General features: G+C 60.5%; 54 protein-coding genes (2 of these 54 only partly in view). 28 read left to right on the forward strand and 26 right to left on the reverse strand.

The features are described 5' to 3' along the window. The 3 genes in view from FHP89_RS13560 to FHP89_RS13570 are tightly spaced (at most 35 nt apart) and all read left to right on the forward strand, a layout consistent with a single transcriptional unit that may run on beyond the window. A protein-coding gene (locus FHP89_RS13560) for an acetoacetate--CoA ligase (RefSeq protein ID WP_260851605.1) crosses the window boundary here: on the forward strand, positions 1-300 show its 3' portion. 1,692 nt of this gene lie to the left of the window's left edge; 300 of the gene's 1,992 nt are visible here — the last part of the coding sequence; its start codon lies beyond the left edge, outside the window; its stop codon occupies positions 298-300. A gap of 14 nt (positions 301-314) precedes the next feature. Beyond that, entirely contained in the window at positions 315-1,103 is a 789-nt protein-coding gene (locus FHP89_RS13565; protein ID WP_144178429.1) for an enoyl-CoA hydratase/isomerase family protein, read from the forward strand. Between the two features lie 35 nt (positions 1,104-1,138). Continuing rightward, entirely contained in the window at positions 1,139-2,707 is a 1,569-nt protein-coding gene (locus tag FHP89_RS13570) for a long-chain-fatty-acid--CoA ligase (RefSeq protein ID WP_144178431.1), read from the forward strand. 32 nt (positions 2,708-2,739) lie between these two features. Here FHP89_RS13570 and FHP89_RS13575 read toward each other — a convergent pair whose 3' ends face one another. Then, positions 2,740-4,062 (reverse strand): DUF1329 domain-containing protein, encoded by a 1,323-nt coding sequence (locus FHP89_RS13575; protein WP_144178433.1) that lies wholly within the window; start codon positions 4,060-4,062, stop codon positions 2,740-2,742. 221 nt (positions 4,063-4,283) lie between these two features. On the opposite strand from FHP89_RS13575, the gene FHP89_RS13580 reads away from it, so the two are divergent. The 7 genes from FHP89_RS13580 to FHP89_RS13610 all read left to right on the forward strand — a co-directional run bounded on the left by FHP89_RS13580 (position 4,284) and on the right by FHP89_RS13610 (position 8,936). Next, positions 4,284-5,405 carry an NAD(P)-dependent alcohol dehydrogenase gene (locus FHP89_RS13580; protein WP_144178436.1) on the forward strand — a complete coding sequence of 374 codons (1,122 nt, stop codon included), beginning with the start codon at positions 4,284-4,286 and terminating at the stop codon, positions 5,403-5,405. A gap of 61 nt (positions 5,406-5,466) precedes the next feature. Further along, positions 5,467-6,222: a hypothetical protein gene (locus FHP89_RS13585; RefSeq protein WP_144178438.1), complete on the forward strand. Its 756-nt coding sequence runs from the start codon at positions 5,467-5,469 to the stop codon at positions 6,220-6,222. Next, positions 6,222-6,848: a cytochrome c oxidase subunit 3 gene (locus FHP89_RS13590; RefSeq protein ID WP_144178440.1), complete on the forward strand. Its 627-nt coding sequence runs from the start codon at positions 6,222-6,224 to the stop codon at positions 6,846-6,848. The genes FHP89_RS13585 and FHP89_RS13590 overlap by 1 nt, the downstream gene beginning before the upstream one ends. A gap of 8 nt (positions 6,849-6,856) precedes the next feature. Then, positions 6,857-7,141 carry a cytochrome C oxidase subunit IV family protein gene (locus FHP89_RS13595; protein WP_144178442.1) on the forward strand — a complete coding sequence of 95 codons (285 nt, stop codon included), beginning with the start codon at positions 6,857-6,859 and terminating at the stop codon, positions 7,139-7,141. An 85-nt stretch (positions 7,142-7,226) separates the two neighbouring features. Beyond that, the gene (locus tag FHP89_RS13600; RefSeq protein WP_144178444.1) at positions 7,227-7,754 is read left to right on the forward strand and encodes a MarR family winged helix-turn-helix transcriptional regulator; all 528 of its coding nucleotides are present in this window, start codon (positions 7,227-7,229) and stop codon (positions 7,752-7,754) included. A gap of 44 nt (positions 7,755-7,798) precedes the next feature. Further along, complete coding sequence (locus FHP89_RS13605; RefSeq protein ID WP_144178446.1) at positions 7,799-8,542, forward strand: hypothetical protein; 744 nt, start codon at positions 7,799-7,801, stop codon at positions 8,540-8,542. Beyond that, a complete protein-coding gene (locus FHP89_RS13610; protein ID WP_186300321.1) occupies positions 8,532-8,936 on the forward strand; it encodes an acyl-CoA thioesterase in 405 nt (134 codons plus the stop codon). Before FHP89_RS13605 ends, FHP89_RS13610 begins: the two co-directional genes overlap by 11 nt. 145 nt (positions 8,937-9,081) lie before the next feature. On the opposite strand, the gene FHP89_RS13615 is transcribed toward FHP89_RS13610, so the two are convergent. The 5 genes from FHP89_RS13615 to FHP89_RS13635 all read right to left on the reverse strand — a co-directional run bounded on the left by FHP89_RS13615 (position 9,082) and on the right by FHP89_RS13635 (position 13,950). Further along, the gene (locus FHP89_RS13615; RefSeq protein ID WP_144178450.1) at positions 9,082-10,284 is read right to left on the reverse strand and encodes a linalool dehydratase/isomerase domain-containing protein; all 1,203 of its coding nucleotides are present in this window, start codon (positions 10,282-10,284) and stop codon (positions 9,082-9,084) included. A gap of 125 nt (positions 10,285-10,409) precedes the next feature. Then, positions 10,410-11,417, reverse strand: coding sequence for a DUF7064 domain-containing protein (locus tag FHP89_RS13620; protein WP_144178452.1), 1,008 nt, complete (start codon positions 11,415-11,417; stop codon positions 10,410-10,412). 11 nt (positions 11,418-11,428) lie between these two features. Further along, positions 11,429-11,983: a hypothetical protein gene (locus FHP89_RS13625; protein ID WP_144178454.1), complete on the reverse strand. Its 555-nt coding sequence runs from the start codon at positions 11,981-11,983 to the stop codon at positions 11,429-11,431. Next, positions 11,980-13,194, reverse strand: a complete 1,215-nt coding sequence (locus FHP89_RS13630; protein ID WP_144178456.1) for a phosphotransferase family protein — start codon at positions 13,192-13,194, stop codon at positions 11,980-11,982. Before FHP89_RS13630 ends, FHP89_RS13625 begins: the two co-directional genes overlap by 4 nt. Before the next feature lie 195 nt (positions 13,195-13,389). Next, a complete protein-coding gene (locus FHP89_RS13635) occupies positions 13,390-13,950 on the reverse strand; it encodes a TetR/AcrR family transcriptional regulator (protein WP_186300322.1) in 561 nt (186 codons plus the stop codon). 808 nt (positions 13,951-14,758) lie between these two features. Between FHP89_RS13635 and FHP89_RS13640 the strand changes: the two genes are divergently transcribed. The 7 genes from FHP89_RS13640 (at position 14,759) to FHP89_RS13670 (ending at position 26,463) form a co-directional block, all read left to right on the forward strand. After that, the gene (locus tag FHP89_RS13640) at positions 14,759-15,376 is read left to right on the forward strand and encodes a TetR/AcrR family transcriptional regulator (RefSeq protein WP_186300323.1); all 618 of its coding nucleotides are present in this window, start codon (positions 14,759-14,761) and stop codon (positions 15,374-15,376) included. A 66-nt stretch (positions 15,377-15,442) separates the two neighbouring features. Continuing rightward, positions 15,443-18,196, forward strand: a complete 2,754-nt coding sequence (locus tag FHP89_RS13645) for a PEP/pyruvate-binding domain-containing protein (RefSeq protein ID WP_144178465.1) — start codon at positions 15,443-15,445, stop codon at positions 18,194-18,196. 201 nt (positions 18,197-18,397) lie between these two features. After that, positions 18,398-20,116: a DUF1302 domain-containing protein gene (locus tag FHP89_RS13650; RefSeq protein WP_186300324.1), complete on the forward strand. Its 1,719-nt coding sequence runs from the start codon at positions 18,398-18,400 to the stop codon at positions 20,114-20,116. A gap of 23 nt (positions 20,117-20,139) precedes the next feature. Next, positions 20,140-21,540 (forward strand): DUF1329 domain-containing protein, encoded by a 1,401-nt coding sequence (locus tag FHP89_RS13655; RefSeq protein ID WP_144178469.1) that lies wholly within the window; start codon positions 20,140-20,142, stop codon positions 21,538-21,540. Between the two features lie 82 nt (positions 21,541-21,622). After that, the gene (locus FHP89_RS13660; RefSeq protein ID WP_144178471.1) at positions 21,623-22,738 is read left to right on the forward strand and encodes a YCF48-related protein; all 1,116 of its coding nucleotides are present in this window, start codon (positions 21,623-21,625) and stop codon (positions 22,736-22,738) included. 12 nt (positions 22,739-22,750) lie between these two features. Next, positions 22,751-25,240: an efflux RND transporter permease subunit gene (locus FHP89_RS13665; protein ID WP_144178473.1), complete on the forward strand. Its 2,490-nt coding sequence runs from the start codon at positions 22,751-22,753 to the stop codon at positions 25,238-25,240. A gap of 17 nt (positions 25,241-25,257) precedes the next feature. Beyond that, entirely contained in the window at positions 25,258-26,463 is a 1,206-nt protein-coding gene (locus FHP89_RS13670) for an MFS transporter (RefSeq protein ID WP_144178475.1), read from the forward strand. Between the two features lie 202 nt (positions 26,464-26,665). On the opposite strand, the gene FHP89_RS13675 is transcribed toward FHP89_RS13670, so the two are convergent. The 7 genes from FHP89_RS13675 to FHP89_RS13705 form a co-directional block, all read right to left on the reverse strand. Further along, entirely contained in the window at positions 26,666-26,926 is a 261-nt protein-coding gene (locus tag FHP89_RS13675) for a cytochrome C oxidase subunit IV family protein (protein WP_144178477.1), read from the reverse strand. 6 nt (positions 26,927-26,932) lie between these two features. Then, positions 26,933-27,535: a cytochrome c oxidase subunit 3 family protein gene (locus tag FHP89_RS13680; RefSeq protein WP_144178479.1), complete on the reverse strand. Its 603-nt coding sequence runs from the start codon at positions 27,533-27,535 to the stop codon at positions 26,933-26,935. Beyond that, complete coding sequence (locus FHP89_RS13685; RefSeq protein ID WP_144178481.1) at positions 27,536-28,309, reverse strand: hypothetical protein; 774 nt, start codon at positions 28,307-28,309, stop codon at positions 27,536-27,538. It abuts the gene before it with no gap. 42 nt (positions 28,310-28,351) lie between these two features. Next, positions 28,352-28,879, reverse strand: a complete 528-nt coding sequence (locus tag FHP89_RS13690; protein ID WP_144178483.1) for a MarR family winged helix-turn-helix transcriptional regulator — start codon at positions 28,877-28,879, stop codon at positions 28,352-28,354. A 94-nt stretch (positions 28,880-28,973) separates the two neighbouring features. Next, positions 28,974-30,410, reverse strand: a complete 1,437-nt coding sequence (locus FHP89_RS13695) for an aldehyde dehydrogenase (RefSeq protein WP_144178485.1) — start codon at positions 30,408-30,410, stop codon at positions 28,974-28,976. A gap of 45 nt (positions 30,411-30,455) precedes the next feature. Next, complete coding sequence (locus tag FHP89_RS13700; RefSeq protein ID WP_144178487.1) at positions 30,456-31,604, reverse strand: acyl-CoA dehydrogenase family protein; 1,149 nt, start codon at positions 31,602-31,604, stop codon at positions 30,456-30,458. Between the two features lie 226 nt (positions 31,605-31,830). Beyond that, positions 31,831-32,850, reverse strand: a complete 1,020-nt coding sequence (locus tag FHP89_RS13705; RefSeq protein ID WP_144178489.1) for a helix-turn-helix transcriptional regulator — start codon at positions 32,848-32,850, stop codon at positions 31,831-31,833. A 219-nt stretch (positions 32,851-33,069) separates the two neighbouring features. On the opposite strand from FHP89_RS13705, the gene FHP89_RS13710 reads away from it, so the two are divergent. The 3 genes from FHP89_RS13710 to FHP89_RS13720 are packed head-to-tail and all read left to right on the forward strand — an operon-like array spanning position 33,070 to position 34,644. Continuing rightward, positions 33,070-33,795 (forward strand): hypothetical protein, encoded by a 726-nt coding sequence (locus FHP89_RS13710; RefSeq protein ID WP_144178493.1) that lies wholly within the window; start codon positions 33,070-33,072, stop codon positions 33,793-33,795. Next, a complete protein-coding gene (locus tag FHP89_RS13715) occupies positions 33,788-34,384 on the forward strand; it encodes a cytochrome c oxidase subunit 3 (protein WP_186300326.1) in 597 nt (198 codons plus the stop codon). Before FHP89_RS13710 ends, FHP89_RS13715 begins: the two co-directional genes overlap by 8 nt. Then, positions 34,381-34,644, forward strand: coding sequence for a cytochrome C oxidase subunit IV family protein (locus tag FHP89_RS13720; protein ID WP_144178502.1), 264 nt, complete (start codon positions 34,381-34,383; stop codon positions 34,642-34,644). The genes FHP89_RS13715 and FHP89_RS13720 overlap by 4 nt, the downstream gene beginning before the upstream one ends. Before the next feature lie 173 nt (positions 34,645-34,817). Here FHP89_RS13720 and FHP89_RS13725 read toward each other — a convergent pair whose 3' ends face one another. The 4 genes from FHP89_RS13725 to FHP89_RS13740 are packed head-to-tail and all read right to left on the reverse strand — an operon-like array spanning position 34,818 to position 37,925. Next, positions 34,818-35,138, reverse strand: a complete 321-nt coding sequence (locus FHP89_RS13725) for a 2Fe-2S iron-sulfur cluster-binding protein (protein WP_144178509.1) — start codon at positions 35,136-35,138, stop codon at positions 34,818-34,820. A 13-nt stretch (positions 35,139-35,151) separates the two neighbouring features. Then, the gene (locus tag FHP89_RS13730) at positions 35,152-36,387 is read right to left on the reverse strand and encodes an NAD(P)/FAD-dependent oxidoreductase (protein WP_144178511.1); all 1,236 of its coding nucleotides are present in this window, start codon (positions 36,385-36,387) and stop codon (positions 35,152-35,154) included. Positions 36,388-36,439: 52 nt separating this feature from the next. Further along, positions 36,440-36,604, reverse strand: a complete 165-nt coding sequence (rd, locus tag FHP89_RS13735; protein WP_144178519.1) for a rubredoxin — start codon at positions 36,602-36,604, stop codon at positions 36,440-36,442. Between the two features lie 37 nt (positions 36,605-36,641). Then, the gene (locus FHP89_RS13740) at positions 36,642-37,925 is read right to left on the reverse strand and encodes a cytochrome P450 (RefSeq protein WP_144178521.1); all 1,284 of its coding nucleotides are present in this window, start codon (positions 37,923-37,925) and stop codon (positions 36,642-36,644) included. A 182-nt stretch (positions 37,926-38,107) separates the two neighbouring features. Between FHP89_RS13740 and FHP89_RS13745 the strand changes: the two genes are divergently transcribed. From FHP89_RS13745 to FHP89_RS13765, 5 genes are all read left to right on the forward strand, one after another. Continuing rightward, positions 38,108-40,849: a LuxR C-terminal-related transcriptional regulator gene (locus tag FHP89_RS13745; protein WP_144178523.1), complete on the forward strand. Its 2,742-nt coding sequence runs from the start codon at positions 38,108-38,110 to the stop codon at positions 40,847-40,849. Positions 40,850-40,939: 90 nt separating this feature from the next. Next, entirely contained in the window at positions 40,940-41,665 is a 726-nt protein-coding gene (locus FHP89_RS13750) for a hypothetical protein (RefSeq protein WP_144178525.1), read from the forward strand. Beyond that, entirely contained in the window at positions 41,662-42,246 is a 585-nt protein-coding gene (locus FHP89_RS13755) for a cytochrome c oxidase subunit 3 (RefSeq protein ID WP_144178527.1), read from the forward strand. The genes FHP89_RS13750 and FHP89_RS13755 overlap by 4 nt, the downstream gene beginning before the upstream one ends. A 20-nt stretch (positions 42,247-42,266) precedes the next feature. After that, a complete protein-coding gene (locus FHP89_RS21365) occupies positions 42,267-42,545 on the forward strand; it encodes a cytochrome C oxidase subunit IV family protein (protein WP_144178529.1) in 279 nt (92 codons plus the stop codon). 93 nt (positions 42,546-42,638) lie between these two features. Then, positions 42,639-43,046, forward strand: coding sequence for a hypothetical protein (locus FHP89_RS13765; protein ID WP_144178531.1), 408 nt, complete (start codon positions 42,639-42,641; stop codon positions 43,044-43,046). Positions 43,047-43,354: 308 nt separating this feature from the next. Here FHP89_RS13765 and FHP89_RS13770 read toward each other — a convergent pair whose 3' ends face one another. From FHP89_RS13770 to FHP89_RS13810, 9 genes are all read right to left on the reverse strand, one after another. Further along, the gene (locus FHP89_RS13770; RefSeq protein ID WP_144178535.1) at positions 43,355-44,008 is read right to left on the reverse strand and encodes an adenosylcobinamide amidohydrolase; all 654 of its coding nucleotides are present in this window, start codon (positions 44,006-44,008) and stop codon (positions 43,355-43,357) included. A 54-nt stretch (positions 44,009-44,062) separates the two neighbouring features. Beyond that, positions 44,063-44,338, reverse strand: a complete 276-nt coding sequence (locus tag FHP89_RS13775; RefSeq protein WP_186300327.1) for a cytochrome C oxidase subunit IV family protein — start codon at positions 44,336-44,338, stop codon at positions 44,063-44,065. Then, positions 44,335-44,964, reverse strand: a complete 630-nt coding sequence (locus tag FHP89_RS13780) for a cytochrome c oxidase subunit 3 (RefSeq protein ID WP_222105397.1) — start codon at positions 44,962-44,964, stop codon at positions 44,335-44,337. The genes FHP89_RS13775 and FHP89_RS13780 overlap by 4 nt, the downstream gene beginning before the upstream one ends. Then, the gene (locus FHP89_RS13785) at positions 44,964-45,776 is read right to left on the reverse strand and encodes a hypothetical protein (RefSeq protein WP_144178539.1); all 813 of its coding nucleotides are present in this window, start codon (positions 45,774-45,776) and stop codon (positions 44,964-44,966) included. The genes FHP89_RS13780 and FHP89_RS13785 overlap by 1 nt, the downstream gene beginning before the upstream one ends. Before the next feature lie 126 nt (positions 45,777-45,902). After that, positions 45,903-46,292 (reverse strand): MarR family winged helix-turn-helix transcriptional regulator, encoded by a 390-nt coding sequence (locus FHP89_RS20975; RefSeq protein WP_186300328.1) that lies wholly within the window; start codon positions 46,290-46,292, stop codon positions 45,903-45,905. Between the two features lie 143 nt (positions 46,293-46,435). Further along, the gene (locus FHP89_RS13795) at positions 46,436-46,972 is read right to left on the reverse strand and encodes a chemotaxis protein CheX (RefSeq protein ID WP_144178545.1); all 537 of its coding nucleotides are present in this window, start codon (positions 46,970-46,972) and stop codon (positions 46,436-46,438) included. A gap of 11 nt (positions 46,973-46,983) precedes the next feature. After that, entirely contained in the window at positions 46,984-47,352 is a 369-nt protein-coding gene (locus FHP89_RS13800) for a response regulator (protein WP_260851606.1), read from the reverse strand. Beyond that, positions 47,349-49,460: an ATP-binding protein gene (locus FHP89_RS13805; RefSeq protein ID WP_144178547.1), complete on the reverse strand. Its 2,112-nt coding sequence runs from the start codon at positions 49,458-49,460 to the stop codon at positions 47,349-47,351. The genes FHP89_RS13800 and FHP89_RS13805 overlap by 4 nt, the downstream gene beginning before the upstream one ends. Before the next feature lie 213 nt (positions 49,461-49,673). Then, on the reverse strand, positions 49,674-52,424 hold the full coding sequence (locus FHP89_RS13810; RefSeq protein WP_144178549.1) for a LuxR C-terminal-related transcriptional regulator: 2,751 nt from the start codon (positions 52,422-52,424) through the stop codon (positions 49,674-49,676). 305 nt (positions 52,425-52,729) lie between these two features. Between FHP89_RS13810 and FHP89_RS13815 the strand changes: the two genes are divergently transcribed. The 3 genes in view from FHP89_RS13815 to FHP89_RS13825 are tightly spaced (at most 17 nt apart) and all read left to right on the forward strand, a layout consistent with a single transcriptional unit that may run on beyond the window. Then, a complete protein-coding gene (locus tag FHP89_RS13815; protein ID WP_144178552.1) occupies positions 52,730-53,356 on the forward strand; it encodes a hypothetical protein in 627 nt (208 codons plus the stop codon). Between the two features lie 17 nt (positions 53,357-53,373). Further along, the gene (locus FHP89_RS13820; protein WP_313792190.1) at positions 53,374-54,561 is read left to right on the forward strand and encodes a 4Fe-4S dicluster domain-containing protein; all 1,188 of its coding nucleotides are present in this window, start codon (positions 53,374-53,376) and stop codon (positions 54,559-54,561) included. After that, positions 54,558-56,842, forward strand: partial view of a molybdopterin-dependent oxidoreductase gene (locus tag FHP89_RS13825; protein ID WP_144178554.1) — the 5' portion only. 619 nt of this gene lie beyond the right edge of the window; 2,285 of the gene's 2,904 nt are visible here — the first part of the coding sequence; its start codon is at positions 54,558-54,560; its stop codon lies off the right edge, out of view. The genes FHP89_RS13820 and FHP89_RS13825 overlap by 4 nt, the downstream gene beginning before the upstream one ends.

Consider the following 56,842-nt stretch of genomic DNA (forward strand, 5'->3'; position numbering starts at 1 on the left):
TGGCCACCCGAAAAACCGACCGATGTGCGTGTGGTCCTGTTCGTGCGTTTGCGCGATGGCCTCGTGCTGGACGCGCCGCTGATCGAACGCATCAAGCAGCAGATCAAGAAGAACACCACGCCACGCCACGTGCCGGCGCGGGTGGTGCAGGTGAGCGACATTCCCCGCACCAAGAGCGGCAAGATCGTCGAACTGGCGATTCGGCAGGTGGTGCATGGTGAAGCGGTGAACAACACCGGGGCGCTGGCCAATCCGGATGCACTAGAACATTTCCGTCACCGCGACGAATTACGCGCCTGAGCCCGGAGCCGACGATGACTTTCGAATCGATCGACATGGTGATGGACGATGGCCTGGCGCGGGTGACCCTGAACCAGGCCGAGCAGGGCAACCCGTTCAATGCGACCCTGTGTCGCGAATGGCTGGAACTGGCCAATGCGCTCGCCAGCGAAAGGACGCTGCGCGCGATTCTTATTACGGCGCGCGGCAAGTACTTCAGTGTCGGTGGCGACATTCGCATGTTCACCCGCAACCTGGATGTCTTGCCTGAGCGAATCCGTGAATGGACTGGAACCTTGCACGCCGGGATTGCGCGCATCGCGCGGCTCGACGCGCCCACCGTGGTGGCCGTGCATGGCGTGGCGATGGGCGGTGCGGTGGGCTTGGTGGCGTCCTGCGACCTGGTCTATGCCTCGGGCTCTGCCTCCTTTGGTGCGGCGTACCCAAGTATCGGTTACAGCTGCGATGCGGGGTCCTCCAAGGCATTGGCGTCACGCATGGGGGTTTCCCGCGGCAAGCGCTTTTTGTTGTGCAACGAAACCCTTGACGTATCGGCCGCGGCCGATTGCGGACTGGTCGACTTTGTCGTCGATGCCGAGGCACTGCAGGCCGACGCCGAAGCGGCCGCCAGGCGCTTTGCCAACGGACCGACGCAAGCCTACGGCGATATTCGTCGATTGTTTTCCAACGTCATGCAGCAGTCGCTTGAAGCGCAGCTTGAGGACGAGGCGCAGTCGTTGGCGCGCATGGCGGGCACCGAAGACGCCCGCGAGGGCATCCTGGCTTTTTCCGAAAAAAGAAGACCTACATTCAAGGGCCGCTGATCGCAGCGCCTTATTGCCGAAAAGAGGGACATTCCATGTGGCTGCATGCTGACATTGCCAATCTGGCGGACATCCCGCGCTACCACGGCCGCACTTCGGGTGAGCGCGTTGCGCTCATGACGGCTCGGCGGCGGGAAACCTTTCGTGAGCTTGATCAGGCTTCGAGTCGACTGGCTAACCTGTTTATCGAAGCGGGCATTCCGCCGGGCTCGGTGATCGGTTTCTACGGCAAGAATTCCATCGAGTACTTTGAGGCGCTGTTTGCTGCCGCCAAGGCGGGATGCACGCTGGTGGTGCTCAACTGGCGGCTTTCGGCGCTGGAATTGCGGAGCGTGATTGAAGATGCGCAGCCCAAGCTGATTCTCGTCGACATCGACTGCGTCCCGGTGCTGGCCAAAAGCCTGGATGGCGCCGCGATTGAGGTGCCGACCATCGATTTCGATTCCAACTCGGATGCTGCGACCGAGCTCACCGACCGGCTGTCCCGATGCAGCGACGTCGATCCGAAACAAGCGCTACGCCCCGAAGACACTGCCGTGCTGCTCTATACGTCGGGCACGACCGGTCAGCCCAAGGGCGTTCAGCTGACTCACGGGGGCATGAACTACATGCGTCTGTGTGAGCATCTCGAACCGGCGTTCGAGTGGAAGCCGAACGACGTGATGATGTTCGTCATGCCCAACTTCCATCTGGTGGGAACCGGGCTGTCGCTGCAGGGTTTGTACAACGGTGTTCCATTGTCGATCTTGCCTGGGCTGGATATTCCGGCCTTGATCCAGACCGTTGAGCGCGACCGCGTGAGCATCTTCTGTCTGGTGCCGACCGCGCTGCAGATGATTCTCGATCATCCGGCCTGCACCGAGGCGGACCTGTCTTCGCTGCGTATGGTGATGTACGCCGGCTCGCCGATCACGGCGCCGCTGCTCAAGCGAGCGATGACCACGCTCAAGTGCGACTTCATGCAATTCTACGGTGCCACCGAAACTTTCGGTGCTGTCACCTTGCTCAGGCCCGAACAGCATGACCTTGAGGACGAAGCCAAGCTCAAGTCCTGCGGCACACCGATCCCTCTGGTGGACGTGCGGGTCGTCAGCGCGGCGGGTGATGATCTACCCAATGGTGAGATCGGTGAGTTCCTCATCCGGTCGCCAGCCATGTTCAAGGGCTATCTCAACAAACCGTCGATGACCGAAGCGGTGCTCTCTGGCGGCTGGTATCGCTCGGGTGACGCCGGTTACCGAGGTGACGACGGTCTGCTGTATCTGGTCGATCGCACTAAAGACATGATCATCTCGGGTGGCGAGAACGTGTATTCGACGGAAGTCGAGCAAGCGCTCTCGAAGCATCCGATGGTCTCGCAGGTGTCTGTTATCGGTCTGGCCGATGAGCGCTGGGGCGAGCGGGTGGCTGCGGTGGTTGTACCGAAACAAGGTAGTGCGCCTACCGCGGAAGAACTGATTGCGCATTGCCGTGAGTTGATTGCCGCCTACAAGGCGCCCAAGCAGGTGATTTTCGCCGAGGCGCTCCCCATGACGCCCACTGGCAAGGTGCTAAAAACTGCGCTGCGCAAGCAGTATGCACCGCCAATGACGAGCGATAGCTGAGTACGAACTTGGGGGCTTCGGCCCCCAAATTATTAGCGCAGCGCGTTGGGCATGAATGCTTTCAGTTCCCCCTCAACATTCCAGCGCATTGAGGGTTTCCGCCGCTCGTTGTCGAGACCGGTGACCAAGAGCCCGCCGTTGTGCAGGTCGTGGATCATCTGCGCCCGGGGGATCATTACCGGCACATCCCAGAGCTGGATCGTGGGGAGCAGCGAGACCCGCCACAATTCGCCGTGGCCGTCGTAGGCCTCCGCCATCACGATTTGCCAGCTGTCTTCGTCGATATAGAAGGTACGTCGCTGGTACACATGGCTCATGCCCGGTGCCAGTGTCGCCTCGACGACCCACACCCGATGACGCTCGTAGCGCATCAGCGACGGATCAATAAGTGCGCCCTTGAGCATGTCTTCATAGCGCAGCGACGGGTCGGCGAGCTTGTAGGCATTGTAGGGGATCAGCAGTTCGCGCTTGCCGGCCAGCGTCCAGTCGTAACGTTCCAGCGAGCCGTTGAATCCGCCGCCATCGTCGATGGTCGCTAAACCTTCGGTACCGTCGGCCGTGTTGTCAAAGGCCAGGTTGGGCGCTCGGCGAACACGGCGCTGACCGGCGTTGTAGATCCATGCGCGACGTTGGTCGCCGGCCGTATCCAAGGGTTCGTGCACCAGATAGATCGTCCCCAGCAGCGAGGCGGGTGCATCGTAGCGACCGAGGAAGTAGGTGCCATCGCCGTCCTGCGACAGGCGATCCATGTGTGTTGCCTGCACGATGGTCTGACACCAACCCACCCGGTAATAGCTACCGCTGCCGTGGATCGGTAGCCAGTCGGAACACGAGGACACGCCGCCGGCCCAGCGATTCAAATGGTTGAACATCACTGACGCTGCGTTTTCCGGTTTCGAGAAGGGAATCGCCGGCTGGTGGTAGTTCAGCATGCGTTTGCCGTCGACACGGGCCTGACCGCGCTGCTTTGCTGTCGCGTCATAGACCGATTGTGGAAGTGCGAGTGTGCGATGCGTCGGATAGACCGGTATGCGCATGCCGGCGCGTTGCTTTAGCAAGGCTTGCAAACCCGGCGACAGCTCGGCCAGATGGGCCGCCATGTTCTCGGGTGTGATGACGTACAGCGGTACTTCGTCCGCAAAGGGGTCTGGATAGCCGTGTTCCGGTTGCCACCCCGGTGGTGGCGTGCTTAATCCGCCGCGCCATGCCGGGATCCGGCCATCCGCGCTTCCGGCACGCTCGGCACCGGTCGGTGTCAGGGCGTCGGTGGCTCGGGCGATCGGGCTGACACTCAAACACATCAGCAGTCCCGCGGTGGCGCAGGTTTGGAGGATGGCAGGTGGGCCAAAACGCATGTCAGCGGTCCTTCTCGCCCGGTTGGCGTTTCCCCAACTTTCGTCAGGTACAACCTCGCGGGTGTGCGATGAAGATGGTGGTCGGACAATCAACTTTTTCTGAAGCTAAAGCATACGATACGATAGCATATGAAATTTCGGATGGTGACTGATGCAACGGCGCTGTTATTCGCTGCATGCGTCGGCGCCGAACAGCCCAGAACGATCAGGAGACAACGACAATGACGACCGAACACCACTTCACCGCCGCCCGTGCAGCCGTTTTGCGTGCTGCGGGCGGTCCGCTCACTATTGAGGACGTCCGTATCAGTGCGCCCAAGGGCGACGAGGTGCTGGTGCGCATCGTGGGTGTCGGTGTCTGCCATACCGACATCGTTTGCCGCGATGCCTTCCCCGTGCCGCTGCCCATTGTGCTGGGCCATGAAGGGGCGGGTGTGGTTGAGGCGGTCGGTGAGGCGGTCACCCGCGTCAAGCCGGGCGATCATGTGGTGCTGTCCTTCAATTCCTGCGGGCACTGCGGCAACTGCGAACACGATCATCCGTCTAACTGCCTGCAGATGATGCCGTTGAATTTCGGTGGCGCGCAGCGCGTCGAGGGGGGAACGACGCTGGACGCCAACGGCAATCCGGTCACCACGCTGTTCTTTGGCCAGTCGTCCTTTGGCAGTTACGCCATGGCGCGCGAAGTGAATACCGTGAAGGTGGACAAGGACGTGCCGCTGGACATCCTTGGGCCGCTCGGCTGCGGGGTGCAGACCGGCGCGGGTGCGGCCATGAATTCGGTAGGGCTCAAGGCCGGGCAGTCGCTGGCGGTATTCGGTGGCGGTAGTGTCGGCCTGAGTGCCTTGCTGGGCGCGCTGGCGGTGGAAGCGTCAAGCGTCATCGTGGTTGAGCCGAATGCCGACCGTCGAGCGCTGGCGACGGAGCTCGGCGCCACCCATGTCATCGACCCCCACTCCAGCGACGACGTGGTGGCCACGATCAAGGCGCTGAGCGGTGGCGGTGTCACCCACAGCATCGACACCACAGGTATTTCACCGGTCATCGGTAACGCAATCAATTGCACCTTGCCGGGCGGCACGGTGGGCATGCTCGGCTTCGCCGCGCCAGAAGCGCCGGTACCGGCCACGCTGATGGATCTGCTCACCAAGAGCGTTACCTTGCGTCCGATTACCGAGGGCGATGCCGATCCACAGCAGTTCATTCCGCGCATGGTCGAACTCTACAAGGCCGGCAAGTTCCCCTTCGACAAGCTCATCCGGAAGTATCCCTTTGCCCAGATCAACGAAGCGATGCATGCGACCGCGACCGGAGAGGCGATCAAGCCCGTGCTGACGTTCTGATGTGCATGGAAAGCGTTGTTCAATTCGTTAAATGCTTAAAAAAACAAGGAAGGAGACAGAAATGCAACCCACGAAAAGCGATTCGCTGTTTCGCAAATCGATGAAGTTCTGCGCATGGTCCGGCTACATGGCCGTGATCTTCTACATTATCGGCGGTGTGATTTTGGGCGGAATGACGCCGCCCTTGCTCAACGCGGGCGAATCCCCCGAAGTGTTTGTCGCAAAAATTACCGAAAATCAGTTTCAGCTCCAGATTGCATCGATTTTCATGATGATTTCTTTTGCGCTGTTCGGCTCGTTCGGCGCGGGAATTGCGGCACAGACGCGCCGATTTGAAACCAATCCAGTATTTTCCTATGTGCAACTGGTGTTCTCTGCCGGCGGAATGGTTATTGCGCTGCTGGTTGCGTTCGCATGGGCATTGATGGCCTTTCGGCCCGAGACTTACCATCCGACCGTTGTCATGATGTTTACTGATTTCGCCTATTTTTGTGCGCTGTTCTCCGTGCCATTGTTCGGCGGATGGTGCGTCATGATCGCATTGCCTATTCTCTTGGCGGAGGAGGGGCGGGAGCCGTTCCCGCGCTGGGTGGCCTATGCGAACCTGTGGGCCGCGCTGCTCTATGTTCCCGGTCAATTGATTCTCTTCTTCAAGGATGGACCGTTTGCGTGGCACGGCTTCGTTGCACTTTGGATTCCCTATATCGCTTACTTTGCATGGATCTGGATCATGTCTATGGCGCTTATCAAGGTGGCAAATGCCAAGGGGAATGAGCCGCTCGATACCCGGTTGAGCGCTGCTGCGGTGACGGCGTGATGACGGGAGGCCTCATCAGTGAGGTGCGCAGGTCCTCGATGAGGTCGGCCGCGTCGCCGGCCGTCCGCCCTGCGCGTGACCATATTCCCGGTGAAATAGGTATATGGCTGTTCGTTGCCGGCGATCTCCTGGTGTTCTCGGCCTTTTTCATTGTTATCGCGCTGGGATACAAGACGCAAATCGAGCTGTTCACGCAAGCGAGAGCGACGCTCGATATGTGGGTGGGCGTGCTAAATACACTTTTTCTGCTGACGGGGTCGTGGTTTGTCGCCAAAGGAGTGGAAAGTTGCCGTGAAACGCATGGCGTTTCGAGTCATCGGTATTTTGCGCTGGGCATACTCTGCGGTGTTCTGTTTGTTGCCAACAAGAGCTTTGAGTGGGGACTCAAGATATCTGCAGGCATTACACCGCTGACGAATGATTTTTTCATGTACTTTTTCGTGTTCACAGGAATTCACCTGGTGCATGTCGTGGTCGGGCTTGGCGTGTTGTTGGTCGCTCGTGGTGTCAGTCGGCGGCCAGTGTTGCGCGCCAAAGACATTCGTACCGTCGAGAGCGCGGCGACTTTCTGGCATTTGATTGATCTACTCTGGATCGTGCTGTTCTCGATGTTCTATTTGCTGTGAGAGATGAAATGACGGAAGCACGCGAAACCGGGTTCTTGCGCCAGGGAACCAACATTGCCTGGTTGCTACTTGTGGGTTCGACCTTGTTCGGATGGTGGCTCGGACATGTCGTTCATAGCGCAGATGAGTATGTTCGCATCGCCACCGCAGGCGTTCTCGTGACGGCCTTTGTAAAGACCTGGATCGTGGGGTTCCAGTTCATGGAACTGCGTCATGCGCCGTGGTGGTTACGTCATGCTTTTCACGCTTGGGTGCTGGTGATGTGTGTTGTGCTCCTTATTTTGTGTGTGTGAGCACGTGGAGGCGGTAATTCGCAGCTCGGCTCGAGCTGCTTTTTTTCGTCAAATAATTCCGACCTGAATTAACGGTGAATAATCTATGAAGGGTGCTGAACGACTGGTCGCAGTTGAGGTGAGTACGCCGTCCATGGCCCGCGCCTTGCCGGAACTGCCAATGACGCAAACGGTGATGGTGCGCCTGCTGCGCATCGCTGTGGCGGGTATGAGTGACTGTTTCGAACCGGTCTTTCGTGCGGCGGGCCTGGCTGAAAACAGCTTCCATATCTTGTGTCTGCTCATGGCGGCCGAAGCGGGTAGTGCATCACCCAGCGAACTGAGTGATCTGGTCGGCACCAGTCGCGCCAACATCACGCGTCTGCTCGACGCATTGGTGGACGAGAGGCTGGTGTCCCGCCGCACGGCGGCCCGCGATGCTCGTCGGCAAGTCGTCACTATCACAGCGCAAGGCCGGGCGCGTTGCCGTGTCATGGCCGAGCAGATCGCCCCGCCCCTGCGTGCCGCCTTTGGCCAACTCGACGACGAAGAGCTGGCTACCTTGGCGCGGTTGCTGCGCAAGGCGGTGACGTCCTTCGATGGCGCTGCTATGCCGGCTCGCGCTTTTTCATGACCCAAGCAGTTCGGTTGTAACACCTTCACTCGGAGTGCATACACATGTCTGATCAAGCAGATCTCAAGTACCAACTCATCGGCGCCTGGTTCGGGCCGCTGTTTCTCGTCACCTTCGTGCTGTTCTGGGGCGTGATCGGGCAGAACCTGCCCAATCCATCGCCCGACCTGTCGGCTGATGCCTTGGTTGCCCGCTATGTGGAGAGCCTCGGCAGTATCCGGCTGGGCTTCATCGTGTCGCTCATTGCGGTGGTGTTCTACATGCCCTGGACCACGGCGTTGTCGGCGATGATGGGGCAGATCGAAGGGCGCGGCCGGACGCTGACCTACTTGCAGCTTATCGGCGGCGCGCTGACCGTCATGGTGGTGTCTTTCAGTGCCATGTTCTGGGTGGCGGCGGCTTTCCGGCCGGAGCGCGACCCGCAGATCACCCAGATGCTGACCGACGTCGGTTGGCTGTGCATCGACTTGCAGTACGCCTGCACGACCTTGCAGATGGTGGCCGCTGCGCTGGTGGGCTTGGGCGACAAGCGCGAAAAGCCCTTGTTTCCTCGTTGGGTGTGCTGGCTCACCATCTGGTGCGGGGTGAGCTTCATCCCGGCCAGTCTGACCGGCGTGCTCAAGACCGGCCCCTTCGCATGGGATGGCTTCTTCAGCTACTACTTCCCGTATTTCTGCTGGCTGTGCTGGTTTACGGTGGCCAGTGTCTGCATGATCCGCGACGTCCATCGGCGCATGGGCGAAGCGGCCGATGTGCGCGGAGGTGAGGCGATCGGGCATGCCGCCTGATTTCGCCGACCCGGTGGCGCTCAGCGAAGTTTTGCGCGACCGGGCGCGGCATCGCTACTGGGTGTCGGAGCGGGTGCGTTGGAGCGATACCGATCAGGTGGGTCATGTGAACAACCTGTCGATTACCAATTATTGCGAGATCGGCAGGGTGAGCTTCCTCCAGCCATGGCTGATGCCCGACGCGCCTGTGCGCGCCTTGTTTCTGATCGTGCGCATGACTACGAATTTTCTGGGCGAGGTGCATTGGCCGGCGACGGTGGATGTCGGCACCAGTGTGCTCGAGATCGGTCGCAGTTCGGTGCGGGTGGTGCACGCGGTGTTCGATGGCGAGCGCTGCGTGGCCACAGCCGACTCGGTACTGGTGCACATCGATGAGGCGACTCGCGCGTCGTAACCCATTCCGACGATGGTGCTCGACTATCTTTTGACGTACCGTCTGGCGTGGCCCGAGAGATGACGAGCGCGGCGGTGGCACCGCTTGCCACCGCCGTCGTCTCCGTGCGCCAAGCCCCCCGGCCGCGGTCAGGGCCGGCGGGGGTTTATTTCTGACTGTCTGCGCGCGCCGGCGGGGGCGTAGCTTTTAGCAGTTCACCAAAGCCGACATGGACTTTCGAGAGGAACAGCAACTCATCAAAGAGCAGGTTGCTGGGCGCCTCGTAGTTCAAGATGGCTGAGGTGATCTTGGGTTTCGCCGGGGGCTCAAGGTGGTTGAGCAACTGGTCGAAGAGTGTCTGGTCGCCCATCTCACGGGCAAGCAGCAACGTGAACGCAGAGGCCGCGCCAACCCCGCCGTCGGCGTCTGGCGTATTGGTCGTCTCGCGAACCCGTGCCTTTCGGCCGCCGTCATAGACTTCGACAAAGGTCTTCTTGAACGCCGGGTAGTAGCGTTCGGAAAAGGCCGGGTCCATGCCGTGCACCATGGCCAGCGTCCACGCCGTGGTATACGCCGAGAGCCAGGGTTTCACTGTGCCGGATTCGGGGTGAAAGGATAGATAGAAGGCGCCCGTTTTCGGATCGATCAGATCCTTTTTCAGGAATTTCAGCCAGGGTTCGGTGGCTGCCTTGTAGCTTGTGCCATGGAGTCGGTCATACACCCACAGGCTCAGATAGGCGACCGAGTTGCATTGGACAAAATAGTTGTCCGGCTCGCAGAGCGCGCCAGCGAAAGGGTTGGCCTTGATCTCGTCGTGGATGATCTTGGTCAGATGTTTGTGTTCGGCCTCGTACTTCCGGTTTCCGCTGACCAACTGATAGAGGCCATACATCAAGTTCAGGTGGCCCTTGTACATGATGTTTTGCTTCTCGATCGGGTCGCTGCCGAAACCATCTTCTTCCCAGTCTTCCCAGACGCGCTTGCATTTCATCTTTGACGTGGCGATGTCGACGGCATGTGCCGCGAGCGGCCGCAACTTTGGGTCCGTCACCGCGACGCTTGCCAGGCCGTAGGAATAGAACGCCAGCGAATACTTGATGATCCGTTGCGGGGTCTTTTTGATGTCCCATGCGTCGAAGGCACAACCCCGGCTGTAGAAGGGGGAAATGAAATCCGTGTAGTTCATGAAGGCCAGGTGCGCCATGACATCGGGCGTCACGGTGTGTTTTTCGCGTTGGGCGAAGTAGTCCGCGGTGGTGGAGAGGCGGCCGGGGAGCAGGTCTTCGGCACTGGCGGAAATGCCGAATCCGAGGGTGGCTGCGATGATTAGGGAAAGTCGTGCGGCGGGTCGTCTGTGGGGCTTCATCATGCTGTCTCCTGCGTGACGGTGAACGCCGTGCCATGGCCGGCGCGGCGTTCTGGCCTAATCCCGAGCGGTGACGCCGGTGTGCCAAAAGGCCCGGCGTTACCTGTTGGTAGTGAAGGATGGGTGTTTCAGGAGGTGAGCTTCGATTGCTGGTCGGTGGGCAACTTCCCCCGTTGCCGGTTCAGCATCTGGATCGCATGGTTTTCCTGCGAGACGCCATACCCGACTCGGCCGTCAGGGAGCGTCCAGCGCATGTTTGCGATGTAGACCATCGTGCTGACGTAGCAGACCCACGGCGCGCCGACCTCGGCGTTGCCGTACATGCGCCAGAGCTTGCCGCGCACATCGGTGGCCTCGAATTCGTGAGCGCAGGTGACGACGCCAGAGCGGACGGTGCGCAGCTTGACGTCGGCCAGCCCGTAGACCTTGCCATCTTCCATCACGTAGCCGTGGGCGAAGGTGTGCTGTTCGCCAATCGGCTTCTGGTAATCGCAGAGCACGATCCAGTGCAGGGCCAGATCCTCGCCGAAGTGAGCATGCATCCAGCCGATTGCGGGCATGTGGGTTTCCGGGCGCGGACCCCAGCTATGGTCCATGGTCTCGATGCAGTCGACCTTGTATTCCTTGCCCCGTAGTTTCAATGTGCCGGTGATTCGCCCGGTCAGGTCGAAGTGGCCGCCGTAACCGGTGCCGAAGCCCGAGCCATCGACCTTGGCCTTTACGTCGTGCGGCGTGGCTTTTGGGCTGTGGTCGGGGTCGTGGATGTCAAACGGTTCCATCAGGCCGCTGAAGTCGACATGAATTTCGGTGTCGTCGAAACCGATGTAGTCGATGCGGTAATCACGGGGGGTGGTAGCACGTATCTTCAGGCCGATCGGCGTGTCGACCTCGGAAAGCCGCGCCGGCACCGGAAGATGCTGGTGGTTATCGATGTAGAGGCATTCGGCGCGATTGTCGACCAGCGCGCCGTGAATGCTGACATCGGCCGACATCACCCCAAGACCCTTTCGGCACACGATATAGACCGAGGCGAGGAGCTTTTCCTCGGGGATCGAGATGCTGAAGTAGTTGGTCTCTGCCCACAGGTAGTCGGCGTTGGGCGGGGTGTGGAACTCGGTGTCTTCCTGTTTGATCATTTGTGCCTCTTTTATTGGTGCGGTGGATACGTCGGATGGTCGGTGGTGTGCAGCGGGGTGTTTTTCTGCGAGTCGAGGACGTTGGCAATGGCGGGTATCGCGGATGCGTCCGGGATGAATCCGGTGAGTCGAAGCCACGCGGTCTCCCGGGCAAGCTGGCGCTCGATATAGCTGTGCAGCAGCGGCTCAATGGGGCTGCCCGTTGGAAGCGGCGCCTTGTCCATCAAAATGCGCAAGCGGGCCTTGTCGCCTGTCACTGTTTTGGCCAGTTCGCCTAGGCCCTGGGTGTCGGTATCGCCTTGGGGGGCTGTGACGATCTGCTGCATCGCCGGGTCGGCGCCCTCTGGATGCGCCAGGCGCCAGGCGGCGAGCAAGCTGCGTGTGTCGTCGAATTCCTGCCGGACGTAGGCGAATTGATGCTCCTGAACTTCCGCTAGCAGGTTCAGTGAGGCTACGACCAAGTTGGCCTGCTCCAGGGCGAAAGGCTTGTCCTGAAGCTCCGGTAGCACGATCTCGTTCAATGCCTTGGCCATGCTTTGCAGGTGCTGCTTAACGTCGGGTTTCATTTGGCGGCGCCTCCGGTCTTCAGAATTTGGTAGAGACAGGCCAGCGCGCCATATCCGAGGCCAGTGCTGAAGTTCATCATTACGTCGAGATGGCTTTGACGGTCTGCGGCCGCGCGGGCGTTGGTCGCCGAGCCGAGGATGGCGAGCTTGTAGAGGTTGAGGACGGTGTAGAAGTGCAGTTTTTCGGTATCGACCGTGATGCCGGATGCGCGGCTGTAACGTTCGAGAAAGGCCTCGCGGGTCCCCAACCCGCAGACCAGGGGTGTGCCGTGTTCATCGGGGGAGGCGAAGCCGGGAAACAGCACCCAGGCGAGGTCTTCGTGAATGTCGCCGAGCCGGGCCAGCTCCCAATCGAGGATGGCGGTGATCTCGCGGGTGTCCTCGTTGAACAGGAAGTTGCCATTGCGATAGTCGTTGTGCACCACGCGGATCTCGTCCGCGACCGGCAGATTTCTTTTCAGCCATTGCCTGGCGAGGGTAATGACCGGATGTTCCTCTAAGCTGTCTTCTTCCCAGACCCGGCTCCAGTGCTCGAGGCCGAGGCGGGCCGCTTCGGTCGTTCCGGCCGCGGGGGTGTCGAAGGCAGTCAGGGCAGCGCTTCTCCAGTCGAACCGGTGAATGGATGCCAGGTAATCGACGAACTGCTCAAACAAGGGCTCGCGCAAGGCCGGCGGAAAGCCGGCGCCGATTCCGCTGATCGATCCGCCTTCGTGCTGCGCGACCTTCGGTTTTGCGACCCCCTCGACGAGGCCGCAGAGCATCCCGGGATTTCCCAGTACCGTGCCGTCCACATCAACCCAGAGCACGGGTGGTACAGGAACGACGCCGGCCATGGCGGCAATGATCTGGAACTCACGCAGACGGTGGGTCTCGACGATCGACTCGCCGGGTGTCATCCGCAGGATCAGCGTTTCTTCGATCGGACGGCTCTGTTCATCATTTCGCCGCAGTCCAAAGCGAAACATCTCCTTTGATCCGCCACCGGACAGGCGTTGCAGATCAAGGATGTCAAATGGGCCGGCGATCTGGCGCAACAGGAATGCCTGCAGGCGTGCCTGGAGTTCGGCCATCGGAGGGAGCCGGTAGTCCGGGCCGCGTCGTCGCCGCAGTTTCCAGGTCAGCGCCTCGTCTATCGTGCGTTCGACGCGATAGGCGCTGCGAATGCGGTCGATGTCCGGGTCGGACAGATAGCGCTTGTCGGCCAGTGCCATGGGGATGAGCCTCCCTTGTCAGTGTTTCCCGTGCGAGAAAGCGGTTTGGGGTGGTTAAATATCGTATTAGTGCATATCGTATTTAAAATTAGACATAGTGTCTATTTTTTTGTCTGAGCGACCCAAGCACCTGTTGGGGATAGGCGGGATTGCGGTGTATGGAAGGTGAGGTCCGGTGGTGCCGGAGGTGTGGCGTCAGGCCTGCTGGGGCGGGGCTGCGGTGAAGATCGCGCTATTGCAGATATGGGTGAAGGTGTTGATCAGGGCATCGAGATGAGCGGCATCGTATTGGCCCACGACACGGGCGCAGTATTCTTCGACGCACCAGGTCAGCACGTCGGCCACCATATCCCACGATACTCCTGCGGCAGGACTGTCTGCCTTGACCGTAGCGAGCGCGCGGCGGCTGTGCGCGCACAGCTCGCGCATCATGTCGTCATGCAGCCTGGCAATGGTTGCGTCTTGGCCGGAAGTCGCGGCGACGGCGGCGACAATCGCATGATGCTTTCGGAAGGTCATGACGATGCCGGTCAGGGCTTGTTTGACCGTTTGCGGCCCCGATTGCCCTTTGGAATCGAACCAGTCGCCTGCGCTGGTGACCACCTCCTGGGTCAGCCGGCCCATCAGGCGTGCGACCAGTTCATTCTTGTCCTTGAAGTGAAGATAGAAGGTGGCTCGCGAGATGCCGGCTTCGCGGGCGAGCTCTTCGACGGTGATGGTGGCAAAGTTCTGGCCGCGCTCAAACAGGCGCTCCATGGCGGCGAGGAGGCGGTCCTCCCGTGTGGTTTTGCGAGGTTTGGCAGATGCACGCGGCGGTTCGCTGGTCATTGGGCTATTGAATCTCGCATGTAAGCCGGCGACGGGCTGGCGCCGTCTGTGGCCCGTTGTTGGAAGTTGTGGCAGGCACCACTTGAATCATCGTGCGGCAAATCAGGGATGTCTTCGGTGCTGGCCTCCATGGGGGCGCAGCACGCATGCCGGGCGATGCTTGCGGTTTCAGATGAGGTAGCCGATGCGTCGCCTTTGCAGTGTTTTATCAGCAACAAAGGCCGGCGCCAAGTGATTCTGAGCCGGTTCGCTGTCCTGTACCTGCGACGATGTGGACGTCGTCTGCTGCAGGATCGATGTCGCATTGCACCGTGGCAACGTGGCTCCTGACTCCGATGGGCGCATCCCGAGCTCACTTGCCTACGCCGGATTCAAGCGCGATAGCGGCAGGTTAAAGGGTGAAAGTTGTTTGCGGACGACCTTGCCGAAATATTGCAGCTGCGTTGTGCCATGGTTTTGGCACAAGGAGATGTGCATGAAATCGTGCATGGTACGAGTTGCGCGATGCAGCATGCGCCGAGGGGTTTTGGGTTGAATATAAAACACGTGACTGAAAAAATGTTGTCAAATGACTCAATGGTGGCTTTGATTGAGTCTATACGAGTCAATATAAAACAGTTGACTTAAATAATGTATGGAGGCATATTTGTTTATGAGGCATGCAAAGAAGTCGAACGAGGCCGTGATCCCGTCATTCCAGATCGACGAGAGTGCGGGGAAAAGGGAGCGAACCCAGATGGCGCTGATTCTCGCTGCGGAAAAACTGTTTGGAGACTATGGCATTGACGCTGTTGGGCTTCGTGCGATCAGTGAAGCCGCGCAGCAGAAAAACAGCAACGCCGTTCAGTACCACTTCGGCGGCAAGCTCGGTTTGCTCAAGGCGATTTTTGAGCTCCGCGAGGGACAGCTGCAGCCGGCCAGAGCGAACTTGCTGGCGCAAGGTGAAGTGCAGGGTCGTTTTCGTGACATCCGCTTCCTGCTGCGGGTGTGCTTTGAGCCGAATTTTCTGCTCTATCGCGACCATCACGAAATTGGCTATCTGAAGCTCCACGCTGCATATCTTTCCACGCATCGCCCCCGTGGCGTGCAGCATCCCGTTGATTACGACTCGGCCAACTCGGTCAGCTATCGCCAGGCCATCTGGTTGCTCGGTGAACGGCTGGCCTATCTTGGGCCGAAACGCTGGATGTCCCGCCTTGAGAGCGTAGGGACGATGTTCCTCAGCGTGTTTATCCAGCACTCGGCACGCAAGCCCGATCCGAACACATCCTTGGACGAGTTGTTCGAGGATGCCATTGAAATGATGGCCGCGGCGCTGACGGCGCCGCCAGGCTATCGCACACCTATCAGCTAGCGGGACACGGATTCCGCAGCGAGGCGACATGCCGGCGACACGTCGGCGATAAAGGAGGCAAGTGAAGTGGACAAAATCGCGATGCAATATACCTTTCCGTTTGGTGCGCCGGAGTGCACCGACTTGGCTGTGGTTGGGGGTAAGGGGGCAAACCTCGGGCGCCTGACTCAGAAGGGATTCGATGTGCCCCCGGGTTTTGTTGTCGCTACCAGCGCCTACATGGCCCATATCGCCGATCTGAAGGACACCATCGCCGGTGCGCTGGCCTCCATCAACTACGATGACGCTACAGAACTGGACAAGGCTGTGCAGCGTATTCGTGGCTGGATCGTCGAGGCCGACATGCCGCCGGCGATTGCGCACCAGCTCCTGGCGGGTTACGAGTGTATGGGCCATGACGTATTTGTGGCGGTGCGTTCGTCCGGCACGGCCGAGGACCTGGACGGTGCTTCCTTCGCAGGTTTGCACGATACCTATCTGGATATCCATGGTCGCGATAATTTGACCGACGCGGTCAAGCGATGCTGGGCAAGCCTGTGGACCGCGCGTGCCGTGTCCTATCGCAAGACCCAAGGGTTCGACCAGTTTCCGTCGATCGCCATCGTCATCCAGAAAATGGTCGAATCGGAAGTGTCGGGTGTCATGTTTACCGGCAACCCTATCAATACCGCCACTGACCAGATCATGATCAACGCGAGCTGGGGGTTGGGCGAAGCGATTGTGTCGGGCGTCGTCACGCCGGATGAATACCTCGTCCAGCACAAGACTCGCAAGGTTCTGGAGCGCACGCTCGGATCGAAGCGCGTGATGACCGTGCGCAACCCCAAAACCGGCGTGGGAACAGTGGAGAAGGACGTCGACGAAGCGAAGTCCAGTGTTTTTACCTTTGATGACGAACAGGTCGGCTTGCTCGCAGAACTTGGCGAACGCATCCAGGCTGCGTACGAAGACATGCCGCAAGACATTGAGTGGGCGTATGAAGGCGGACAGTTCTATGTGCTGCAGGCACGGCCTATCACCGGTGTCGAATTCTCATGGGATGCCGCGGTGACCGCAAGTGTCCAGGGGAACGACGAGCTAACACCGCACGACACCATTTGGTCGCGTGTCTTCCCGGAGGAGATGTGGACCGGTGCCATCTCGCCGCTCATGTTCTCTTGGCGGTGCTGGGGCCTGAACCAGTGCCACAGTCTGGGCGTGCATGCCTTCGGTTACCCCGAGCTGGACTACACTTCGGGCCGGTTGTGGGCGTATCACAAGGGCGTTTCTTACTACAACTGCAAGAACGATCTCGAGCAGATCAAGCTGGCGATCCCGCCCCAGTTGCGCCACGGCATGCTGCATAAGATCCCCAAGGATTGGCACGAGGAAGCATTGAGCGCCGATTTCGACTGGGATCGGTATGTCGAGATGTTCCTGAAGGTAGAAAAGGAGCGTCCGGATATGGGCCTGAACTGGTGGAAAGCCATTCGTGACGACTTCATCGACAGCGAGGAATATCGCGCCCATACCCGGCCGCGCTCCCGCGACGAGCTTGCGGCCATGACCGACGCCGACCTGCGCGGCCACATTGCCGACGTTGTGCGCCGCGAGATCGCCTCTTATGACCCGCCCTGGAACGGCCTGCTGTGGTACATGCGCGAAGCCTTGGGATGGATCGCCTGGATCACGGAGAATTGGTATGACGGTGGTCGTCCGACAATCTTCATGGACCTGGTGACCGGCACCCGCAACCCGACCATTACCTCCGAGGACAATGTCGCGGTTTGGGAACTGGCCGACAAGATTTACCGCTCGCCCGAACTGACTTCTCTGATTGCCAAATTTCCGGACGAGCGCTTTTTCAATTATCTGGACCAATGTGTGGACGGTCCAGCCTTTCGTGTCATGTACGACGAGCACGTGCGCCTGCGCGGGCATCGAGGCCACCCCGATCGCGATATCTACTTCGATCGTCGCGCCGATACGGCCATTGTGGACCTTCGTTTGTTTCCGGGGCTCATGGGCGCGCCCGACCCGCGTATTCAGGAGGCGCGCATGCGCGAGCGTCTCGAAGAGGCGATCCAGCATGTGCACGACAACCTGGCCGCGCAACCTGTGCTGGGCACGTTCAAGGCCAAGCTGTTCCGTTTCCTGATCGACTTTGCGCACAACAGCCTTGAATACCGCGACAACGAGCGTGAAGTCATGGATTGGTCTACCTACGCCATCAAGCTCGGGTACGAGGAAGTGGGCCGTCGCTGTGTGGAACGCGGCCGCCTCGCGGAGATGAAGGAGTGCTACTTCCTCACCCAGGAAGAGCTCTACGACGTACTCGAGGGCAGGGCGAACATGAAGCTGGCCCGCGCCAAGATCGATGCTCGACGGAAGAATTTCGACGCGATCGACCGCAAGCAGGTGCATCCGTCCACTTACCTCCAGTTCGGCCGTCCGGCACCCATCGATGCGCCGGAACTGTCCGGTGACGGCGTGCTGCGCGGCAAAACAACCAGCGTTGGCAAGGTTACTGGCACGGCGCGCGTGGTGCCTGAGTTGTCCATGATCGGGCGTGTCAAGAAGGGCGACATCCTGATCGTTCACGCGACTGATCCGGGCTGGACCTCGGTGTTCATGCTGATCAACGGCATCGTGCTCGAAACCGGGGGCCTCATTAGCCACGGTGCGCTCTTGGCGCGTGAGTATGGTCTGCCCGGCGTGCAGATCGAAGGGGCTCTACGGCTGATTCCCGACGGGGCCACCATCACCCTCGACGGGGACAACGGTGTCGTCATTGTCCATGACGATGAGGAAGCGTCCGAGCCGGAGAAAGTAGCCGCCTAAGGGGCTCGCTGCCCGCCGCCCCTGCTGGGGGCGGGTCTTGGCAGCGGACCGCCTCTATTCAGAGTCATCCATTTTTCATGCGCTCACTCGAGGCGCAGGGCGGGGTATTGCCGATTCGGGTGCCGGCACGGCCAGTGCAATCAAGGAGGGGAGCACTTCCGGTCAGGCCGGTGTGCCCCGAAAACGATGAAGGAGACAATCATGAGAAGAAGCAGTGTGCTGCATTGTCGACGAGGCCGTTATCTAGCGATGATTGCTGCCCCCGTATCGGCGATGTGCGTCTCGGCCACGGCCAGCGCATTTACGTTTGACACATCACCCGAATGGCGGGTCAACCTCGACAACTCCGTGCAATACACCCTCGGAGCGCGTATGCAGTCCAGGGACAACCGCCTCGGCAACCATCCCTTTTATGCCCAGGGTAACTACAAGTTCGACAATGGCGACGTGGTTACCAACCGTATTCAGGATCTGGTCGAGTTCCAGGCGGTGTATCGGGACCGGATGGGATTTCGCGTGTCCGGCTCGTTGTGGAACGATTTCGCCTACGACGACAGAGTGGAAACCAATCCCAACCCCGCGTTTTCCACTTTCCTCTCCTACCCGAGCGGGAGGTACTCGAGCGACACCAAGAAGTACCATCTTCAGGGTGGCGAGTTGCTCGACGCTTTCGTCTTCAACAACACCGAAATCGGCGGCAAACCGGTGTATCTCAAGGCAGGACGCCTGACCCAGTTCTGGGGTAATGCGCTGTTCTTCGGATTTTCCAGTATTTCGTATTCGCAATCCCCGGTGGACTACATCAAGGGCTTCTCGCAACCGGGGTCGGAAGTCAAAGAGTTGTTCCTGCCACGCGCACAGATCCTCGGTACGGTTGAGCTCACGCCCGAGCTTTCGATCTCCGGTCAATACTTCTTCGAATGGCGACCGAATCGCTATCCCGAAGGCGGTACCTATCTTGGGCCGTTCGACATTCTTTATCGCGGGCCCACTAGTGGTGGCGCGCTGGCGGGCTCGCTCGGTGGCCCGGTCTCTGCGGGGAACGAGGACAAGCCCTCGGACAATAACCAGAACTTTGGTGTCAAGGTGACCTGGTCACCCGAGTGGGCCGGCGGCGACCTGGGCTTTTACTATCGCCAACTGGACGAAGTGCATCCCTGGGCCTTGGCAGACATCTCGGCGACCGGCGGCGGGCGCTTGCATTTGTCCTATGCACAGAAGGTCAAGCTTTTCGGTCTGAGCTACGAGCGCAGCTTCGGTCTCTTGAGCACCGGGTTTGAAGCGTCTTACCGACAGGATACGGCGCTGAACAGTGCGCTGACCAATGGCATTCCCGGTGTGCCGACCACCGAGGGTGCCACGGGTGATGTCGTCAACGTGATCGCCAACGCCTTTGTTCAGCTCGGATCGACGCCGTTCTACGATTCGGGGGTTTTGCTTGCCGAGTTGAGTTACACCCATTTGGTGAAGGTGACTGGCAACGAGTCGATGTACAACGGTGTCGGTCATTCCGCCTGTCGTGACAGCGTCAATTCTGCCCTTTCTGGTGACAAGTGGGACGGATGCGCCACGAACAACGCGGTGGGATTTGCAATGCTGTTTGAGCCACAGTGGTTGCAGGTATTTCCCAGCGTCGACATCAGCATGCCGGTCTCCTACACCCGCGGCGTGAAAGGCAACCCGGCCTATGCCGCTGGCTCTTTCTACGCCGAAGGCGCGGAAATCTACTCGGTTGGTGTGAAAGCAACCTACAAGTCAAAGCATTCCATCGCGTTGCAATACAACGGCTACCACTGGCGCACCGGCGACGTGGTCGACATTCCCGGGCTAGGCCGTTCCTACGCTGGCTATGGCGGCAACGGCGCCGTAGCCCTGAACGACAAGGGCTGGCTGCAGCTGACCATCAAGTCGTCCTTCTGAACGATGACAGGAGACACAAGATCATGAAAATTAAATTTCTTCCGTACGCACTGATGATTTTCGGTGCGTGCGCCGCCACGAGCGCAATGTCTGCGGTGTCGGCCGAGGAGGCCAAGCAACTTGGGGCAGAATTCACTCGGTTTGGCGCGGTCAAGGCGGCCAATGCGGACGGGTCCGTTCCCGAATACACCGGCGGCATGAATCCGGTGGCCGGGTACGATCCGAAGACCATGGCCACCTATGTCGATCCGTTCAAGGACGAAAAGCCGGCATATCGGGTCGATGCCAAGAATATGAGCCAGTATGAGGCCATGCTCACTGAGGGCACCAAGGCCATGCTCAAGCAGTATCCGAGCTTCCAGTTGAATGTCTATCCGAGCCACCGCAGCTTTCGTTACCCTGAATGGGTTCTGGATAACACCGTAAAGAATGCGACCACCGCCAAACTGACCGGAGAGGTGGAGGGCGATGCGCTGTCAGGCGCGGACAAGGATGGACTGCCCTATGCCGGCGTTCCTTTTCCGATCCCGAAGTCCGGTTATGAAGCCATCTGGAATCACACTGCTCGTTACAACGCCGCGGTCAGCCACAACGTAGGAGGGGGCTACCTGGTCGACAGTACGGGTAGCATCACGACCCTACCCACCGCGGATGAGTACTTCGTTCATCCCTGGTATGACGTCAAGGGCACGCTGCGCGCCAAGACCTTTAACGCATTGTTTGGTTTTTCAGCGAAGCTCACATCGCCCCCCTCGTCGGCAGGTGTGGTGTTCCTCAATTACTACACCGCCAACGCCGCCGAAGGTGGCCAGCGGGTGTGGTTCTACACGCCCGGGCAGCGGCGAGTGCGTCAGGCGCCTGAATTCAGCTATGACGTACCGATCGCGGCCTACGGGGGCGTGACCGTTTGGGACGATATATACGGCTACCTAGGGCGCATGGACCGCTTCGACTACAAGATCGTTGGTCGAAAGGAGATGCTCATTCCCTACAACGCCTTCGGCCCTACTAATACGCTGCCGGTCAAGGAGCTGCTGGGTGAGAAGCACATCAACCCGGATGCGGTGAGATGGGAAAAACATCGTGTGTGGGTTGTCGATGGCAAGCGTAAGGAAGGTGCCCGCCACGCCTACAGTCGCCGGACTTTCTATCTTGACGAGGACTGCTGGTGCATCGTGGCCTCCGAAGCCTATGACAACGGCGGTGCTCTGTGGCGTGTGAGTCACTACTACGGCTTCCCGACCTACGATACGGGTGGCTTCAATACCGAAACGTGGAGCACCAACGATCTGATCAAGGGTAACTACTTCATCCTCAATACGGGGCATGCGGAACCGGGGAATTCGATCCGCAGCTATGACACTGCCGAAGGCCTTCCGGTCCACCTGACGCCGCAGGCCGTTGCCGCAGGCGGCGTTCGATAGTCGCCGTTCGGACCGCATTGGTCTTTTTGAAGAAGCCCCTGCGCCCGGGAGGCGCAGGGGCGACTCAATCGACGAGGATGACATGTTGCTTCACCCTTTCTCTATCCTTCTGTTCCGCCGTACGCTGGGCGCCTTCATTCTATCGGCTGCCTTGGCGAGCCCGGCCTACTCGGCGGACGCCGTATTGCGTTTCAACGATCCGCTGGACACGCCCGCCCGAATCCGCTCAGACCCGCAGTCACGGCCGCTCATGGCGGTTGCCCGTGCGGGCGCTCGTCTGATCGCCGTCGGGGCGCGCGGACTGATCGTCACGTCGAGCGACGAGGGCCGGCGTTGGACCCAAGTCGTCTCGCCGGTACAAAGCGACCTTCTCGCAGTGCGCTTTGTCGATGGCACGCATGGCTGGGCCGTGGGACACGATGGCGTGATCCTCGCCTCCACTGATGGGGGACTGCAGTGGGTTAAGCAGTTGGACGGGCGAAAGGCCAAGGATATCTTCGAGCGCTACTACGCTTCACAGCCGGGCGGCTCTGGGATCGAGACCGCGAAGATTACGCTAAACGCGAATCTGGGATCTGGCCCTGCACTGCCGTGGTTGGACGTGTGGTTCGAAAATACGCGAAAGGGCTACGTGGTTGGTTCCTTCGGCATGCTTGCTGTCACCCGTGATGGTGGCCAGAGCTGGCAGCCACAGTTTGAGCATATCGATAATCCGGATGCGCTCAACCTGAATGCAATTCGTGGTGTCGGCGACGATTTGTTCATCGCCGGTGAACGCGGGCGTGTTTTCCGCCTCGACCGTGACAGCGAGCGATTCATCGCAACCGACACCGGTTATCGGGGCAGCTTCTTCGGTCTTGTCGGTCAGGGAAGCGAGCTTCGCGCGTTCGGTCTTCGTGGCACGGTCTATCGTAGTGACGATGGTGGTGCCCACTGGGCGGCAGAGCCGCTATCGGGGGATCAGACCTACACGGCTGCGGTGACGGATGCCGGTCGCTATGTTTTGGGCAACCTGGCCGGACAGCTGCTGATCGGCGCGTGGCCCAACGCCGCACCGCGGATGACACCGCTTGATCCTCCCTTGAGACTGACCGGCATGACGACGACCCGCGATGGATTGCTCGTACTCACCAGCCTTGACGGTGTCCGTGTTGTGCGCCTTCCAGAATCTAGCTCCGCCGCGAAGCGCGCGGACTGACCGAGAACAGACATGGCTATCCCCACCGACAAGCAGGCCGCCATGGCGGTCATCAGCGATCCGCGCGACTTCGATCCAAGCTCCGGCTCTCTGATCGAGCGTATCGTCTTCAATCACCGGCGTCTTCTTGTGCTGGTGTGTGTGCTCATCACCGCCGGACTTGTCAGCCAGGCGCTGTTCCTGCGCATCAACGCCAGTTTCGAGAAGATGATGCCGGTTTCGCATCCCTTCATCCAGAATTACCTTAAAAGCGCCTCTGACCTGAAAGGACTGGGCAACTCGGTGCGGATTGTGGTGGAGAACGCCAACGGCGATATCTACGACGCGAACTATCTGGCCGCGCTACGTGACATCAACGACCGGGTTTTTCTCATTCCCGGGGTCGACCGTTCGTTCATGAAATCGCTGTGGATGCCGGTGGTACGCTGGACCGAGATCACCGCTGAGGGCTACAAGGGCGGCGCCGTAATGCCCGACGCCTATGACGGTTCGCCGGAAAGCATTTCGGCCTTGCGCAGTAACATCCATCGTGCCGGCATTGTCGGATCGCTGGTGGGCAATGACGAACGTTCGAGCATGCTGTTTGTACCACTGCTCAGCCGTGACGCGGTCAGTGGCAAGGCGCTCGATTATGGTGCTTTTCGCGACGCGCTCGACCAGATCCGCATCGAATACGGTGACAAGGGCGTCAACATCTACATCATCGGATTCGCCCAGCTGGTGGGTGACCTGATCCACGGCCTGATCGAAGTATTTACCTACTTCATGTATGCCGCGCTGATTTGCTCGGCGCTGATTCTGGTTTACACGCGATGTTTGCGCAGTACGGCTCTTGTGGTGAGCTGTTCGCTGGTCGCCGTGGCTTGGCAACTTGGCCTCATGCACGTCATGGGGCTGGTACTCGACCCCTATTCGGTGCTCGTGCCCTTTTTGATCTTCGCCATCGGCGTCTCGCACGGCGCCCAGAAGATGAACGGCATCATGCAGGACATCGGTCGCGGCACCCATCGCTACGTGGCCGCCCGCTACACCTTCCGCCGCCTGTTCCTTGCCGGTCTCACCGCCTTGCTGGCTGACGCGGTCGGCTTTGCCGTGCTGTACGTCATCGACATCCCGATCATCCGTGATCTGGCCATTGCCGCAAGTACCGGCGTGGCGGTGCTCATCTTCACCAATCTTATCCTGTTGCCGGTACTGCTTTCCTATACCGGCGTGAGCGAAGCGGCAGCCAGTCGTTCCCTGCGCGCTGAGCGCGAAGATCATCCCCTGTCGCGCCTGCTGAGCCGATTCACCCGGCGGTCCTGGGCATTGGGCATCATCGCCTTCTCGGTGGCGGCGACAGTCGCAGCGGTCATCGTCGCCTCAGATCTGAAAATCGGCGACCTCGATCCCGGTGCACCGGAGCTTCGCCCCGATTCGACCTATAACCGCGACAACGCCTACATCACTGCCAACTACAAGTTGTCGAGCGACCAGTTTGCGGTCATCGTTACCACCCCCGAGTACGGCCTGGTCAATTACGAAACCCTGATGGAAATGGACCGGCTCGAGGAGATCCTGCGCGACCTGCCGGGTGTGCAGACCACGACCTCCGCGGCCAGTCTGGCGCGTAGCTATACCACCGCCAGCTTCGAGGGCTCGCCCAAGTGGTACACCCTCAACCGCGACAAATACGTGATTTCGGACGCGCTCAACTATGTGTTTGACGCCAATCCGGAGATGTTCAATGACAGTCGCTCTGTTGCCCCGATCATTGCTTTTCTGGCGGATCACAAGGCCGATACGCTCGATCGCGTCGTTGCAACGGTCGAGGCCTTCGCCGCCAAGCACAACACTGGTGACCGTCACTTTCTGCTTGCTGCCGGTAATTCCGGTATTGAGGCGGCAACCAATATCGCAGTGAAGGACGCCAACCGCAGCATGTTGTTCTATGTTTACGCGGCGGTGGTCGTGTTGTGCTTCATCACCTTTCGCAGCTGGCGCGCGGTGGTTGTTGCGGTCGTGCCGTTGATGGTGACATCGCTGCTGTGCGAAGCGCTGATGGTGGTGATGGGAATCGGTGTCAAGGTAGCCACGCTGCCTGTGACCGCGCTCGGGGTGGGGATTGGGGTGGATTACTCGCTCTATCTACTTGCGGTGCAACTGGCGGCACAGCGCGACGGGCTGTCGCTCACGGATGCTTACTGCAAGGCGCTTGTGTTTACCGGCAAGGTGGTGGCGCTGATCGGTATCACCTTGTCAGCGGCGGTGATTCCGTGGATCTGGTCGCCCATCAAGTTCCAGGCCGACATGGGGTTGCTACTTGCCTTCATGTTCCTGTGGAACATGCTTGGCGCACTCATTGTCATTCCAAGCCTTGCGGCCTTTCTCATGAACCCGCGGGGAGGGGGATCTGCCGAGGCCACGAGGGTAGAGCATGCGCGGGTAGCGTCCGGGGGCACACCGCCGATGCAGGAGGGCAGCGCTCCCCCAGCGAGTGTCTGCGCGGCTGAAGCTCGCTAGCGGCGCCGTGGTTCCGGATGCGCGCGCGTGAATTCGTTGCCCTTCTTGCGCTGACCTTGATTTCCGGCGCCATGGCCACCGATCTCCTGGTGCCGGCGGTGAGGCGCATCGATCGTGACATCGTAGCCATCGGCGAATCGTCCGGGCGGATGGCACTGATTGCATTTCTCTTTGGCGTTGGCTGCCTTCAGTGCTTTTTCGGCCCGCTGGCTGATCGACTTGGTCGGCGGCCCATATTTCTGATGGGGACGGCGTTATTCGTGTTCGGGGCGCTGCTTGTCAGCCAAGCGTCCGATGCCAATTGGCTTGTGCTGGCACGATGGACGCAAGGGGTTGGTACCGGTGCGATGCGGGTCGCCATCTATGCGGTGGCACGTGATCGTTGCCACGACGGCGGGCTCGCCCGTCTGTTCTCATTGGCCATGGCACTACTGCTGCTCGAGCCAATTGTCGCCCCCGTGCTTGGGCAATACCTGCTGGACGTCGGCAGCTGGCGTGACAGCTCGAACCTGCTGGCATTGATCGGCTTGGTGGTGCTGGTATGGAGCGGGGCGAGACTGGACGAGTCTCAGCCTCGCCCATGCGCATGCGCCGAGACACAGTTGTCGGCGTTTCACGCCTATCGTCGCATTCTCCGTCATCGGCCCGCGCTTGGCAGCATGTTGGCCTATGGCATGGTGACGGGCGCACATGTGGGTTTCCTCACCTCGGCTCAGGCGATCTTTCAGGGCACCTATGCCGCGTCAGAACGCTTCGTCCCGCTGTTGGCCTTCGTTTGTGCGTTCACTGCGGTGGCGGCCATCCTCAACGCCCGGCTGGTGTGCCGTGTGGGCAGTTGGCGACTGGTTCGGATCGGACTGCTCGTCCAGGTGGGCGTCAGCCTAGTCGGCGTGCTTGCCCTCCGATGTCAGTCACTGGGTTTGCTCGAATTTACGTTGATTGCGTGTGGAAATCTTGCCGCGATGGGCCTGCTCGTGCCCAACCTGACCGCCTTGTCCTTGCAACCCTTCGCCGATACGGCGGGCGCGGCGGCCGCCTTGTTCGGGAGTGTGACGATGCTGCTCTCGGCGGTTCTCGGTTTGAGCATCGGCCGCTCGTTTGATGGAAGTGCCGGTCCGTTGCTCGAGGCCTATGCGCTGCTCGGTTGTGCTGCTTTATTGCTGGTCGAGTGGCGTCGCGAAGAGCCCGCCGTGTCGTCGGCGGCGCCTGCCAATGTGAAGTGACGGCGGCAGCTTGCCGTTGAACGGTCATGGCTAGGCCGACGTTCCCAATCGGAACGCCGGCCGGTCACGCATCAGCCGAGCTGGTAGATCGACTTGTAGCGTAGATAGGCGCCAAGAGGCTCGGGGTCCGGTTTGCGGCACATGCCGCTGTTCTTCAAGCCTCCGATGGAGGTGTTCAGGCCCGGCCGCGAGGGGCGGGGGCTCAGTACAGGTAAATGGTCACGACCATCGACGCGGCCACGGCGACCCAGAGCGTTCCAGTCAGCTGCCAGGCCAAGGGTGCGCTTCGCAACTCCATGAAGAACGCCATCACCAGCCCGACCTTGATCGCCGAGACCACCATCACCGCGATGGTCGATACCACTGGCGCGATGACAGGGAGGGAGAATCCCCATGCTGACGCAGCGGTGCTGAGCATCAGAAGAGACCATACTGCTAACGTGGATCTGACTGCGCTACTCATCGGCAATCACCGCACCAGATACAGTAGCGGGAACAGGCAGATCCACAACAGATCGACCATGTGCCAGTAGGTTGCGCCGCTCTCGTATACGGTCAGATTCCCGCCAGAGGCTGACACAGATCGGGACTTGAACCACAACACAGCAAGAATGACATTGCCCACCACGACGTGCCCCAAGTGCATCCCGGTCATGATGAAGTAGTACATGAAGAAATCGTTGGTCAGCATCGAGATGCCGGCATCGAATTTCGCCATGTACTCGAGCGTCTTGGACACGATAAATGCGAGCCCGCAGGTCAGGGCGAGCGCGAAGAACACGGGCGCCAAGCGCGGGTGGGCATGCTTCAATGCGTCGATGGCCAGAACCACGAACATGGAGCTTGTCAGCAGGATCAGGGTGTTGACCGCACCGAAATCCAGACTCAGGGCCTGCCGTGACGCTTCGAAAAGTGCCGGGTTCTCGTGACGGTCGATCATGAAGGAGGCGAACATGACAGCGAATACCGTCATGTCGGCAAACACAAATGCCCAAACGCCTTCGACGCCGGGCAAGCGGCGGCCGTCGCGCGGTGTGGGTAATACCGAACCGACCACGGGGTGCGCTCTCATCTACTTCTCCCGGCCCGCGTCTGCCAGCATCTGATTCACGATCGGCGCCACGATATCTTTGCCCTCGTCCGTCCGGGCACGGCGCTTCAGGTCCGCAAGGAGGTAATACGTGGCGACGAATAGCCAGATCAGCCAGGCGGGGTAGGGAAGCCAGTATCCGATCAGGCCATCGTAAGCAAACGGACCATCCCTCAATATGGCGGTCAGGCTCGCCGGGAAGAAGGTGGCTCCGCAGAAGATGGTGAGGTAGCAGGCCCAGTTGGGCATGACCGGAATCGTGCTCTTCTTGTCCGCCAGAAAGCACAGTGCCATCGCAAACATCTGCAGGGCGGTGCACATGTAGACGGTGTCGTTCATCAACCAGCCCGCGTCGGTCAACATCTGGGTGATTTCCGGCGAGCGTTCGGGCCGCTGGGCGGCGACCACCCAGCACCACATGCTGATCGACACCACCATGACGGTGAGACATCCCCCCATGAGTTGCAGGTAAGACAGCACCGGGTAGCGGCCTGTCTCGATGCGCATCATGCGAGCCGTCACGTATCCGGTCCATGGCAGGTAGAAGCAGATGGTGATCAGCGAAACCAGAAAGCCGACACGGATGCCGGTCAGGTGGTCGACATAGCGGTCGGAGAAGGCCTGGGCCGGCCAGTCCGGGTGCGGTGGCGGCAGGTTTTGCCCGAGCCAGGCCCAGAAGATGATGAAGGTAATGACAAAGAATGGGCCGCTGTAGAGCGAGAGCTTTTGATAGAGGATCTTCGTATTTTCGTCCATGGCGTGTCGTCCAATAGATCTATGGAAACAGTGGGATGGGAATCAGGCCACGGCGTCGAGGCGCGCGCTGCCCTTGTCTAATGAAACGACGAGCTTGCGCAACAAGTGCTGTAGTAGCGCGAACTCCTCCTCGCTCAAGTCGGAGAAGGCGCGCTCGATGGGCTCGGCGATGCGTGGCACCGTTTGCCTCACTTTCTCCCGGCCCGGCCCGGTAATGGCGATCACGTGACGACGTGCGTCGCGCGGTGCCACCGAGCGTGCCACCCAGCCGGCGCGTTCGAGTTCTTCGAGAATGCGAGTCATGTTCGAGCGGCTGGTGCCGACCATGTCGCTCAGTTCGCTCGGCGAGGCGGCGCCGCTTTCGTCGGCGACGAGCAGGCAGAGGACGTGGAAGGAGTGCTCGGAAAGATCCAGTGCGCGAAAGGCGGGTTCAAAAAAGTCGCTCAAGCCCGAGCCGCTGATGCGCAGCAGCCGCACCATGACCGTGCCATCCATCGGAATGCCGGGGAGCGCCCTGGCCATCCGCGGGGTGCTGAGCGCGACCTTCGAGAGTCGTTGTTGTCCGTTCATAAAACGTGAGTCATTCACCGCTGAATTATTCGAGCCGCCCCCGGCGCGCCCACGCCGTGTGTGGGAGAGCCGGGGGCGGGTTGATCGGCGCCGTTCAACCGAGCTGATAGATGGACTTGTAGCGCAGGTAGGCGCCCATGGATTCGGGGCCCAGCTCGCGGCCCAGGCCGCTGTTCTTCACGCCGCCGAAGGGGGCGTTCAGGTCGGGCATGTAGCCGTTGATGCCGATGGTGCCGGTCTCGACGCGGCGGGCCAGCGCGATGGCATGCTCGCGGTCGGTGGACCACACCGTGCCGCCCAGGCCGTATTCCGAATCGTTGGCGATGCGGATCGCTTCGTCCTCGTCCTGGTAGCGGATGATCGACAGCACTGGGCCGAAGATCTCCTCGCGGGCGATGCGCGAGTTGTTGTCCACATCGGCGAACACGGTCGGGTTCACAAAGAAGCCGCGATCCTTGTTACTGCGTCCGCCGCCGGCCACCAGGCGCGCGGTGTCAGTGCCCAGATCGATGTAGCGCTGCACGCTGTCGCGATGGCCGGCGGAGGCCATAGGGCCGATGACGGTATTGCGGTCGAGTGCATCGCCGACCGGATAGTTACCGACCGTGCTGGCAATGGCCTCGACGAATTCGTCGTAACGGCTGGCCGGTGCGAGGATTCGGGTGCAGGAGAAGCAGGCCTGACCGTTGTTAAGTACGGAGCTCATGGGCAAACTGGCCAGCACCGCGTCCAGATCGGCATCGTCGAGCAGAATCGCGGCTGACTTGCCGCCCAGCTCTAGGGTGACCGGGCGTAGCAGGCGGGCGCATTCCTCGGCGATGATCTTGCCGGCGCCGGTGGAGCCGGTAAAGGCGACTTTATCCACGCCCGGGTGGGTGACCAGGTGCGAGCCGATGCCGCGATCGCCCGGCACCCAGTTGATAACCCCCGGCGGCATCTCGGCTTCGGCGGCCGCTTCGGCCAGCACATAGCTGTCGAGCACGGTGCCCGAGGAGGGCTTGATGACGATGGCGCAGCCGGCGGCCAGCGCCGGGGCGATCTTGAAGGTCTGCAGAGCCACCGGGAAGTTCCACGGGATGATGGCCCCGACGACGCCGACGGGTTCGCGACGCACCAGTGTGGTGGAGCCGGTCGGCGACGGACGGGCTTCTTCTTCGACCATGTTTTCGGCCAGTGCAGCGTAGTAGCGCAGCAGGCCAACCACAAAGGCCGATTCGAGTTGGTCAGCAACATTGATTGGCATGCCGTTTTGCAGGCTCACCGATTGGGCCAGACGGTCGCCACGTTTCTCGATGGCATCGGCGAAGCGGCGCATGTGCGCTGCTCGGCCCTTGCCGTCGATCCCGGCCCAGGCCGGATTGCGCATGGCTGCACGGGCAGCAGCGACGGCGCGATCCATGTCTTCGTTATTGCACTTGGGTACGCTGCCGATCACTTCCTCGGTGGACGCGTTGATGACGTTCGCCCGTTGTTGCGAGCTGGGGGTGATCCACTGGCCACCGACGAAAATATGCTGATGATCGATACTCATTTTGGGATGTCTCCTTTGTGTGTTTTGCCGCTTCAAGGCAGGGCGTTACAGGCTGCGCGAGATCAGCTCGCGCATGATTTCGGAGGTGCCGCCGTAGATGCGCTGGACGCGCGCATCGGCATACAGGCGACAGATTTCGTATTCGCGCATGAAGCCGTAGCCGCCATGCAGTTGCACGCACTGGTCCACTACCCGGCCGTGCATTTCGGTGCACCACAGCTTGGCCACTGAGGCGTCGTGTTGCGAGAGGGCGCCGCGAATGTGGTGGCTGATGCACTGATCGACGTAGGCCCAACCGACGGTGAGATCGGCTTTTAGATCGGCCAGTTGGTACCGGGTGTTCTGAAATTCTGCAATGGCTTTTCCAAACGCCTTGCGCTCGCGCACGTAGTCGCAAGTGATGTCGTAGGCGCGTTGAGCGGCGGCCATGGACTGGAGTGCGATGGTCAGACGCTCTTGAGGTAATTCGCTCATGAGTTGCGCCATAGCCCGGCCTTCGGTGCCAAGCAGGTTTTCTACCGGCACGCGCACGTCGTCGAAGAACATCTCCGAGGTGTCGGCAGACAGGTGACCAAGCTTGTCCAGTTTGCGGCCTCGATTGAATCCCTCGCGTGCGGTCTCCACCAGAATCAGACTCATCTGGTCAGATCCGCTGTCGCTGCCAGTGCGGGCAACCACGATGACCAGGTCGCAGTGCTGGCCGTTGGAGATGAAGGTCTTCTGCCCGTTGATGACGTAATGGTCGCCGTCGCGCGTGGCCCGGGTGCGCACGCCCTGCAGGTCGCTACCGGTGCCCGGCTCGGTCATGGCGATGGCACATACCACGTCCCCCGAAACCATGCCGGGCAGCCAGCCGTGCTTCTGCGATTCTGTGCCGAACGAAACCAGGTAGCCGGCGCACACGTCGCTATGCACCGAAAAATTTGCAGCGGGTCCGGCGTAGCCGGCGTACCACAGCTCTTCGATCACTACCGCGTTCATGCGGAAGTCGCCACCGATGCCACCATAGACCTCGGCCACCGAGGGGCATAGCAAGCCGCCAGCGCCGCCGGCCTGCCAGTAACTACGATCGACCTGACCGGCCGCTTCCCAGCGATCGAAGTGAGGTGCGATCTCGACTTGGGCGAATCGGCGCACCGAGGTGCGGAAGAGGCGGTGTTCCTCCTCATAGAGGAGCGGCCGTTCAGGGATCATGGATTGACGTGGCTCCATATTTTCGTTTGCCACCGTACCATCTGAATGATGACGGTCCCCACGACCAAAGTTAGGGTTGGCTAAATCTGAACCGGGAAAGTTGATTCATTCGCTGGCCAGTTGCGCTCAGCCCCGGACGCATCAACTGGTTGCGGACTTGCCCGTGTGGAGCGGCGTCGGCGTCGGCGACAGGCTGGAGCACGTGCGCGTGACAAGGGGGGAAATATCACCCCTGATGTGAGCGGGACGTCTTGACTGCGTTGCGCCATGCCCGTGGTGACGCGCCGGTCCATCGTTTGAAATGGCGACTGAATACGGAGATGTCGGAATAGCCCAGATTCAACGCCAGTTCGGTGATTGGCAGGAGGCCGTGCTCAAGATGTTGTTTGGCAATGGCGCATCGCACCGCCTGCAACTGCAGTCCATAGCTGGTGTTTTCCTGCAGAAGCATTCGCTGCAAGGAGCGCGGGCTCAGATCCAGGGTAGCGGCGACTTGATCGACCGAGCATTCGCCGGACGGCAATAGCCGGCCGATCACCTCTTTCATCTGGCTCAGCAAATTGCCCGGGTAGCGGGCTTTGAGATACGACAAATACTCTTTGAAGTGCCGGCTCAATATCTCTTCGTCGAGATGTGGTGGCTGATTGGCGACAGAGGCGCAGATTAAGGCGCCGTCAAAAGTGCTGGAGAAAATGACCGGATAGGGGCACTGGCCATCGGGAATCGAGGCGTGGTGCGGCGCGCCCTGACGCAAACACAAGCTGAGATGACGTCGATCCGTGTCGCGAACCATGCTCGAGATGAAATTGATCAATTGCCCTGCGCCTACTTGAACCATGTGTTCGATGCCCAAAGGCGTGGTGATCTCAAAGCAGAACTGGATCCGGGTTTCGCTGCCTGTTGTGATCAGGTCGAGGTGGACGCCGGTGGCATGCAGATAGAGATGATTGGAAAAATTCTCGATGGCCTCATGGATGGTTTTTTCCTGAGATGCGGTCACCAGGAGATCCATTAACACCCCTGGGTTCTGTCGTAGGCCGAGGGAAAGTCCGAACAGCGGATTCTTGCACTCGATCGAGCACAGTTCGACGAGTTCCGCCATTTTTGCCAGCGATATGAAGGTGTTGGGATCGCGAAACTGGGATGGACTCAGGCCGATCCGCTGGATCAGTTCGATGGGGTTGCCGCCGAACTTGCGGGTCAGCGCCTCAACGCCGCCGATGGCACCAATTCGAATCAGATGCATGTCGAGTCTCTTGTTTGTCGTGGCGCGTTAGATCAAGTTTATGGCGCCAAATGTCAAGTTTGAAGTGGTATTTATAAATACTATGTGAGTCAGGCGACGCCGCAGGCAAATGCGATGTCGCTGTGAGTGGCGAGCGCTTCAAATTTACCGGGGGGAGGCAGTCAGTCATTCCCGATGGCTTCGCTGCGATTCCTGTAACGATAAGCATCGGGGCATTGCATGAAAAAAAATCCATACCGCTATTACAGATTTCTCACGCTGGCTGGCATTTTCATGCTGCCGGCGACCATATTCTTCTGGGGGGTGTTGGGCCAGAACGTGCCACCGTATTCGGCCAGCTTGAGCGCGGATGCCTTTGCGGCTGAGATTATTGCCAACGCCAGTTCGATCCGAATCGGCATGATTGGCCAGTTGGTCGTTTCCTTTGCCTACTTTCTCTGGGGGCTTGGCATCTGCAAGGTCATGGAGGCAACCGAAGAAGACAACAATGTGTTGTCGACCATCGCCCTGTGGGGAACGGGCCTGACGTGGATCGTGTTCGCTTTGCCCTGCTCAGTATGGCTGACCGTTGCGTATCGCCCTGAGGTAATGGACCCGAGAACACTGCAGATGTTCTTTGACTTCGGATGGTTCTTTTTCGACAACTCCTTCACGATCACCACCATGGGCATGGTGGCCATGGGGATCGGCTTTCTGAAAGATCCCCGCGAAGTGCCGCTGATGCCTGCCTGGGTGTGCTGGCTTGCGATCTGCGTGGGCATCGGTTTTGTGCTTGAAGTCTTTATGCCTTTGGTGACCGATGGGGCGTTTTCCCGAAGCGGACTGATCAACTACTGGATCGAGTTTTCCGCGTATTTCGTTTATTGGATGGCGACAGCGATCCATTTGGACAAGGCGGTCGTTCGTCTTCAGCGCGAACATGCACAGGGGAAAGGACTTGCCTGACGCTTTGGGGCGACCTGAACTGGCCGCAGGGCGGAAGCCCTTCCAAAGCATCTGGATCTTCCTTGTTGCGGACAGTGTCAGTTTCGGCCTGCTTTTTCTGGTGTTCATGGTGGAGCGGCTTGGCCAGCCTGTGCTGTTTGCCGAGTCCGCACATCGTTTAAATGCCTTGCTCGGCCTTGGTAACACCCTGATCCTAATCACCGGGAGCTGGCTGGTGGCGCTGGCTGTGGCCGCCTGCCGGGTCGGCAGCGTCGATCGGACGCGTCGCCGGCTGGTGGCCGCTATTGTTGTCTCCAGTGGCTTTGCGTTTGTGAAAATTTTCGAGTACGGGAGCAAGGTTGGCGACGGCATTACGCCGCTGACCAACGATTTCTATACCTTCTATTACGCGCTGACGGGCTTTCACCTGCTGCACTACCTGACCGGGATGGGAGCGCTGATTTACCTGGCGGTCTTGACAGTCCGTGTGCATGAGATAGAAGCGCGTTTCACGCTGTGGCTCGAGTCTGCCGCGCTGTTCTGGCATGTGGTGGATCTGCTCTGGATATTCCTGTTTGCCATGCTGTACTTATTGGGTGTCCAGACATGAAGCGCTTCGAGGAACGCAAACTGGGTGTCGCCTGGCTGACATTGGTTGTGGTGACGGTGACAGGATTCACCATTGCCGAAGCGGTGTTCATCAAACCACTCTCGGTCGCCTTGGTAATGGCGCTGTCAGGCGTCAAAGCGCGGCTGGTGCTCTATCGATTCATGGAGCTGAACGAGGCCCCCACCGGCTTGCGCGTGTTCTTTAACGCCTGGCTGCTGATCTGTGTGTTGATGATCTTCGGTCTCTACTCGGTGGCGTGATTGTTGGTGGCTTGGCTGAGTTTTGCTTCGTGCGTGGGGGCCTTGACGGTCAGCGTGGCGAAATCCTGACCTTGATTGAGCATGTGCTCCATGGTGCAAATTGGCAGTCTTTGATTTTGGCTCGCGGCCGACCGGGTGCGCCCATGCGCGCCCGGCCGCAATTTGACGCGGATTCAGATTTGCGCTTCGGGTAGCCGTACGACGAGACCGTCGAGTGTGGCGTCGACAATGATCTGGCAGGACAGGCGGGCGTTGTCACCGTCGCGGCCCGCGAATTCGAGCATTTGCTGTTCGTGCTCGCAGCGTGTGCCGGTTCGTTCGACCCATGCCGGATCGATGTGTACCAGGCAGGTGCCGCAGGTCATTGCACCGCCACAGTCGGCGTCGATGCCCGGCACGTTGTGACCGGTCGCGCCTTCCATGAGCGAGGTGCCGTCGTTGATGTCCGCCGTATGGGTGGTGCCGTTGGATTCGATGAAAGTGATTCTGGCCATGTCCGTCTCCGTGTTACGCGGCAATGGTTTTCAGGTCGGCCGAAGAATCGGCCAGTTCGGATGGGGTGACTGGCTTGCCTGATGCGGCGAGCTTCTTGCCAGCCATGAAGGCGGGGGGGCTGTTGATGGCTTCGACACAGACCACGCGCGTGTCTTTGACATGAAAGACCGCAAAGCTGCGGCTGGCCGGATCGCCCCGGACTACGCTGGTCGCGTCGGTGTCGATCAGGCCGACGATCTGCAGTTTGAGGTCGTATTGGTCGGACCAGAACCACGGCACTTCCGGCGCTGAGGGCTCACGTCCGCACAGCACCGCGGCCACGCGTCGCGCCTGTTCGCCGGCGCCCGGAACGCTTTCTAGGCGGATGGGCCTGCCGTAGATCGGGATGGGGCGTTTGGCCATGTCGCCAATGGCAAAGATGTCGGGGTGCGAACTGCGACAATCTGCGTCCACCGTCACACCGTCGTCACAGGCCAGGCCGGCGGCTAGCGCCAGCTCGGCTGCCGGTTCTGCACCAACGCCCAGGATCACCAGGTCGCACGGCAGGCGAGTTCCATCGCTGAGGCGCACTGCTGTGGCCGCGTGCTCGCCCTCGATGGCGTCGATACCGGTATTGAGTCGGAACTGCACACCTTGGGCTTCGTGCTCCGATTGCAGGAAGGTGGCGATTGATGCACTGGCTACACGTGCGAGCAGACGTGGCGCGTGCTCGACGACCGTGACCTCCGCGCCGAGCGCACGCGCAGTGGCCGCGCATTCCAGGCCGATGTAGCCGCCCCCGATGATCACTACTTTGCGGTCGACCTTGAGTGCGTTACGCAGGCGCTCGGCGTCGGCCAGATTGCGCAGGCTCAGTACATTTGAATGACCCACGCCCGGGATGGGCAGCTGCCTTGCCCGGGCGCCGGTGGCGAGCACCAGCCAGTCATAGTCAAGCGTTGTGCCGTCATCGAAACGCACGCGATGGGCGTCGGGTTCAATGGCCTGGACGCGTTCGCCAAGGCGCAGGCCAATGTGCTGCTCTTCGTAGAAGCTACCGGGTTTGAGTGCGAGCTTCTCGGTCGTGGTCTCGCCCTTGAGCCACGCTTTTGAGAGTGGTGGGCGGTGGTAGGGGGTGTGGGGCTCGTCGCCCACCAGAGTGATGCGCCCGGCAAAGCCGAACTGGCGTAGCTGGCCGACGAGGGCACCGCCGGCATGGCCGGCGCCGATGACGAGCACATGCGGTTTGGCGATTGGGGTTTCGCTCATTGGGGTCTCCGTTTGTATGCGGATGCCGGGCCGTGCGGGACGGCCCGTTTTCTTATTCTGTGTAGGGTTCGAAGCTGTCTTTGGTGGACCCGCAGGTCGGGCACATCCAGTCGTCCGGAATGTCTTCGAAGCGGGTGCCGGGGGCGATGCCGCTGTCTGGGTCGCCGATGGCTTCGTCGTAGATGTCGCCACAGGTGGTGCATTGCCACTTGCGCATGCGTTTCTCCTGGTTGGTGTGTTGTCGGGGGGCGCGTTTAGTTCATCTTGTAGCGGATGGGTACCCGCTTGGGCCCGCACACGAACTCGGATTCCTGCCACTGGCCTTCGCCGGCCATCTCGACCCACTCAAGGCGCTCGAACAGTTCTTCCCAAAGTGTTCGCATTTCCAGTCGGGCCAGGTGCTGGCCGACGCAGATGTGCGAGCCGAAACCGAAACCGATGTGCCGGTTGGGCGTGCGGTCGGGCTGGAAGGCGAACGGCGCATCGAACACTTCCTCGTCCTTGTTGGCCGACAGATAGGACACGTACAAGCGGTCGCCCTTCTTGATCTGCTGACCGGAGAGCTCATAGTCCTGCGTGGCCGAGCGGACAAAGGCCATCGGAGGTGTCGAGATGCGAATCGCCTCTTCGACGAAGCCGGAGATCAGGCTGCGGTCGGCCTTGATGCGGCTAAACAAGCCAGGATCGCGGGCGAGAATCCACATCGCGTTGCCAATGGTGGCGGCAGTGGTGTCGTGGCCTGCGGTAGAGGCGATGACGAAGTAGGAAATCATGCCGCGCTCGTCCATGGGCTGACCGTGAATCTGTCCGTGGGCGATCAGCGTGGCCAGATCCTTGCGCGGCGCGGCACGTCGCTGGGCGACCAGATCGGTGTAGTAGGACTTGAATTCGTCGTACACGATCTGCCAGGTCTTGATCTGCTGCTCGGGGTCGGTCAGCACCGATCCGGGGCGGCACAGATCTGGGTCGGCGTAGCTGAGGAACCACTGGGTCAGCCGCAGCATGGTGGCGTGGTCTTCGCGCGGCAGGCCAATCTGGTCGCAGATCACTTGCAGCGGGTAGCGCATGGCGATCGTCTCGGCAAAGTCGCACTCGCCGTTCATGTCGGCCATTTGGTCGGCAAATTCGCGCGCCGACGCCAGTACGCCGTCTTTCAGCGTGGCCACGTTCTGTGGCATGAACACGTCCTTGACCACATTGCGGTATTCGGTGTGGTCAGGCTTGTCCATGTGCACCAGCGTGCGGAAGATGTGCGGTTTGCCGCCGCTGTACTCCGCCATCATGGCCTCGGCCATGATCGATGCGGGCGTCTTCGAGATGTCGCCGCTGTGAAAGATGTCGTCCAGGCGCGAGACCTCGCGTACATCCTTGTACTTGGTGACGATCCAGTGGGGCTTGTAACCGGGTACCTCGCACATCGCCAGCGGATAGTCGCGGCGCAAGGTGGCGAAGATCTGCTCGACTGCGTCGCGGTTCGCGTAAGAGGCGGGGTTCCAGATCGGGGCGACCAGCTCGGTCGGTATGATGGGGGTGCTCATCAGGTATCTCCGTTAGGTTGATTCGGGTTCCTGGTGCCAGCTTTGATGCCGGTCTGTGGATTCGGGAAGCCGTGATGGAAGACTAGGGGAGTGAGGTGCTAAGCAAGCAGTACTAAAGTACTGTTTTTGTCTCTATGCATACGATAAGCTGAGGCTGTCCCGCTCGCATCCCGGAGAGTCGATTGCCCGCCCATCTTCCGTTGTTCCATGCCGCCTCCTTGGATTCGCCACCCAAGCGCAATGCGCCGCCCGCGTTTACGTTTGAAGCGGTGTCGGTGTCGGCGCTCGATGCGGCCGTGGCGGCGACGGACAAGTTGCTCGCGCTGGTGGCGCCGGTGGGCTATGGCAAAACGGTGTTCATGGGCGCGCTCCATGCCCGGCTGCGCGCGCTGGGTGAGGTGGTGTTCTGGGTCGGGCTTGATGAACGGGACGACTCGGTCCAAGCGGTTCTTCACTGGTTCGAAGAACTCGCCTACCGTCACAGCGAACAACTTCACCCGACCCAGGCCTTGTTTCGCGGCGATGCGCCACTGGACGCGCGACTCGATGCGCTGGTGGCCGCGGCAAGCGCCTATCCGCAGCCTTTCACCCTATTTGTAGACAATCTCAACAGCTGCGAAGAGTCGGGGTTGGCGACGGTGCTGAACCGGCTGGTGTTTGAGACGCCGTCCTCGGTTCGCTTTGTGTTTTCCAGCACCCAGGTGCTGCCCTTCGACATGGCCCGGGCCCGGCTCGCGGGGCTCGTTCAGCCCGTTGGGCCAGAGGCTCTAAGTCTGGATGATGCCGCTGTTGAGCAGGTGCTCGGCCCGGTGCTGGCCCGACGCATTGGCGGTGATGGTGTGAGCACGGTGACCCGGCTGACCGAAGGCTGGCCTGCGGCGGTACGGCTTGCCCAGATCGTGTTGGCCGAGGCGGCTGACCCGCGTGCCGAGCTGGAGACATTTTCCGGTGCCGACGAAGACCTCGCCAGCTTGCTCAATCGGCAGGTGCTTGCCGGCGTTAGCCCCCGCTTGCGTGACTTTTTGTTGGGTATCGCACCGCTGCGCAGTGTCAGCGCCGAGTTGTGCCGGGCCGCCCTTGAAGACGCTGAGGCAGACCGTCACCTGGACGATCTCCTGGCGCGCAACCTGTTCATTATTCCGCTCGATCGCAACCGGCAGTGGTATCGCCTGCACACGCTGTTTCGCCAATATTTGATCAGCGAGTCGGAGCGCCGTCTGGATGCCGCCACGCGGCAGGGCATTTTGAGCCGTGCTGCCCGATGGTTGGCGAAATGCGGGCAGTGGCAGGACGCCATCGACTACGCACTGCAGGCTGGTGATTCAACGCTGGCAGCAAATCTGCTGAATCAAGCGGCTGCCGCGGTGGTGCGCCAAGGCGAGTTACGGCGCTACATTGACTGGGTCGATCGGCTACGCCAGCAAGGGCAGGCCATCGATCTTGATGCTGAGTATTGGTACGTATGGGCGTTGGTGCTTGGCCGGCGTTATGAGGCCGGGCGGAAGGAAATCGAACGCGTGCGGCCATTGGTGACGCAAGCCATGGCGGGGGAGGCGCGTGATGGTGTCGCGCTGCAAGCATTGCAGCGCAGGCTGGTGATTGCCGGTGCGGCCATCGATGTGTTTACAGATCGACTCCCCGAAGCCCATGAGGGCGCTAGCCAATGGCTGGCCCAGCGGGACATCGACGACGCTTTCGACGCCACGGCGGCTTGCTGCGTCCAGAGCATTTACCTCTCTGCCGCCCATCGTTTCGTCGAGGCGCGCGACGCCGTGCAGCGCGCCCATGGCTGGGCCTACCAGACCGACAGCATCTACGCCAATGGCTGGCTCATTGCGCTCAATGCCTTGCCGGCCCTGCATGAAGGGAACTACGCGCTCATCGGGCCCGAGCTGGCGACGTCGCTCGATAGCCTCATGCGTGCGCTGGGGGAGGGCGCCGGCATTTGCGGCACCATCGCGCTCATGAGTGCCCATTGCGCAATGGAGACCGGCGACGCCGCCCGTGCCCGCGAGTTGCTCGCACTTGGGCTGCGCACTGCGCAGACCCACGGCTTTGTCGACGCACTCGCCTTCGGATTCGACGCCGCCGTGAAGTGCTGGACCGGTGCGCCGGAAGACCCTATCGATCTGACTGGCCTGCGTCAGATCGCCGCAGCCTATCCCGCTCGGCTCGCGACGACGCTCTCATGCGCGCTCATCCGCGGGCTTGTTCGGCTCGACCGGCTCGACGACGCCCAGGCCGAAGCCGCCCGCATCGGCCTCGATCCTGTGCAGCCCGAGGCGGTGCCCCTTGCGCTTGCGATTCCTGCTGGCGCTGATGCCTGGCGTGCTGCCTGCATTGCGCTTGCCGTGGGCGAGGGGCGGGGCGCGCAGCTTGAGCCGCTCATTGAGCAATCCGCCCGGCAGGCAGGCATTGAGGGGCGTAGCGCTCGGCAGGTTGAACTCGTTCTTATTCAGATGCACCTGTCGGTGCAATCCGGTCAGCCCGCACTGGCCAATCGGCACTTGCTACGCGCCATCAACCTCGCCGCCGGCCGCGGCATCGTGCGCCCCTTTCTTGACCACGGCACCACCATCGCCGGCCTGGTGGACGAGGCTCGCGCCGATGGGTGGGGCTTTGCGCTGATGCAGGAGCGCCGCTTCTTCGCTGACATCTGCCGTCGTTTACCGGTCAGTGAGCAGTCCGTGCAGATGCGTCTGCGCGCCTTGAACCTGGATGCCCGTCTGATCGAACCGCTGTCCAGCCGTCAGAGCGAACTCCTGAGCCTGCTCGATGCTGGGCTATCCAATCAGCAAATTGCCGACCGTCTGCATGTCACGGTCAGTACCGTCAAGGGGCATCTGCAGAAGCTATACGCCAAATTGGGGGTGCCAAGCCGGACAGCGGCCCTTGCGCGGGCGCGGGGGATTGGATTGGTTTGAGGGGGAGGCTGCCCAACTTTCGTCAGGGCTGGCGCTATCGCTTTGATGAAAGACTCATTCGCTCAAAATTCAAATTCCCTAGAGACGGCAGTGAGTGAAGCGAAGGCAGACCCCTTGTTCCGTAAATCGATCGTCTTCTGTGCATGGTCCGGTCTGGCGGCGATTGTGTTGTTCATCATCGGTGGCGTGTTCCTTGGCGGCATGTTGCCGCCACTGCTGCATGCCAATGATTCGCCGGCGGAGTTTGTTCGCAAGGTGTCGGAGCACCTGTTCGAAATTCGCGTTGGCTCGGTATTCCTCATGCTTTCGTTTGCGCTGTTTGGCCCCTTTGGTGCGGGCATTGCGGCACTGACCAGGCGAGCGGAAACCTCGCCGGCGTTCTCTTACGTGCAACTCGTCTTTACTGCGTGCGGCACCATGGTGGCCTTGTTGGTGGCATTCACTTGGGCGCTGATGGTTTTTCGGCCTGACGAGTACGATCCGACCCTGGTACAGATGTTCGCTGATTTTGCCTACTTCCTCGCGGTGTTCTCGGTGCCGTGCTTTGGCGGGTGGTGCGTCGTGATTGCATTGCCCATTTTGCTGGCGGAGGAGGGTAAGGCGCCGTTCCCGCGCTGGGTTGCCTATGTGAACCTGTGGGCAGTGCTGCTTTTCGCGCCAGGCCAGATGGTGCTGTTCTTTAAGGATGGCCCGTTCTCTTGGCATGGGATTGTGGCCTTGTGGATTCCCTTCGTCGCCTTCTTTCTTTGGATCCTGATCATGTGCGCGGTCATGCTCAAAGCGGTAAAGCCGGGCGCGCAGGTGCGCCCGGCTTGAATTCGGTCGTCGGCGGAGGGCGGCGCACCAAGGAGAGGGTTCCAGGCGAGATCGGGATCTGGCTCTTTGTGATGGGCGATCTCATGGTGTTTTCCGTCTTCTTCATCCTGATCGCGATCGGGCAGAAGGAGCACGCGGCCTTGTTCAATGCTTCGCGCGCGCAGCTCGACATGTGGGTGGGAGTGTTCAACACCTTCTTGTTGCTGACCGGCTCGTGGTTCGTCGCCATCGGCGTCGCGCGTTGTCGGGCAGGGCTCAGTGCGGGGGGGGCTCGCAACTTCACTCTGGGCATTTTGTGTGGCGTCGGGTTCGTGGCGAATAAGGCGGTGGAGTGGGGTGGCAAGATCAGCGATGGTCTGAGCCCGGCCACCAACGATTTCTACATGTTCTTTTTTGTTTTCACGGGCATCCATCTGCTGCATGTGCTGGTGGGGCTGGTTGTGCTTTTTGTCGTGCGGTCGGCGAGCTGTCGTCCAACGATTGGCGTGCGCGAGCTTCGCACCATCGAAAGTGGCGCCGTCTTTTGGCACCTGGTGGATCTTCTGTGGGTGGTGTTGTTTGCGCTGCTCTACCTGCTGTGAAACTCAGGGCGAAAAAAGAGATGAACGCGCGATTATTCGGTCACCCAGCGACGGTGGCGTGGTTGCTTCTGGTGATTGCTACCGGCGTCGGTTGGGCTTTGGGGCATAGCGTCCGGGCAAACGGGTCGGTGGCTGGTAGCGTCGCGATGGTCGGGGTGATTACGACCGCGTTCGTGAAGGTGTGGATCGTGGGATTTCAGTTTATGGAACTTAGAGACGCGCCTTGGTGGTTGCGGCGTGGCTTTGACGCTTGGGTCCTCGTGGTCGGTTCGGTGCTGGTAGTCATCAGTCTGGGCTGAGACGCTCGGTCGCGGATATCGAGTCAGTGATTATTAACGGGTGATCGCGACGAATGCCTTCGCAATTCTCATCGCCCCTACTGGAGGCAAATTATGGACACCACGGACTTCAATCGATTTCTTGATCATGCTCGCGCCAAGGCGACGCCTCAGCGCCTGTACCTCGTGTTCGCCGAAAAGGAATACGCCACCGAAGCGGAGATCGCCGCCGGCGAAGCCACGGCCAGCAGCTATTCGATCAGGCCGTTGATGTATGCCGACAAGGCGTTGTCCGCCCTTGGCGACTTTGACGAGTTGCTCGCCGAATCACTGGAAAACGGGCAAGCCTGGGATCTGGTCTATGTATCCGCCAGCGACGATGAAAAGCTGTCGGCCGATTTCGTTGAGGAGCGGCTCGAGGTCATGGTCAAGTTGATCCAGCAGGGCGAGGGTGCGCGCTTCGTGATCTTCGATCAGCTCGGCGCGATCTATCGCCTCGACAAGCTGAGTACCGTACATTGACGATTCCGCGTCCGCATCGCGCCGCAGCCAGCCATCACGATCTGTTTCAGTCGCTGGACGTCTTTCAGGGGCATGCTGTGGGTGTAGACGGTCAAGGCCAATTCGATCGGATTCAGTCGCCAGTTCGGTCATAGGAAAGCTCGTGCACGTCGCCGTCGGCGTATTCAAGTCCGGACGCCCGTTCGATCAGTGTTAAGTACGGCTTGATTCGGATCGCAGTATCTGCGGTAGACCGCTGCTCGCTTAGGTTTTGCAGACTATGTTGATGAGCGTGAGTGATGCCAGACCCGCTTTGTTGTCGTGGAGCATCACTCAGCCAGTAGCGAGTCCCGAACGGCCCGGCGCACGGCGTTTGCAATCAACCAACCGGGAACGGTAGCGGGCCCAGCGTAGGGGTGGAGCACGCCGATCCCCGTGCTTGCAATCGTTACAGTGTCGGTGGAGGTGCCGGTGGCGAGTGCGCCGTCGGCGGTGAGGATGGTCATTTCGGTGAGTGTGGCGGTCTTGGCTTCGGTGGCGGTGATGATGGCGTTCACCATGGCTGGTCGGGTGAGTGCGGCGTCGACCAGCACAATGAGATTGATGGTGCCCGGCGTGGCATTGTGCGGCGCTGAGATGCCGGCGCTGGTGGCATTGCCGATGCCGGCGGTGGCGAGGACAGCGACGCGCAAGCCATTTTCTTCTGCGACAGCGAGTCGTGCCCTGTGTAGGGGAACCGCGGTGAGAAGGCCGATGAAGGCGCCGTTGATATCGCACTCGATGGCGATGCGCTCAAGGTCAGCCGTGGGGGCGTCAGAGCAGTAGTCGACTGACACATTGGTGTTGAGGATATGGCGTACCCGGCGAAATCCGCCGCCATGGAAAGACGAAGAGAGCGTTGTCAGTTGTGTCTGGCTTTGGACATGAATGGCACTCGTATGGTGTTTTATGCTGATGCCGGAAATCGGGGTTTCGATGCGCATGGGCCGGAGTTTAGTGCATGCGGCATGTCGGCCTGGTGTTCCCGGTGTTGATTGTCAGGCGCCGCCCGCGAACCACCACAGGCCCACAATGGCGGCGGTTGCAACCGCGCCCCAGATCTCGAAGGCCAGTCGCCAGGCGAAGGGGGCTTCGTGCATCTCCATGAAATACATCATTACCGCACGCCCCTTGGCGTAGGCGACGAGCATGACGAAGAGCGCGGTCCAATGGCCGACGGTGCCTTGGTGTTCGGCAAGCCAGCCGCTGCCGAGGGTGGCAGCAACGAGAAACGCCCAGACGAGGACGGCATTGCGGTTTGAGAGTGCGCTCATCGGGGCACCAGCAGGTAGAGCATGGGGAAGAGGAACAGCCATAACAGATCGACCATGTGCCAGTACAGGGCCCCGGATTCGATGAGGTTGAAGGTATTCCGGCTGACGGTGGCTTCGCGTCCAGCGAGCACCCACAAAACGGCCAGTGCGATCATGCCGCCGACAAAGTGGAGAAAGTGCGCGCCGGTCAGGGCGTAGTAGTACATGTAGAACGGATTGGTCTGCATGGTGATGCCGCTGCTGATCTTGATGCTGTACTCAACTATCTTGCTGACGCCGAAACCGGCCCCGACCAGAAAGGAAAGGAGCAGCCAGCCCCGGGTGGTTTTGCGCAGACCGGCACGGGCAGCGTTGACGGCGAGAACGACGAATAGCCCGCTGGTGACGAGAATCAATGTGTTGGCGACGCCGAAGCGCACATCCAGCGCGATGGCAGAGTTGTTGAACAGCGCAACGTCTTTCATCCGGTCGACCATGAAGCCGACAAACAGCATGCAGAACACGGCCATGTCGGCAATGATGAAGACGAGCACGCCGGGCAGATGGCGGCCTCGAAGGATCGAGACCGCCTCTTCTGTGGCCAGATCGGGCGGGTTCTGGGTCATGTCGTTTTCGGGGTGGGGCATCAGGCCTTGGCCAGAGCAGCGGTGCGCTCTTTTTCAAGACGCGGAATTGCCTTGAAGACGTAGTAGGTGATGATCACGATATAGGCGAACCAGACGATGAACTCGACCCAGAAGTTGAGCCAGCCCTGGCGTGCGAACAGGCCACTCTTGAAGAAGGGCATGAGCAGTTCGAACAGGAAGCTGATGCCGGCCCAGATGGAGAACCAGCACGCCCAGCGGGGAAACAGCGGGGCGGCTCGCTTGTCGGTCAGGCCGGCAACGCCGATGGCGACCATGGGAATGGTGGTGATGGCGTAGAACATGTCGATCAGCAGCCAGCCCTGGTCGTACAGCATCTGCAGAGTGACCGGGCTGAGCACGTCCGGTCGGTAGGCGGCGGTGAGCCAGAAAACCGAGGAGGTAACGAGCGGCACAACCGTCAATCCGCCGCCCCACATTTGCAGGGTGGTGGCGATGTTGTTTTCGAGCGGGTTGATCCACTCCATGACCTTGGTGATGGACAGTGTCCAGGGGAGATAGAGCACGCCGAAGAGCATCGCGCCCGCCATGCCGGCGCGCACTTCGTTGTAGTGAGTGCGGAAGAACTCTGCCATCTGGTCAGCCGTGTGGTCGGCCGGGATCGGCGGAATGTTGTGCCCCAGTACGCCCCAGCAGATGATGAAGGCGGTGAGGAAGATCGGACCCATCGCGGCGCAGGTGCGCCAGTACTTGAAATACTGGGTGTTGCTCAACCGGCCCTTGATGACTTGCGGCTCGGGAATGGCGACCGCGTCATCCGGCAGGTAGGCGGTGGTGGTGGCAGCAGTGTTCATGGAGAGTCTCCTTACCTTGGCGGTCGGTGTGTCGCGTTATGGTATGCAGCAATACGAAGTGAGGTTGATTGTGAAATTTTTGAACAATCAAGTCAACACATCAAAGCACGAAAACGTGGGAAGACGTCAGCTTCGTTTACCTAGCGAGGGCGTGCCAAAAGCGCGACCAAGGAAGCGAATACCGTCTTGCAGCTCTTTGTTGCCCAGATGAGGGAAGAGTTCGGCAAAGTAGTCGAGCCCCGCTTTGATCATGGTGTCGAAGTGGGCCCGACCGTTGTCAGTGAGCGCGACAAGCTTTTCGCGAGCGCAATCGGGGTTGGTACGTTGGGTCACCAGAGCGAGTGGGGGCTCGGCAAGCTCACGCAATAGGTGGGTGACGTGAGAGTTGCGGCTTTCGAACCAGTCGCTGAGCAGGCGCTCGATCTCTTTTCGGCGCATCCACCCGTGTGCGCCCACCTCCGATTCGATGAGCCAGATGATTGCCGCCTGCTGGCGTGAAAGCTGACCTTGGCACATGCGACGCTCCAGCTCCATACCGATCCGGTAGTGGATCGGGTAGAAAAAGCCGAGGAGATCGAGCGTGTTTGCACGATCTGGCGGGGCGTCGGGTGATTTTCGTGGCATTAGTTTTGGCGGATCAGTAGCGTTGGGTTGGACGATTATGCCTTGCCGAACGATACGTTTGCCAAACCGGCTTGTTGGGGGCGTGCGGGAGCGGTGCTTGTGTGATCGCCGCTGCGTTGGACGTCGACCACTACGCTGGCAGCGTAGTTTTTCCATTCGACGCTGACGATATATGGGCGCGCGCCGCCGTCGGGCGGTAGGCGAATGTCGTCGCCGCTGCTGGTCATGGGGATGGAGATTTCAAGCTGTGGGCCGAAATGCCGTCGGGCGTTGCCCGCCAAGGTGTTGGCCATTTCGCCGATCAGATCAAGAATGGCCATGTGTGACTGGTCTGGTTCGTTGGTGGCGACCAGCAGGTGGCGCAGCAGGGCACGAGGCGCGGTGACATACACCCGGCCGCGAAACGCGCCAGAAAGGGCAATGGCGCCGGTGTATTCCATATCGGGGGGGCGCTTGCCGCGGGTTTCAAGATAGGCACCACGAATGCGGGGGGCCTCACGAGTGAGTTGCAGGAAGTAGTGGGTGACGGCGTCGACGAAGACGCGGATATCTTTTTCGTTCAGATCGGCCATGCACGCAGTCCTTATTTCATCACTTCAATGAGTGCGCAGACGAGTTCATCGTCGGTGAACGGTTTTTCCAGAAAGCCACGCGCGCCGTTTTCCAGTGCCCGGATGGCGGTGAATTTGTCGGTGAGGGCGGACACCACCAGGATGGCGACCGCTGGATCGATGGCACAGAGCTCCGCCGTACATTCCACCCCATCCATTTCCGGCATCGTCAGGTCCATCGTGACCAGTTGTGGACGGGTGTCGCGGAAAATTCGTACCGCGGTGGCGCCGTTTCGTGCGGAGCCGACAATGTCGAGCTCGGGCAGGCGCGGGTCGGCAGCGAGGCGACAGATGCGATTGCGGATGGACTGGGCGTCGTCGACGATCATCATGCGAATCATGCGGCCTCCGCGTGTGCACCAACTTCGACTGGCACGTGGAATGCGAACTCGGTGAATTCGCCACGCCGCGTGCTGATGCGTGCCCGGCTTCCGAGGCGTTTGATGCAGTCGGCCACCAGATCAAGCCCGACGCCGCGCCCGGCGTCTTCGTCGCTGTCTTGTTCGGCGATGGCACTGATGCCCGGCTCGAACAAGTAGCGCACCAGCCGGGACTCATCCATGGTCGCGGCGGCTTCAGCACTCAGGCGACCCTTGTTGACGAGTCGAGCGCGGAGTGTGTCGAAGTCGATGCCGCCGCCGTCGTCGCGCACGCGCAGTTCGATCATGCCGGGAGCGGACGCCGCCGCAAATACCGATACCGTGCCGTAGCAACGCTTGTTGGCTGATCGCCGCGCATCGACGGGCTCAATGCCGTGGGCGACCGCGTTCCGAACGAGCTGAATGGCCACGTCGCGGATGTCGGCCAATCGATTCTCGGTGCAATGGGCCAAGGCGCGCAGGTCGGAGAGGAAGCGCACATCCTTGTGGCGCCGGCCAGCGGTCGACAAGGCGATCTCTTCAAGGGCGGCGGACATGCGCGTTACCGGCGTGGTGGTGTTCGCTGCCGCACGCGGCGCCGCGGCGTCGAGGCGTTCGACGATTGCCTCAAGCACCGACTGGCGTTCGTACATTTCATCGAGTCGAACGCTCAAGCTCAGAACGTCGTCACCGGACAGATCGTTGCGACGGCGCAGGACAACCAGCTCATCTTCGAAGTGTTGTGCGGTGGCGACGAAGAAATCGAGTCCCAGGCCGATTGCGTCGCCCTTGAGCGCGTGAACCGACTGAAATATCAGGCGCACGATGTCGGCGTAGTTGGCGTTGCCGCGATCAGTCGCCCTGCGCAAGATGGCATTGATGGTTTCGACGCGCTGGCGGCTGGCCTTGACGAACTCATGCAAGGTGGCCACGTCCTTGCCCATCAGGCGCAGATAGATCTCGACTTCGGCACGGCTTTTGTGGCGGGCTTGCTCGATTTCATGGATCAGGCGCATGCGTTGAGTGGCATCTTGTGCGGTCACCAGGACATGCGAGAAATTGCCTTGGGTGTCGGTGATGCGCGCGAACTGAAAGCTCAGGTGCCGCGTTTTGGCAGCATCGTCACCCACGGTGAGTTCGACGTCGCTGAGCGGGTTGAGCGATTTCACCAGGTTTTCGCGCACGCGCCCCTCGACAAGCATGGTCAAGTAGCTCGTGGCCGCTTGGCAGACCTCGTCGGACACCATCTCGCTGAGCAAGTCGGGAAAGGACACGCCGGGGCTGATCTGACGGTGCAGAATTCGTGAAAGCGATGCGGAGGTGGTTTGGCCGATGTTGAGATGGGCGTCGAGGAGAAACAGGCCGTCGCTGACATTCTCCAGAACCTCGCCGGTCTCACGTCGTGCGGCGCCCAGTTTGTGATCGTTGTGCAGCAGGGTACGCATGGACACCAGCGCGATATACAGAAAGTTGGCAAAGGCGACGAACAAGCCGGCAAGCTGGGCCAGTCGCAACTGCTCTGTCGCGTCGTTTGCCAGGCGCTGGGTTTCGGCTAACAGCGTGGTTACCTCGGGCGCCGAACGGTAGTAGAAGCGTTGCATGTAGCTGTAAGCGTAGGCCACGTACGCACTTGTGTTTCCGCGCTGGACTCGCAATGTGGCAATGGCGTCTTCAATAGCCTTGAATTGCCCTTCGATGCTGGCGAGTGCGTCGAGTAACGCTGGTTGAGTGAGTGGGGTGACCGCCAGCGGCTCTTGGCCAGAACGTTCCAGCGTGCCACCCGATTTGAGCGTGACGAGGGCTGCCATGAGTTTGCCGGCCAGAAACTCAGTTTCTTCGACGAAGTCGGTGGGTACCTCGATGTCGCGCAGTCGGAGAATGTTCATTTCCGATGTTTGACGTTGCAATTCGAGCGTCATTTCGCGCAATTGTTGGGCGGCGATGAGCCGGGCCGCATAGTCGCGGGATTGCTGGGCAAAGTGGAGCGTGATCGCGACCACGACCAATGTACTGACAAGGAAAATGGCGATTGCGACCATCAGGCCACGATAGCGGCCAAGGATGCCTTTTTCGTTGATTGCTGTGCTCACATGCTGTCTCCCGGTGTGTGCAGCTCTTGGCCCGAGTGTTGGAGCACGTGGGTGGCTGCTTTATTGTCGGATGTTATGCTACGGTATTAATACATACGACAATGCGTGGAAGCAAGTGCGATTTTTGATAACGCGGATTAGTTGAATGGCATGCGCCCGCTTCGTGGGCGCATGCCAAGCTGGCGCGATTTGGGGGCAGAACGCCCGGAGATGCTAGCGGTTGAGCAAGCCTGCGCGCTTGGCGCGGAAGATGGCGGCCGAGCGGTTGCGCACGCGCAACTTCAGGTACAGATTGTGTAGATGCCACTTGACGGTGCCGACCGTGAGACCGAGCCGGTCGGCGATTTCCTGATTGGAAAGGCCGCTGTCCAGGTAGCCGAGCAACTCGACTTCACGGCTGGTGGGGGCGTCAACGTCGAGGTCTTCTGGCGACACGGACGCGGCCTCGCCGTCGGGCGCAGACGCGTTCGCCGCGGAAATGCGCTGCGTCATGTCGTTGAAGAAGGCGATTTCCTGCTCGTTGACCAGTGGCCAGGTCTTCTTCGGGTCGGCCAGCAAGAGCGGGCGAATCACATCGGCGTACTCGATGAAGGGCTGGAGTATGCGACGTGAGGCGGCGATGCTGGTGGTGCGCAAGAGTGTCTTGGAGGCCTGCGCCGTGTGGCCCGTTGCCGCTTCGATCTCGAGTCGGATCAGTAGCAGTTGCACCTGCCAGTTGGCCGAGGAGCCTTTGAGCGCGGTGCGCAGTTCTGCTTCGGTGGTCGACAGGGCGGTGGGAAAGTCGCGTTGGGCGATCAGCCAGGCGATGCGCGCGGTGAGCAGGGCGCGGCGTGCACTGGCCAGCTCCGCCGCGGGAAAGGCGGGCGGGCGGGCGCTGAGTGATTCTTCAAGGTCTTGGCGGCGAACCCAATCGGTAGCGGCATCGATGCGTCCGAGGCGAACCAATCGCACCAGGACCGCGCAGTGCAGCATCAGTTGCAGACGCGGGGGAAAGCATGCGGCGATGGCGTCGAGATGGCGGGGGGCGAACTCGGAGTCGGCGGTGCCGTCCCACAGACGAACCGCGACCTCAAGGCCGATCTTGGCGGTCTCGATAAATCCGTGGTGTTTGGCCTGACTGAGCCCCTGAAGCACGCGCTCTTTGGCATCGAGCACGTCGCCGCGCTCTAGCGACATGCGTGCAGCAATCATGTCCATGGTCGACACGATGGCGGCCGCAGCGCCGAGTTCATTGCGTGCCCGGGCGATGGCTTCGTCGAGCGCATGGTCGACGAAGGTCAGGTCGCCTTCTTCGACATCGATGAGTGCTTCCAGACAACTGATCCAGGCCATTCCGTATTCGCTGCCGGTGCGGCTCATGGCTTTGCGGGCCGTGAGAATCGCACGCCGCGCGGTACGGATATCGTGATCTGCAATCCCAGAGGTGCTTAACACGCAGGCGACGCCCGAGGTTTCGAAGGGGTCGAGTCCGTCATCAGCTTCAAGCCAGCGTTCGGCGCGTTGTCGGGCTTCGGGAATGCGATCGAGCGAAAACAGGATGACCGACAACACCGCTTGTTTGCGGTGGGCCATGCGCTCGTCAAGTTCGTCCCCCTCGGCTTCGCGATGGCGCATTGAGGCCAGCACGCGGTAGGCCTTTTCGTACTGGCGCGCAAACACCATGGCCCACACGTACCAGTACTGGGCTTCGTCCGAAGGGAAGGCGTCGATCGCCAGCAGGCGCTCATAGGCGCTGATGTAGTACTGGTGCCGGCCATGGTCGCGGACTTGTCCGGCAGCGCGCGCGGCGAGCAATTCGCCGGCCTGGCCGCCGTCGTGAATGGCCAATGCGAACTCGAACGCATCCTGGAGGTGGTTGTGACGGCGGCACCAGTCGAGAGCTCGTGCGAGCACGGCATGGCGTTCGGCTTCACTGCGCAAGGCGTGTGCTTCCCTGCGCAGGTAGTTGCTGAACAGGCCATGAAAGCGGTACCAGCCTGGACGGCCGGTGGCCGGGAAAATCATCAGGTTCAACCGGATCAGTTCTGCCAGCAATTCGGCGCTGCGCGGGTTCTGCGTGACGTGGGCGCACAGCTCAGCGTGAAAGGTGTTGAGGTCTGCGATCTCAAACAGGAAGTTCGTGATCTCAGGGTCGATGGCGCCCAGCACGCGACGGGCGAGGGTGTCTGTCAGTGGCGTGTCAAGCGTGATGCCGGCGCGAATTGATTGCGGATCAACATGCGAGGACATGGCCACATGCATCAGGCGCACTGCTGCGGGCCAACCCTCTGTCTGGAGCAGAATGTCGCGCGCCTGGTCGGGGGTGAGGTTCAGTGGGGCCGCATTTGCGGTTTCGAACAGGGTACGGATCTGATCGGCGTTCAGGGCCAGATCCGTTGGTCTGACCTGCTGCACCTTGCCTTCGAGGCGCAGGCGATGAAATTGGTCGGGCGGCATGTCAATGCCGGTGACGATGACGTGCAAGCGTGTCTGACGACCGAGCAGAAGGCGCTCGATGAGGTGGGCGAGTTCGGCGTCGCGTGTGGGGTCGAAGCCGTCGATGATCAGCACGGCGTCGTGGTCGAGTCGCGCGGCGGCAGCTTGCATGCTGTCGATGAGCGAATCGGTTTCGATCATCGGACTGGCGCAGAACATGAGCCCGACGCCTTCACTTTCGCAGCCTAGGAGGGCTTCGATGCGCATTACCGTTGCGCCAAAGTCAGCGTCGCCTTCGTCGAGCGAGTGCAGCAAAGCAGCATGACCCGCGGTCTGAAGCGTTCTGGCAACCGTCGAGGCGAAGACCGTTTTTCCGTATCCGGTCGGTGCGCCGACCAGCAGCAGCGAAGGCAGTGCGGCGATGTCGGAATATCGCTGAATGGTCTGTGTCAGGACCGGAGTGAACGGCGCGACCGGCGTCGAAAACGCATTCGCTAATTCAGCCGATGATGTGGGCGCAGTCGGCTGTTTTTTTGACGCACGCGTCAAGACGGTCTCCTTCGTGTTGTCTCGTCCTCCCTCCGGTGTTTTTTGTCTTCTGTCCACCGCGCTTGCTGAGGCATGTCAGCGCGTCGGAACAGCTTGCAAACACCTGGAGCCAAGATTCTACCTTGTCAGGCGCGTCCTCTGTATCGATGAGATGCCCCTTGTTTGGGTGCCAAGCGATTTCGTCAGTCTCATTTTTACTATCCCTAACTCCGGGTAGGGGGTAGTCGGCTCGGTTCGGGGGATAAGTTCAGTCTTGGGTGGTGGGCTAGACACAGCCCCCCGAAAGGAAGTTTGAGGAGACTGAATTGCGTACACGTCGTGTGAATGATGTGGCCTCCCTGCTCGAGCCAGGTGCTGCGGGATGGGATGCCGCCGGATTCGAACCGGTAGCAATGATGCCAGCACCACTGGCGATGCAGCCGACGGAATACATCCGTGTGAAATGGGAGGGCCGCGAGTATGGCAGCGATCCCGGCCTCAAGGTGGCCAGTGTCCATGACGGCAAGCGTTGGGTGTTGTGTGCGCGGTGGTCAGGGGTGAGTCCGTCCGGCATCGACTTTCCCGACGCCATCGCCGTGGCGCTGCCCGTGCGCAACGATCCGCCGCTGATCTTGATGGGTATGGATGGCGCACCTATCCAGTACCTGCGTTGGCAATCCAACAAGCCCGCACTGCGTTCGATCGTTGCGACTGGCATCGGCCACTCTGAAAACGGACCAAAGATGGCGGCGATGAGCGTCAAGGCTCACACCAACGGCGAGCAGTGGGATGTGGTGATGAGCCGTTCGCTGGGTGGCGAAGGGGAAGTGGCGCCTTTGCTTGCGGGCCAGAAAACCAAGATCGGCTTTGCGGTGTGGCGCGGCGCCAACGAAGAGCGCGGCGGCATCAAGGCGTTTTCCATCGACTGGATCGAGCTGGCCCTCGACGCCTGACCCTCAAGGAGAAGCAAATGAGCAAGCGACAAGTGGCCATGGTGATGGACTTGAACAAGTGCATCGGCTGTCAGACCTGCACGGTGGCCTGTAAAACCTTGTGGACACGGCGGGAAGGCATGGAGCACATGCTGTGGAACACCGTGAACACCCAGCCAGGCACCGGTACCCCGCATCATTTCGAGCAGATGGGCGGCGGCTTCAAGGATGGCAAGGCGCAGCCTGGCATTCGGCCGACGGTGGAAGATTTCGGCAAGGCGTGGGAGTTCAATCACGAGGAGGTGTTCAACGGCGGAAAGAACGATATCTCCCTGGCTGCCGATGGTGGCAAATATGGCAAGGGGCCGAACTGGGATGAAGACCAGGGCGATGGTCAGTTCCCCAACAGTCACTATTTCTACATGCCGCGGATTTGCAATCACTGCACGCACCCGGCCTGCCTTGAAGCCTGTCCGCGCAAGGCGATCAGCAAGCGCGAGGAAGACGGGATCGTTCTGATCGACGAAGACCGTTGCAAGGGTTACCGCTTCTGCCAGGAAGCCTGCCCCTACAAAAAGATCTATTACAACGAGCAAGAAGGCGTGTCGCAGAAGTGTATCTTCTGCTTTCCGAGGATCGACGAGGGCGTGACCACGGCTTGCTCACGTCAATGCCCGGGCCGGGTGCGCTTTGTTGGTTACCTGGATGATCCGGAAGGCCCGATCTGGAAGCTGGTGCACAAATGGAAGGTGGCGCTGCCATTGCATTCTGAATATGGCACCGAGCCCAATGTGTTCTACGTCCCGCCCTTGTCGCCGCCGAAAATCGACGACGAGGGCAACCCGACCGAGGAACCGCGTATTCCCACTGAGTACCTCGAGTACCTGTTTGGCGACCGCGTCAAAGAGGCGCTGGAGACGGTGCGTATCGAGCGTGAGAAGAGCAAACGCGGCGAGGAGTCCGAACTGATGGATTTGCTCATCGCGCGCAAGTGGCTCGACATGTTCGGGCCTTTCCAGAACCACCCGCGCGACGCGGCGCGCATGCGTCCGATCCCGGCCAATCGGCAGGGTTTCAAAAATCCGCTGGGCGGCAACGACCCGTTCTCGTCCGATGAGGATATGGCCGCGCTCAACGGTGGCGCCATGGGCGATAGCAAACCGGCCGGCGTCTCGCCGATCAAGTTCTTCACCAAGGATCAGTACAAAAACGGAGGCCGGTCATGAGTGTCGGAATTGATCGTCGTGGATTCCTCAAGAGTGCTGCGGCGCTCATGGGCAGTCTTTCCATTCCCAGCTTCGTCGTCAATGCGACCACCCTGCCGGCAACCGGTGCACCTGCGGTGCCGATATATGAGGGCTGGAAGGACGTCTATCGCGCGCAGTGGTCCTGGGACAAGGTGGTGCGTAGTACGCACCATTTGAACTGCTGGTTCCAGGCGCATTGCTCCTGGGACGTGTATGTGAAGGACGGTCTTGTTTATCGCGAAGAGCAAGCCGGTGAGTATGAACAGGTGAACCCCGAGCTGCCTGACTACAACCCCCGTGGTTGTCAGAAGGGCGGCTGCTTTTCCGAGCGCATGTATGACCCGACCCGCATCACCCACCCGATGCGCCGGGTCGGTCCGCGCGGCGGTGGCAAGTGGGAACGGGTGAGCTGGGACGAGGCGCTGACGGATATTGCTGACACCTACCTCGATGTCACCGTCGAGGAGGGCACCGATCGCACCATCTGGGATCTGGGGCCCGGTATCGATCTGGGCGTGTCGATGGCGGCGCAGGGGCGCTTCTCCATGCTCACCCAGTCCATTGGACTGGACATGGACGGTGAGATTGGCGATTCGCGTCGCGGCACGTTGGAGACCTTCGGCAAGATCACCTTCGAGCGCTCGGCCGATGACTACTTCTACTCCGACTTGATCCTGTTCTGGGGCGGCAATCCGGTCTACACCCAGATTCCGCAGGCGCACTTCTTTACCGAGGCGCGCTATCGCGGCGCCGAGATCATCTCCATTGCGCCGGATTACAACCCGTCGGCCACCAAGTCAGATTTGTGGATTCCGATCAAACCCGGCACGGACGGCGCACTGGCGCTGGCGATCTGCCACCTGATCGTCGAGAAGGGCAAGGTTAAGGAAGACTTCGTCAAAGAGCAGACCGACATGCCGCTCTTGGTACGCAGCGATACCAACCGCTACCTCAAGCAAGCGGATCTGGTCGAGGGCGGCCGTGAGGATTTCCACATGCTGTGGGACGCGGCCAGCGACGGACTGAAAGAAGCGCCGTTCCGCTCGCTCGCACTTGAGGGACTTGCGCCCAAGCTCGAAGTGAAGACTACCGTCACACTCAAGGACGGCCAGGAAGTCGAAGTCCGCAGCGTGTTCCATCGTCTGCGCGAGCGACTGGCGGACTACTCGCCGGAGAAAGCGACCGAGATGTGCGGCGTGACGCCGAAGATGATCAAGTACCTGGCCAATCGCATCACCAGCGTGGACAAGGTGTCGAACATCTCGCAGACCTCGATGTGCAAGTATTTTCACGGCAACCTGACCGAACGCAGCATGGCGCTGATCTTTGCGCTGACCGGAAATATCGGCCGTCGTGGTGCGGGGTTCTCGGGCTTTCCCTTGCTCACGCCGGATGGTGGCGACAAGTTCATCCTCTCGCCGACCCTCAAGGAAGTGGCGCAGACCTTCGGCAAGCTTGAGCCACTCATCACGCAGCGGCTGGAAGCGGGTGACACCCATGAAATGGTGGTGGGCGATCTCGGTCGCATGATGTTCGTCCCCGGCAATCCGCTCATTCGCCTGCCGGTATGGACCTCCGGAACCCTGTTCTGGCAGGTGCACGGTGGCATACAAGAACTCTCCAAGAACGCCGATCAATGGAATCTGGGGAATGCGCGGCCGCTGGGTGAGTACCTGACCGAATCGCTCGAGAAAGGCTGGCAGCCGCTCAATCCGCCGCGCGACAAGCCGCCGCGCATCATGATTTCGCTGTGTTCCAACCCGCTGCGCCGCGCGCGCGGTAGCGAGAAGCTCATTGAAGTCCTGTGGCCCAAGCTCAGAAAAGTGGTCGTGATGGATTGGCGCATCAACTCCACCGGACGCTACGCCGACTATATTTTGCCGGTGGCGCCGTGGTACGAGCGCACCTCGTTGAAGTGGGTTACGCCGCTGTCGCCGTATCTGACGATCACCGACAAGGCAACAGAACCGCTGGGTGAATCGAAAACCGACTGGGGCATCATCGTTGCGCTCTCGGAGATGATCCAAAAGCGCGCCCGTGCGCGTCAGATCACGACGGTGAAGAGTCCCCAGGGCCTCGATGTGAAGCTCGACAGCCTCTATGACGACCTCACCATGCAAGGCGAATTCAAGGAAGGTGATGACGACAAGGTGGCGCGCGCCATCTATGACTTGGGTGGCACGCACAAGAAGCTGTCGTGGGACGAGCTCAAGGAGAAGGGCTTCGCGCGTTTCGAGAAGCTACCCGAAGAGCCCAGCTC

This window comes from Denitromonas ohlonensis, assembly GCF_007625205.1.
GTDB lineage: Bacteria > Pseudomonadota > Gammaproteobacteria > Burkholderiales > Rhodocyclaceae > Nitrogeniibacter > Nitrogeniibacter ohlonensis.

Excerpts from the sequence above, each read along its gene's own strand:
- FHP89_RS13565 (WP_144178429.1), top strand. The coding sequence starts at position 315 with ATGACTTTCGAATCGATCGACATGGTGATGGACGATGGCCTGGCGCGG.
- FHP89_RS13570 (WP_144178431.1), top strand. The coding sequence starts at position 1,139 with ATGTGGCTGCATGCTGACATTGCCAATCTGGCGGACATCCCGCGCTAC.
- FHP89_RS13575 (WP_144178433.1), bottom strand. The coding sequence starts at position 4,062 with ATGCGTTTTGGCCCACCTGCCATCCTCCAAACCTGCGCCACCGCGGGA.
- FHP89_RS13580 (WP_144178436.1), top strand. The coding sequence starts at position 4,284 with ATGACGACCGAACACCACTTCACCGCCGCCCGTGCAGCCGTTTTGCGT.
- FHP89_RS13585 (WP_144178438.1), top strand. The coding sequence starts at position 5,467 with ATGCAACCCACGAAAAGCGATTCGCTGTTTCGCAAATCGATGAAGTTC.
- FHP89_RS13590 (WP_144178440.1), top strand. The coding sequence starts at position 6,222 with ATGACGGGAGGCCTCATCAGTGAGGTGCGCAGGTCCTCGATGAGGTCG.
- FHP89_RS13595 (WP_144178442.1), top strand. The coding sequence starts at position 6,857 with ATGACGGAAGCACGCGAAACCGGGTTCTTGCGCCAGGGAACCAACATT.
- FHP89_RS13600 (WP_144178444.1), top strand. The coding sequence starts at position 7,227 with ATGAAGGGTGCTGAACGACTGGTCGCAGTTGAGGTGAGTACGCCGTCC.
- FHP89_RS13605 (WP_144178446.1), top strand. The coding sequence starts at position 7,799 with ATGTCTGATCAAGCAGATCTCAAGTACCAACTCATCGGCGCCTGGTTC.
- FHP89_RS13610 (WP_186300321.1), top strand. The coding sequence starts at position 8,532 with ATGCCGCCTGATTTCGCCGACCCGGTGGCGCTCAGCGAAGTTTTGCGC.
- FHP89_RS13615 (WP_144178450.1), bottom strand. The coding sequence starts at position 10,284 with ATGATGAAGCCCCACAGACGACCCGCCGCACGACTTTCCCTAATCATC.
- FHP89_RS13620 (WP_144178452.1), bottom strand. The coding sequence starts at position 11,417 with ATGATCAAACAGGAAGACACCGAGTTCCACACCCCGCCCAACGCCGAC.
- FHP89_RS13625 (WP_144178454.1), bottom strand. The coding sequence starts at position 11,983 with ATGAAACCCGACGTTAAGCAGCACCTGCAAAGCATGGCCAAGGCATTG.
- FHP89_RS13630 (WP_144178456.1), bottom strand. The coding sequence starts at position 13,194 with ATGGCACTGGCCGACAAGCGCTATCTGTCCGACCCGGACATCGACCGC.
- FHP89_RS13635 (WP_186300322.1), bottom strand. The coding sequence starts at position 13,950 with ATGGAGCGCCTGTTTGAGCGCGGCCAGAACTTTGCCACCATCACCGTC.
- FHP89_RS13640 (WP_186300323.1), top strand. The coding sequence starts at position 14,759 with ATGGCGCTGATTCTCGCTGCGGAAAAACTGTTTGGAGACTATGGCATT.
- FHP89_RS13650 (WP_186300324.1), top strand. The coding sequence starts at position 18,398 with ATGAGAAGAAGCAGTGTGCTGCATTGTCGACGAGGCCGTTATCTAGCG.
- FHP89_RS13655 (WP_144178469.1), top strand. The coding sequence starts at position 20,140 with ATGAAAATTAAATTTCTTCCGTACGCACTGATGATTTTCGGTGCGTGC.
- FHP89_RS13660 (WP_144178471.1), top strand. The coding sequence starts at position 21,623 with ATGTTGCTTCACCCTTTCTCTATCCTTCTGTTCCGCCGTACGCTGGGC.
- FHP89_RS13665 (WP_144178473.1), top strand. The coding sequence starts at position 22,751 with ATGGCTATCCCCACCGACAAGCAGGCCGCCATGGCGGTCATCAGCGAT.
- FHP89_RS13670 (WP_144178475.1), top strand. The coding sequence starts at position 25,258 with ATGCGCGCGCGTGAATTCGTTGCCCTTCTTGCGCTGACCTTGATTTCC.
- FHP89_RS13675 (WP_144178477.1), bottom strand. The coding sequence starts at position 26,926 with ATGAGTAGCGCAGTCAGATCCACGTTAGCAGTATGGTCTCTTCTGATG.
- FHP89_RS13680 (WP_144178479.1), bottom strand. The coding sequence starts at position 27,535 with ATGAGAGCGCACCCCGTGGTCGGTTCGGTATTACCCACACCGCGCGAC.
- FHP89_RS13685 (WP_144178481.1), bottom strand. The coding sequence starts at position 28,309 with ATGGACGAAAATACGAAGATCCTCTATCAAAAGCTCTCGCTCTACAGC.
- FHP89_RS13690 (WP_144178483.1), bottom strand. The coding sequence starts at position 28,879 with ATGAACGGACAACAACGACTCTCGAAGGTCGCGCTCAGCACCCCGCGG.
- FHP89_RS13695 (WP_144178485.1), bottom strand. The coding sequence starts at position 30,410 with ATGAGTATCGATCATCAGCATATTTTCGTCGGTGGCCAGTGGATCACC.
- FHP89_RS13700 (WP_144178487.1), bottom strand. The coding sequence starts at position 31,604 with ATGATCCCTGAACGGCCGCTCCTCTATGAGGAGGAACACCGCCTCTTC.
- FHP89_RS13705 (WP_144178489.1), bottom strand. The coding sequence starts at position 32,850 with ATGCATCTGATTCGAATTGGTGCCATCGGCGGCGTTGAGGCGCTGACC.
- FHP89_RS13710 (WP_144178493.1), top strand. The coding sequence starts at position 33,070 with ATGAAAAAAAATCCATACCGCTATTACAGATTTCTCACGCTGGCTGGC.
- FHP89_RS13720 (WP_144178502.1), top strand. The coding sequence starts at position 34,381 with ATGAAGCGCTTCGAGGAACGCAAACTGGGTGTCGCCTGGCTGACATTG.
- FHP89_RS13725 (WP_144178509.1), bottom strand. The coding sequence starts at position 35,138 with ATGGCCAGAATCACTTTCATCGAATCCAACGGCACCACCCATACGGCG.
- FHP89_RS13730 (WP_144178511.1), bottom strand. The coding sequence starts at position 36,387 with ATGAGCGAAACCCCAATCGCCAAACCGCATGTGCTCGTCATCGGCGCC.
- rd (WP_144178519.1), bottom strand. The coding sequence starts at position 36,604 with ATGCGCAAGTGGCAATGCACCACCTGTGGCGACATCTACGACGAAGCC.
- FHP89_RS13740 (WP_144178521.1), bottom strand. The coding sequence starts at position 37,925 with ATGAGCACCCCCATCATACCGACCGAGCTGGTCGCCCCGATCTGGAAC.
- FHP89_RS21365 (WP_144178529.1), top strand. The coding sequence starts at position 42,267 with ATGAACGCGCGATTATTCGGTCACCCAGCGACGGTGGCGTGGTTGCTT.
- FHP89_RS13765 (WP_144178531.1), top strand. The coding sequence starts at position 42,639 with ATGGACACCACGGACTTCAATCGATTTCTTGATCATGCTCGCGCCAAG.
- FHP89_RS13770 (WP_144178535.1), bottom strand. The coding sequence starts at position 44,008 with ATGCGCATCGAAACCCCGATTTCCGGCATCAGCATAAAACACCATACG.
- FHP89_RS13775 (WP_186300327.1), bottom strand. The coding sequence starts at position 44,338 with ATGAGCGCACTCTCAAACCGCAATGCCGTCCTCGTCTGGGCGTTTCTC.
- FHP89_RS13780 (WP_222105397.1), bottom strand. The coding sequence starts at position 44,964 with ATGCCCCACCCCGAAAACGACATGACCCAGAACCCGCCCGATCTGGCC.
- FHP89_RS13785 (WP_144178539.1), bottom strand. The coding sequence starts at position 45,776 with ATGAACACTGCTGCCACCACCACCGCCTACCTGCCGGATGACGCGGTC.
- FHP89_RS20975 (WP_186300328.1), bottom strand. The coding sequence starts at position 46,292 with ATGTGCCAAGGTCAGCTTTCACGCCAGCAGGCGGCAATCATCTGGCTC.
- FHP89_RS13795 (WP_144178545.1), bottom strand. The coding sequence starts at position 46,972 with ATGGCCGATCTGAACGAAAAAGATATCCGCGTCTTCGTCGACGCCGTC.
- FHP89_RS13800 (WP_260851606.1), bottom strand. The coding sequence starts at position 47,352 with ATGATTCGCATGATGATCGTCGACGACGCCCAGTCCATCCGCAATCGC.
- FHP89_RS13820 (WP_313792190.1), top strand. The coding sequence starts at position 53,374 with ATGAGCAAGCGACAAGTGGCCATGGTGATGGACTTGAACAAGTGCATC.